Source organism: Actinotignum stranguriae (assembly GCF_051265215.1).
In the GTDB taxonomy this organism is placed as follows: domain Bacteria; phylum Actinomycetota; class Actinomycetes; order Actinomycetales; family Actinomycetaceae; genus Actinotignum; species Actinotignum schaalii_C.
In genome coordinates this window covers 1-57,671 of sequence record NZ_JBOZCJ010000004.1, presented here as the reverse complement: position 1 = coordinate 57,671, position 57,671 = coordinate 1, and the positions used below count along the sequence as shown (strand labels likewise).

Annotated in this window: 51 protein-coding genes and 2 tRNA genes (1 of these 53 running past the window's edge); 33 read left to right on the top strand and 20 right to left on the bottom strand. The window is 60.4% G+C overall.

All coding sequences use genetic code 11. The features are described 5' to 3' along the window. Together ACRQEG_RS02765 and ACRQEG_RS02760 are read left to right on the top strand one after the other, a co-directional pair. A protein-coding gene (locus tag ACRQEG_RS02765) for a pyridoxal-phosphate dependent enzyme (RefSeq protein WP_320757420.1) crosses the window boundary here: on the top strand, window positions 1-22 show its final stretch. 1,370 nt of this gene lie to the left of the window's left edge; only the last 22 of its 1,392 coding nucleotides appear in the window; its start codon lies off the left edge, out of view; the stop codon is at window positions 20-22. A gap of 99 nt (window positions 23-121) precedes the next feature. Continuing rightward, window positions 122-796, top strand: coding sequence for a 1-acyl-sn-glycerol-3-phosphate acyltransferase (locus tag ACRQEG_RS02760; RefSeq protein ID WP_320757419.1), 675 nt, complete (start codon window positions 122-124; stop codon window positions 794-796). Between the two features lie 57 nt (window positions 797-853). On the opposite strand, the gene ACRQEG_RS02755 is transcribed toward ACRQEG_RS02760, so the two are convergent. Continuing rightward, window positions 854-2,221 (bottom strand): alpha/beta fold hydrolase, encoded by a 1,368-nt coding sequence (locus tag ACRQEG_RS02755; protein WP_284901156.1) that lies wholly within the window; start codon window positions 2,219-2,221, stop codon window positions 854-856. Between the two features lie 138 nt (window positions 2,222-2,359). Between ACRQEG_RS02755 and ACRQEG_RS02750 the strand changes: the two genes are divergently transcribed. The 7 genes from ACRQEG_RS02750 (at window position 2,360) to ACRQEG_RS02720 (ending at window position 8,763) form a co-directional block, all read left to right on the top strand. After that, complete coding sequence (locus ACRQEG_RS02750; RefSeq protein ID WP_320757418.1) at window positions 2,360-2,614, top strand: 50S ribosomal protein L7/L12; 255 nt, start codon at window positions 2,360-2,362, stop codon at window positions 2,612-2,614. A gap of 191 nt (window positions 2,615-2,805) precedes the next feature. After that, window positions 2,806-4,206: an ATP-binding protein gene (locus tag ACRQEG_RS02745; protein ID WP_320757417.1), complete on the top strand. Its 1,401-nt coding sequence runs from the start codon at window positions 2,806-2,808 to the stop codon at window positions 4,204-4,206. Window positions 4,207-4,387: 181 nt separating this feature from the next. Then, window positions 4,388-5,227, top strand: coding sequence for an aldo/keto reductase (locus ACRQEG_RS02740; protein ID WP_320757416.1), 840 nt, complete (start codon window positions 4,388-4,390; stop codon window positions 5,225-5,227). A gap of 177 nt (window positions 5,228-5,404) precedes the next feature. After that, window positions 5,405-6,208, top strand: a complete 804-nt coding sequence (gene thiD / locus ACRQEG_RS02735; protein WP_284901747.1) for a bifunctional hydroxymethylpyrimidine kinase/phosphomethylpyrimidine kinase — start codon at window positions 5,405-5,407, stop codon at window positions 6,206-6,208. Between the two features lie 3 nt (window positions 6,209-6,211). Beyond that, window positions 6,212-6,781 carry a YdcF family protein gene (locus ACRQEG_RS02730; RefSeq protein WP_435717781.1) on the top strand — a complete coding sequence of 190 codons (570 nt, stop codon included), beginning with the start codon at window positions 6,212-6,214 and terminating at the stop codon, window positions 6,779-6,781. 39 nt (window positions 6,782-6,820) lie between these two features. Next, complete coding sequence (locus tag ACRQEG_RS02725; protein WP_320757414.1) at window positions 6,821-7,543, top strand: HD domain-containing protein; 723 nt, start codon at window positions 6,821-6,823, stop codon at window positions 7,541-7,543. Next, window positions 7,540-8,763, top strand: a complete 1,224-nt coding sequence (locus tag ACRQEG_RS02720; RefSeq protein ID WP_320757413.1) for a serine hydrolase domain-containing protein — start codon at window positions 7,540-7,542, stop codon at window positions 8,761-8,763. The genes ACRQEG_RS02725 and ACRQEG_RS02720 overlap by 4 nt, the downstream gene beginning before the upstream one ends. A 97-nt stretch (window positions 8,764-8,860) precedes the next feature. Here the strand turns inward: ACRQEG_RS02720 and dnaB are convergent, their stop codons facing one another. Continuing rightward, on the bottom strand, window positions 8,861-10,225 hold the full coding sequence (gene dnaB / locus ACRQEG_RS02715; protein WP_274732598.1) for a replicative DNA helicase: 1,365 nt from the start codon (window positions 10,223-10,225) through the stop codon (window positions 8,861-8,863). Between the two features lie 374 nt (window positions 10,226-10,599). Between dnaB and ACRQEG_RS02710 the strand changes: the two genes are divergently transcribed. Further along, window positions 10,600-12,033: an MATE family efflux transporter gene (locus tag ACRQEG_RS02710; RefSeq protein ID WP_284901595.1), complete on the top strand. Its 1,434-nt coding sequence runs from the start codon at window positions 10,600-10,602 to the stop codon at window positions 12,031-12,033. Window positions 12,034-12,387: 354 nt separating this feature from the next. Here the strand turns inward: ACRQEG_RS02710 and rplI are convergent, their stop codons facing one another. From rplI to rpsF, 4 genes are all read right to left on the bottom strand, one after another. Next, window positions 12,388-12,843, bottom strand: coding sequence for a 50S ribosomal protein L9 (gene rplI, locus ACRQEG_RS02705; RefSeq protein WP_016442030.1), 456 nt, complete (start codon window positions 12,841-12,843; stop codon window positions 12,388-12,390). Window positions 12,844-12,854: 11 nt separating this feature from the next. Next, window positions 12,855-13,094: a 30S ribosomal protein S18 gene (gene rpsR, locus ACRQEG_RS02700; RefSeq protein ID WP_016442031.1), complete on the bottom strand. Its 240-nt coding sequence runs from the start codon at window positions 13,092-13,094 to the stop codon at window positions 12,855-12,857. Between the two features lie 170 nt (window positions 13,095-13,264). Next, entirely contained in the window at window positions 13,265-13,837 is a 573-nt protein-coding gene (locus ACRQEG_RS02695) for a single-stranded DNA-binding protein (protein ID WP_016442032.1), read from the bottom strand. A gap of 57 nt (window positions 13,838-13,894) precedes the next feature. After that, on the bottom strand, window positions 13,895-14,185 hold the full coding sequence (rpsF, locus tag ACRQEG_RS02690) for a 30S ribosomal protein S6 (protein ID WP_016442033.1): 291 nt from the start codon (window positions 14,183-14,185) through the stop codon (window positions 13,895-13,897). Between the two features lie 287 nt (window positions 14,186-14,472). Between rpsF and ACRQEG_RS02685 the strand changes: the two genes are divergently transcribed. Further along, entirely contained in the window at window positions 14,473-15,144 is a 672-nt protein-coding gene (locus tag ACRQEG_RS02685; RefSeq protein WP_284901579.1) for a TetR/AcrR family transcriptional regulator, read from the top strand. A 53-nt stretch (window positions 15,145-15,197) separates the two neighbouring features. Here the strand turns inward: ACRQEG_RS02685 and ACRQEG_RS02680 are convergent, their stop codons facing one another. From ACRQEG_RS02680 to ACRQEG_RS02660, 5 genes are all read right to left on the bottom strand, one after another. Beyond that, window positions 15,198-16,283 carry a hypothetical protein gene (locus tag ACRQEG_RS02680; RefSeq protein WP_320757412.1) on the bottom strand — a complete coding sequence of 362 codons (1,086 nt, stop codon included), beginning with the start codon at window positions 16,281-16,283 and terminating at the stop codon, window positions 15,198-15,200. A 61-nt stretch (window positions 16,284-16,344) separates the two neighbouring features. Beyond that, entirely contained in the window at window positions 16,345-18,606 is a 2,262-nt protein-coding gene (locus tag ACRQEG_RS02675; RefSeq protein WP_320757411.1) for a transglycosylase domain-containing protein, read from the bottom strand. A 150-nt stretch (window positions 18,607-18,756) separates the two neighbouring features. After that, window positions 18,757-20,166: an AI-2E family transporter gene (locus tag ACRQEG_RS02670; RefSeq protein WP_320757410.1), complete on the bottom strand. Its 1,410-nt coding sequence runs from the start codon at window positions 20,164-20,166 to the stop codon at window positions 18,757-18,759. Between the two features lie 195 nt (window positions 20,167-20,361). After that, window positions 20,362-21,660, bottom strand: a complete 1,299-nt coding sequence (locus ACRQEG_RS02665) for an MFS transporter (RefSeq protein ID WP_320757409.1) — start codon at window positions 21,658-21,660, stop codon at window positions 20,362-20,364. Then, the gene (locus ACRQEG_RS02660) at window positions 21,657-23,150 is read right to left on the bottom strand and encodes a CCA tRNA nucleotidyltransferase (RefSeq protein WP_435733773.1); all 1,494 of its coding nucleotides are present in this window, start codon (window positions 23,148-23,150) and stop codon (window positions 21,657-21,659) included. Before ACRQEG_RS02660 ends, ACRQEG_RS02665 begins: the two co-directional genes overlap by 4 nt. 36 nt (window positions 23,151-23,186) lie before the next feature. On the opposite strand from ACRQEG_RS02660, the gene ACRQEG_RS02655 reads away from it, so the two are divergent. The 7 genes from ACRQEG_RS02655 to ACRQEG_RS02625 all read left to right on the top strand — a co-directional run bounded on the left by ACRQEG_RS02655 (window position 23,187) and on the right by ACRQEG_RS02625 (window position 33,338). Next, a complete protein-coding gene (locus tag ACRQEG_RS02655) occupies window positions 23,187-23,726 on the top strand; it encodes an NUDIX hydrolase (RefSeq protein WP_081637277.1) in 540 nt (179 codons plus the stop codon). Then, a complete protein-coding gene (locus ACRQEG_RS02650; RefSeq protein WP_435733772.1) occupies window positions 23,723-26,263 on the top strand; it encodes a DUF6049 family protein in 2,541 nt (846 codons plus the stop codon). The genes ACRQEG_RS02655 and ACRQEG_RS02650 overlap by 4 nt, the downstream gene beginning before the upstream one ends. A gap of 36 nt (window positions 26,264-26,299) precedes the next feature. After that, on the top strand, window positions 26,300-28,900 hold the full coding sequence (locus ACRQEG_RS02645) for a protein kinase family protein (RefSeq protein WP_320757407.1): 2,601 nt from the start codon (window positions 26,300-26,302) through the stop codon (window positions 28,898-28,900). Between the two features lie 136 nt (window positions 28,901-29,036). Next, window positions 29,037-30,011, top strand: coding sequence for a thioredoxin-disulfide reductase (gene trxB / locus ACRQEG_RS02640; protein ID WP_320757406.1), 975 nt, complete (start codon window positions 29,037-29,039; stop codon window positions 30,009-30,011). A gap of 175 nt (window positions 30,012-30,186) precedes the next feature. Then, window positions 30,187-30,771: a YbbN family protein gene (locus ACRQEG_RS02635; protein WP_320757405.1), complete on the top strand. Its 585-nt coding sequence runs from the start codon at window positions 30,187-30,189 to the stop codon at window positions 30,769-30,771. 236 nt (window positions 30,772-31,007) lie between these two features. Beyond that, window positions 31,008-32,291 carry an aminotransferase-like domain-containing protein gene (locus ACRQEG_RS02630; protein ID WP_320757404.1) on the top strand — a complete coding sequence of 428 codons (1,284 nt, stop codon included), beginning with the start codon at window positions 31,008-31,010 and terminating at the stop codon, window positions 32,289-32,291. 27 nt (window positions 32,292-32,318) lie between these two features. Beyond that, complete coding sequence (locus tag ACRQEG_RS02625; RefSeq protein WP_435730773.1) at window positions 32,319-33,338, top strand: D-alanine--D-alanine ligase family protein; 1,020 nt, start codon at window positions 32,319-32,321, stop codon at window positions 33,336-33,338. A gap of 467 nt (window positions 33,339-33,805) precedes the next feature. Here the strand turns inward: ACRQEG_RS02625 and ACRQEG_RS02620 are convergent, their stop codons facing one another. From ACRQEG_RS02620 to rpmH, 8 genes are all read right to left on the bottom strand, one after another. Further along, window positions 33,806-35,116 carry a ParB/RepB/Spo0J family partition protein gene (locus tag ACRQEG_RS02620; RefSeq protein WP_320757402.1) on the bottom strand — a complete coding sequence of 437 codons (1,311 nt, stop codon included), beginning with the start codon at window positions 35,114-35,116 and terminating at the stop codon, window positions 33,806-33,808. 12 nt (window positions 35,117-35,128) lie between these two features. Further along, window positions 35,129-36,070 (bottom strand): ParA family protein, encoded by a 942-nt coding sequence (locus ACRQEG_RS02615; RefSeq protein WP_320757401.1) that lies wholly within the window; start codon window positions 36,068-36,070, stop codon window positions 35,129-35,131. 196 nt (window positions 36,071-36,266) lie between these two features. Next, the gene (gene rsmG / locus ACRQEG_RS02610) at window positions 36,267-36,917 is read right to left on the bottom strand and encodes a 16S rRNA (guanine(527)-N(7))-methyltransferase RsmG (RefSeq protein ID WP_320757400.1); all 651 of its coding nucleotides are present in this window, start codon (window positions 36,915-36,917) and stop codon (window positions 36,267-36,269) included. A gap of 21 nt (window positions 36,918-36,938) precedes the next feature. Then, a complete protein-coding gene (locus ACRQEG_RS02605) occupies window positions 36,939-37,439 on the bottom strand; it encodes a Jag family protein (protein ID WP_016442050.1) in 501 nt (166 codons plus the stop codon). A gap of 112 nt (window positions 37,440-37,551) precedes the next feature. After that, window positions 37,552-38,679, bottom strand: coding sequence for a membrane protein insertase YidC (yidC, locus tag ACRQEG_RS02600; RefSeq protein ID WP_320757399.1), 1,128 nt, complete (start codon window positions 38,677-38,679; stop codon window positions 37,552-37,554). Between the two features lie 11 nt (window positions 38,680-38,690). Next, complete coding sequence (gene yidD, locus ACRQEG_RS02595; protein WP_320757445.1) at window positions 38,691-39,017, bottom strand: membrane protein insertion efficiency factor YidD; 327 nt, start codon at window positions 39,015-39,017, stop codon at window positions 38,691-38,693. Window positions 39,018-39,064: 47 nt separating this feature from the next. Then, window positions 39,065-39,439 carry a ribonuclease P protein component gene (rnpA, locus tag ACRQEG_RS02590; protein WP_410374591.1) on the bottom strand — a complete coding sequence of 125 codons (375 nt, stop codon included), beginning with the start codon at window positions 39,437-39,439 and terminating at the stop codon, window positions 39,065-39,067. Continuing rightward, entirely contained in the window at window positions 39,440-39,580 is a 141-nt protein-coding gene (gene rpmH, locus ACRQEG_RS02585; protein ID WP_039898524.1) for a 50S ribosomal protein L34, read from the bottom strand. A 482-nt stretch (window positions 39,581-40,062) separates the two neighbouring features. On the opposite strand from rpmH, the gene dnaA reads away from it, so the two are divergent. From dnaA to ACRQEG_RS02565, 4 genes are all read left to right on the top strand, one after another. Beyond that, window positions 40,063-41,706 (top strand): chromosomal replication initiator protein DnaA, encoded by a 1,644-nt coding sequence (dnaA, locus tag ACRQEG_RS02580; RefSeq protein ID WP_435733771.1) that lies wholly within the window; start codon window positions 40,063-40,065, stop codon window positions 41,704-41,706. Between the two features lie 557 nt (window positions 41,707-42,263). Then, complete coding sequence (gene dnaN / locus ACRQEG_RS02575) at window positions 42,264-43,394, top strand: DNA polymerase III subunit beta (protein WP_016442054.1); 1,131 nt, start codon at window positions 42,264-42,266, stop codon at window positions 43,392-43,394. A 13-nt stretch (window positions 43,395-43,407) separates the two neighbouring features. Next, window positions 43,408-44,670 carry a DNA replication/repair protein RecF gene (gene recF, locus ACRQEG_RS02570; RefSeq protein WP_320757398.1) on the top strand — a complete coding sequence of 421 codons (1,263 nt, stop codon included), beginning with the start codon at window positions 43,408-43,410 and terminating at the stop codon, window positions 44,668-44,670. Beyond that, window positions 44,660-45,250 carry a DciA family protein gene (locus ACRQEG_RS02565; protein ID WP_284901286.1) on the top strand — a complete coding sequence of 197 codons (591 nt, stop codon included), beginning with the start codon at window positions 44,660-44,662 and terminating at the stop codon, window positions 45,248-45,250. The genes recF and ACRQEG_RS02565 overlap by 11 nt, the downstream gene beginning before the upstream one ends. Before the next feature lie 19 nt (window positions 45,251-45,269). On the opposite strand, the gene ACRQEG_RS02560 is transcribed toward ACRQEG_RS02565, so the two are convergent. Next, window positions 45,270-45,641 carry a metallopeptidase family protein gene (locus ACRQEG_RS02560; RefSeq protein ID WP_231366691.1) on the bottom strand — a complete coding sequence of 124 codons (372 nt, stop codon included), beginning with the start codon at window positions 45,639-45,641 and terminating at the stop codon, window positions 45,270-45,272. Window positions 45,642-45,789: 148 nt separating this feature from the next. Here ACRQEG_RS02560 and gyrB point away from each other — a divergent pair, with 148 nt between their 5' ends. The 11 genes from gyrB to ACRQEG_RS02505 all read left to right on the top strand — a co-directional run bounded on the left by gyrB (window position 45,790) and on the right by ACRQEG_RS02505 (window position 57,571). Next, on the top strand, window positions 45,790-47,871 hold the full coding sequence (gene gyrB / locus ACRQEG_RS02555; RefSeq protein WP_284901285.1) for a DNA topoisomerase (ATP-hydrolyzing) subunit B: 2,082 nt from the start codon (window positions 45,790-45,792) through the stop codon (window positions 47,869-47,871). A 14-nt stretch (window positions 47,872-47,885) separates the two neighbouring features. Next, window positions 47,886-50,504 (top strand): DNA gyrase subunit A, encoded by a 2,619-nt coding sequence (gyrA, locus tag ACRQEG_RS02550; protein WP_320757397.1) that lies wholly within the window; start codon window positions 47,886-47,888, stop codon window positions 50,502-50,504. Window position 50,505: 1 nt separating this feature from the next. Continuing rightward, window positions 50,506-51,165: a DUF3566 domain-containing protein gene (locus ACRQEG_RS02545; RefSeq protein ID WP_435730772.1), complete on the top strand. Its 660-nt coding sequence runs from the start codon at window positions 50,506-50,508 to the stop codon at window positions 51,163-51,165. Continuing rightward, window positions 51,158-51,847, top strand: coding sequence for a YczE/YyaS/YitT family protein (locus ACRQEG_RS02540; RefSeq protein ID WP_435733770.1), 690 nt, complete (start codon window positions 51,158-51,160; stop codon window positions 51,845-51,847). The genes ACRQEG_RS02545 and ACRQEG_RS02540 overlap by 8 nt, the downstream gene beginning before the upstream one ends. A gap of 249 nt (window positions 51,848-52,096) precedes the next feature. Then, window positions 52,097-52,170 (top strand) — tRNA-Ile (locus ACRQEG_RS02535). A gap of 142 nt (window positions 52,171-52,312) precedes the next feature. After that, window positions 52,313-52,388: transfer RNA gene (locus tag ACRQEG_RS02530), tRNA-Ala, on the top strand. A 556-nt stretch (window positions 52,389-52,944) separates the two neighbouring features. After that, window positions 52,945-54,189 carry an ATP-binding protein gene (locus tag ACRQEG_RS02525; RefSeq protein WP_320757910.1) on the top strand — a complete coding sequence of 415 codons (1,245 nt, stop codon included), beginning with the start codon at window positions 52,945-52,947 and terminating at the stop codon, window positions 54,187-54,189. 281 nt (window positions 54,190-54,470) lie between these two features. Further along, window positions 54,471-55,238, top strand: coding sequence for a GntR family transcriptional regulator (locus tag ACRQEG_RS02520; RefSeq protein ID WP_320757911.1), 768 nt, complete (start codon window positions 54,471-54,473; stop codon window positions 55,236-55,238). An 82-nt stretch (window positions 55,239-55,320) separates the two neighbouring features. Next, window positions 55,321-56,289, top strand: a complete 969-nt coding sequence (locus tag ACRQEG_RS02515; RefSeq protein ID WP_435733769.1) for a ribokinase — start codon at window positions 55,321-55,323, stop codon at window positions 56,287-56,289. Between the two features lie 23 nt (window positions 56,290-56,312). After that, window positions 56,313-57,017 carry a deoxyribose-phosphate aldolase gene (deoC, locus tag ACRQEG_RS02510; protein WP_320757913.1) on the top strand — a complete coding sequence of 235 codons (705 nt, stop codon included), beginning with the start codon at window positions 56,313-56,315 and terminating at the stop codon, window positions 57,015-57,017. 8 nt (window positions 57,018-57,025) lie between these two features. Beyond that, window positions 57,026-57,571 carry a nucleoside hydrolase gene (locus tag ACRQEG_RS02505; RefSeq protein WP_435733768.1) on the top strand — a complete coding sequence of 182 codons (546 nt, stop codon included), beginning with the start codon at window positions 57,026-57,028 and terminating at the stop codon, window positions 57,569-57,571. The last annotated feature ends 100 nt before the right edge of the window (window positions 57,572-57,671 follow it).

Below are 57,671 nucleotides of genomic sequence, written 5' to 3'. Positions count from 1 at the left end.
TGAATTCCGTTTCTTTATCTAGGCTCGGCACCTGGCCGGCGCTGCGTCGTCGTACTTAAAAGCCCTGCGCAAGAAGCGGGTACAATACCGGCCAGACGCCACCCTCCGCGAAAGGACCCCCATGGCATTCCGTAGCGCCGCCGCACGCATTTTCCGCGCCTGCTCCCGTTGGACGTTTGTGCACGAACCCCTCGCGCCGAAAACAATCCTCATCGGCGCCCCGCATTCCTCCAATTGGGATGGCATTTACGATATTGTCGCGTTTTGGAGTTACGGGCGCTCCATGAAATTCCTGGTCAAAAATTCGCTCGTGCAGGCCCCGGTGCTGGGTGCGGTGGTACGTGCCGTCGGTGGAATTTCGGTGGATCGCAAGCATCCCAGCGGAATCGTGGGCTCGCTGCTCGAACAGGCCGAACGCAGCCAAGAATTCTGCGTGGCGCTCGCCCCGGAAGGCACCCGGAAGGACGTTCAGTACTGGAAATCCGGTTTCTACCGTATGGGCCTGGCCGGACGCCTGCCCATCACCCTCGGCTTCATTGATTCGCGCACTAAAACATACGGGTGGTGGAAGCACCTCTACCTTTCCGGCGACGTCGAGGCAGATATGGACATCATCCGCGATTTTTACCGCGATTTCGTGGGGAAGAACGGCATCAAGCGCTCGGTGCCGCGCTTGCGCGCTGAGGACGACGCCGCAGCCCGCGCCCACCTCCTCGACGGCATCGACCTGGACGAAGCACGTGCTTTTGCGATTCGGATGAATCGGGAAACCGGCGGGGTGGGGATAACCGAGTAGCGGCCGGGGCCTACCGCGGTGGCGCGGCGTGAGCGGCCGGGGCCGCTGAGCTACCGTTTACCGCGCCCGGTGCACCGCCTCGAGCAGCGCACTGATCACGGTATGCGGATCACGACCCAGCGCATCGTGCTGGTAATCATCACTCACCAGCGCGGTCAGGCCGCGGATCCGCCCCGCGGTTTCCAGGGAAATATCGGCCGGCACGTACATATCCTCACGGAAAATCCACGCCGCCACCGGCACCTGGTTGCCACCCAGTACATCCGGGCGATACAGATCATGCCAGGACGTGCGGAAAGCCAGCTCATTAGCCGCGCCGCGCAGCGGGAGCAGCGCCGGATCCTGCTCGAACTGCCAGGGGAAAACACTTTCCCCTGAGAAGCGGAAACCGTGGCCTTCTTTACGCAGATCAGTTTCTCCCACCCCGCCCATCGCGAGCGCGGGAATAGCAAATTCGGGGAATTCCCCGCGGACCCGGTGCGCGGCCCAGGCCAGCGGGCCGGTGCCGGATTGCGCATAGATCGCTTCCTGGAGCGCGAAATAGAGCGGGGCGCGCGCGGCGGACACCGCTTCGCCCACGCGCTGAAGGAAACCGGGACGCAACCGGCGTTGCCCGCGGAAGGACCAGACCGGGTCTTCAAGCAGGTAGTGGAGCTGCTCGAAGCCGTGGGTAAAGCCGAGGCGCTGGCCGAGCTGGCGGAACCGCGCCGGGGTGAGGCGCTCCCCGGTAGGCAGAATTTCTTCCACATCCGCAAGGTGGGTGGCGATATACCAGGCGGTATCCTCGTCATCCGGGTAGCGCTCGAAATAGGCGCGATGCCGGGCGGCCAGCCGCGGGAAAGTCTGCCGGTACACGGCTTGCGGGCCCTCGTCCAGACTGGGCAGCCCGCCGGTGATCATGGCTTCACGCAGCCCCGCGGGTGCGTAGGAAAGATAGGAAACCGCGGCGAAACCCCCGAAGCTTTGCCCCAGCACACTCCACGGTTCATCGCCTTGGAGGTGGCGGCGCAGGTGTTCGGCGTCGTTCACAATAGAGTCCTGGCGGAAACAGGACAGCAGCGCGGCCTGGGCGGCGGGACTGCCGGCCGCGGTAATGGTGAGGGAATCGAGCGGATACGAATTGCCGGTGCCGCGTTCATCGAGCAGGACGAGGCGATAGTGGTTGAGTAGCAGGTCCTGCCAGCCGCTCAGCCCCGCCGGGCGCGGTGCCGCGTGACCCGGCCCGCCTTCCAGATACACCAATCGCGGCGCATCCTCGCGGCCGGCCCGCACGATTTCCCGCGCAAACACCGTGATAGTAGCGGGAACATGGGCGATATTTTCATCCGGGGGCAGCTCGGTGAACGCACCAAAGTAATCAAGGGGCACCTGGATGCGGTGCTCGATGACTGTGTAGCCCTGAAAACGATAGGTAACCGCGCTCATACCGTGAAGATTACCTGAGCGAGGCGCAGTTCTCGCCGGCTGTACGGTAGCTCTCATTTCTGCGGGGCCGCAACGGGCAAGAAGATAGAATAATAAATACGTACGGTTAATGCGAAGGCGCACGTTCAAGGAGGAACTGTGGGTAAGTGGTTCGATCAGGCTACGGAAATTGAGCGCTTACGGAAGGAAAATAAACGCCTGCACGCTGTTATTGCGCAGTTGCGGGCGCGGTTGGGCACTGTTTCGGGCGACGACGCCGCAGCTGACTACGGGGTCAGCGCTGAAGAACGTGCTTTGGCTGCCAGTGGGCGCACGGTTGAGGCCATCAAAGCCTACCGCGAGCGCACCGGCGCGGATTTGGTGACCGCTAAAAATGCCATAGATTCGCTCTGAGCTGTGAGTAAGCCGCCCAGGCGCCGGGGCGAGTGGCTCGGGGCTTCCCGGTAGCTATAACAGCTACTCTCACATCTACTCTAAACTACTCTAACGTCCGGTGTGAGAGTAGAAATCCGCGCCATAGCAACGTTTTCTCGGGGTCTCCCGAAGCTACTCTAAAGCTACTCTAACAATGTTAGAGTAGATGCATGCTGCAGCGTAGCGTGGAAAGCCTTCTCACTCTTCCGGTTCATGAAGCCGTGGAAGAGCTCCTTCGTTTGCCAGAAGACCAGTGGTACGAACGAAAAAGCGGATCCATCCAACCCAAGGATCTTGCGGAGGATATTGTCGGCATGGCGAATGCGGAGGGCGGCGTTATCGCCGTCGGTCTTCATAACGGCTCCCCGGCACCGGTTTCCGATAAAGCAGCAAATGCGATCCGGCAGGCGGCTATCGACTTTACCAATCCGCGGGTCCGGATTGTTATTGATGACATAGTTATCGAGGGCGGGCGGATAATGCTCCTAAGCGTTCCTCCTAGCCGCGATGTTCACGAAACTAATAAGGGTGATTGTTTCCAACGGATTGGGGACGAAACACGAAAACTCACTTTCCGGCAACGCCAAGAACTTGAGTGGGATCGTGGTTTCGTTGGCTTTGATGGCGCTCCCGTTCCCGGCGGAGAGCTGGATGATCTCGACGAAGAACAATTGGAAGCTTACCGCGCCCTCCTCAGCTCATCCTCGGGAACCAATGCGCTACGCGCCCGCGACCTCATTGATCGTGATGGTCAACTGCGGGTAGCCGGCTACCTTCTTTTCGCAAAAAATCCGCAGCAGGTTTTTCCGAACGCCTACGTGCGAGTGGTCAAATATTCCGATAATGAGCGCGGTGCCGGGCGTTTCCAGAACGTAGAAGCCGGGAAAGATATTCGCGTAGGCGGCCCCCTCCCGCAGCAAATTACGGAAGCCAGCCGCATTATTGAAGAATTCCTGCCGGGGCACCGCCGGCTCACAGATGCGGGCACATTTGCCGATGTGCCGATTATTCCGCGTGAGGCATGGCTGGAAGGCCTGGTCAATGCCGTGGTCCACCGTTCCTATGGCATCGCGGGCGACCATATTCGAGTGGAGATTTTTCCGAACCGTATAGAATTCACCAGCCCCGGGCGTTTTCCCGGTCTGGTTGATATTTCCCATCCGGAAAAAATTGGCCGCAAAGCCCGCAATCCGCGTATTGCCCGAGTTTTCTTCGATATGGGTATCACTCAGGAGCTGGGCGAAGGCATCCGGCGTATTTTCGAAGAAACCCGCCGGGCCGGGCTGGCCGAACCGCTTTACGTGCAATTATCCGAGGCCGTACACCTCACCCTGCTGGCCAGCAACGCGATTCCGGAGGAAATCATGCGGCAGATCGGGCCGAGCGGCCGCGCGATTCTCGACGCCCTGCGCCTGGCCCAACAGCCGTTGGGAACTGGGCAAATCACCGAGCTTGTGGACCTTGCCCGTCCAACTGTGCTCCGCCACCTCAACCTGCTGCGCGATGCCGGCGTGCTCCGCTGGAATGGCAAATCCCCGCGCGATCCCCGCGCCACCTGGGAGCTGCTATAAAGCTACTCTCACATCTACTCTAAACTACTCTAACGTCCGGTGTGAGAGTAGAAATCCGCGCCATAGCAACGTTTTCTCGGGGTCTCCCGAAGCTACTCTAAAGCTACTCTAACAATGTTAGAGTAGCTGGCCGGGTGCCAGAGTGCGGCTGCGCCGTCGTACCTTCTGCAAGAATAGAGCCATGGCAACAATCCCGCTCCTTCCCCTCAATTCCGGCCATTGGATTCCGCAACTGGGAATCGGAACCTACCGTATGGACGAGGCCACCGCGCGCCTGGCCGTGCGCGAGGCGCTCGCCATGGGCTACCGGCATATCGACACCGCGCAAATGTACGGCAACGAAGCCGCGGTCGGCCAGGCAATCGCGGAATCCGGCGTGGATCGCGAGGATATTTTCCTCGTCACGAAACTCGATAACCCCAATCACGCCCCGCGCGCCGTGCGGGAGACTTTCGCGCGTTCACTCGCGCAGCTCGGAACCGATTACGTTGATCTGTTCCTCATTCACTGGCCCATGCTCAGTGGAGATTACGTGGAGGCGTACCAGGTCATGGAGGAATTCGTGGCTGACGGCCGCGCTCGCGCGATCGGCGTGTCCAATTTCGAGCGCCACCATCTTGAGGCGCTGCGTTTCGCCGCTCATATCCAGCCCGCCGTCAACCAAATCGAAGCGCACCCCTATTTCCAGAACGCCGAGGTCACGCAGTACTGCATCGCCGCCGGGATTCGCGTGGAAGCGTGGGCGCCGCTGGCGCGCGGCGCTGTGAACGACGACGCCGTGCTTGCCGAGCTGGCGGCCGCTAAGGGATGTACCGTTGCCCAATTGGTATTGCTCTGGCACCTTTCGCGCGGGAGGATCGTCTTCCCCGGCGCCTCCTCCACCGCGCACCTGGCCGAAAACCTGGCCTGCCTAGATTTCACTCTTCTCAAAGAAGAAGCGGAGGAAATCGACAATATGGATCGTTTCGAAGCCGGGCGTACCGGGCGCCACCCCGATACCTTCCGCCGCAATGGGGAATAGCGGCTGAGCTGGGCTAATTGCCGAGACTTTGATGTCCAGCGCATAAAACGCCCCATAAATATGGCGTAGCCCTTCGCTAGCATAGAAGTGGTGAAAGGCAGGTCACGCCCCGGTGGGTTGGGGCGCAATATCAGGTGAACGTCACCGTGCCAGGAACCCGTAAGGAAAAGGAGCGGAATGTATTTTGCATACACCATCGCCGGGTCTGAAGCTACCGGCGGTGCTGGATTCCAAGTTGATTTGAAGACCTTCCAGCAGCTCGGGGTGTACGGCATGGGCACGCTCACGTGTATCGTGTCCTTCGACCCGAACAATAACTGGAACCATCGCTTCGTGCCCGTCCCTCCGGAAGTGATTAGCGCCCAGATGGAAGCGGCGCTGCGCTCCCAGAACATTCGCACCGCGAAGGTCGGCATGCTCGGCCACCCGGATACTATTGAGGCGGTGCGCGCCGGGCTCGCTTCCCAGGAATGGGACAATGTGGTGGTGGATCCGGTCCTCATCTGCAAGGGTCAGGAACCGGGCCAGGCACTGGATACCGATAATGCGCTGCGCACTAAGATTCTTCCCTTCGCCACCGTCACCACCCCAAATAATTTTGAGGCTCGTACCCTCTCCGGCTTGGATACGCTGGAAACTGAGGAGGATCTCATCGAAGCTGCCAAGCGCATCGGTGAGCTCGGCCCCAAGTACGTGGTGGTCAAGGGTGGGATTGATTTCCCGGGACCGGATGCCGTGGATGTGCTCTGGGATGGTGAGAAAGCCACCGTGTACCGCGCCCCGAAGATCGGTGAAGAGCGCGTATCGGGTGCCGGCTGCACCCTGGCCGCCGCCATCACCGCGGAACTGGCTAAGGGTGTGGAGATCCACGAAGCCGTGCAGCGTGCCAAGGATATGGTGACCGCCGGTATCAAGGCTCGCGTAGAAGCTAATACTCCCTTTGCCACCGTGTGGCAGGGTGCTTACCGGGATCAGGACTAGGCCATGTCCGGCATCGATCCGGCCGTTCCGGTCATTATTGTGCTGGGCGGCCGGATCGTGCACACCCGCCTGGGGTATCTACCCAGCGGTAGTTTGAAACGCCGCCTTGCACGGGCCCTGGCTGAATATCGCTACGCGTACTCGCGCGGGGCACGCCCCGCCCTCATCTGCTCGGGTGGGCGGGCCTCACCCGGAGTGCCCAGCGAAGCCCAGGTCATGGCCTCCTGGCTTGCCTCTCGTGGAGTGCCGCGCAGCGCGATCTTGGCAGAAAGCCACTCGCGCACCACCGAAGAAAATATGGGAGACTGCGCAGCGCTGCTCCGCCGGTACGATCCGGTTCCCGGGCTACTGCCCGATGGCACCATCGCCGCGGTCATCGTGACCTCCTGGCAGCACGTGCCCCGCGCCCGGTACTTCGCGGTGAAATTCGGATTTACCCCGGTCATGCGCGGGGCCAGCCTCGCGCCTTCCACCACCCCGAAAGCCCTTTTCTGGGAATTGGGCGCGGTGGGGATTTACCTGGCGCGGGTAGTGACGCGCCGGGTGCGTAAACGGCGTCGTCGTAGCACTTAAGTACGGAAGGGAGCTGGCACGGCGTGCCACAATAGAAACGTGACAACGAATCCGTATCTGCGCCCCGCCCTCGCGTTCCTGCGTCAGCACCTGGAAGGTGCCCCGGCCAGCCCGCGCGCCCGCCGCTATCGCTATGAACACTGTTTGCGGGTGGCGGCCATCGGGCGCGGAGTCGCGATGTCCGAAGGCCTCGCGGTAGATACCCTCGAAATTGCCTGCCTGCTGCACGATATCGGGAAATTTGATTCCACGCGGCCGGTGGATCACGGCCGGGCCGGCGCGCGAATCGTGCGCCCCTTTTTGGAAAGCCTGGGCATGCCGGAAGCGGAGGTCACGGAGATCTGCCAGGGCATCGCTATGCACACCGATGGCCGCAGTGAATATCCGGAAGATTCTCCCGAATATCGCGGCCAGCGCGAATATCCGGCGGAGGCCAGCGTGCTCGCGCGATCGGTCGGGGACTGCGATAACGTGGACCGTTTCAGCGTCTACCGCATCCACGACACCCTGCTGTATCACAATATGGACGCCATGCCACTGCCCGAGCAACTCGATTTTATTGACGGATACCTGGCGCGCCTGGGGCGCGAACGTAACTACCACTGCGCCACCCGCAGCGCGCAACGCCTCTGGATTGAAGCACTGGAATTTCAGGAGTATTACTTTTCCCGGATGCGTGAGCAGCTAGCCACCGCGCACCCGTATATGGACCTTGCCGAGGGAAAATCACTACCCTCGGCGCACTCAAGGAGGAATCCATGACAACATTCACGCAGGCGCGCGATTCCATTCACGGCTCCTACGCCCCGGAATTTGCACGGGTGGTGGACGCTTTCGCCGCCTCCATCGCCACCAACCAAGATCGCGGCGGGCAAATCGCGGTCCTCTGGCACGGCGAACCCGTGGTCAATATTTACGGGGGCTGGAACCCGCCCGCCGGTGCAAATACCGGGGGCGGCGTGGCCGATGGCGCCGTCGTTGAAGATCCGATCACAGAGCGCATACCCTACCCGGATAACGCGGTGCAGCTTATTTTCTCCCAAACGAAAGGCCTGACCGGGATTTGCTTCGCGGATTGCGTGGCACGCGGGCTTATCGATCCGGATGCCCGGGTAGCAGACTATTGGCCCGAATTTGCCGCCAATGGCAAAGAAGATATTCGGGTGAGTCAGCTGGCCAGCCACTCCGCCGGCCTGCCCGGTTTTGACCATATTCTGCCCGCGAGCGCGCTTTTCGACTGGGATCTTATTACGTCCGAGCTCGCCGCACAGGCCCCGCGCTGGGAGCCCGGAACGAAACACGGCTACCACGCACTCTCCATGGGCTATCTGGCCGGGGAGCTGGTGCGGCGGGTTTCTGGCCTCACCCCGAAGCACTACCTGGAAGAAAACTTCCGCGCGCCCCTCAACCTTTCTGTGTGGATCGGTTGCCCCGAATCTGAGCGGTCGCGCATCGCCAAGCATTTCTGGGGGCCTCGCACCCAGGGCTGGGGCGGGGCGCTGCGCCAGGCCCAGGCCGATCCGAAGTCCACAACCTCCTACGCCTACCAATCCCCGAAGGATACCGATTCGGCCATCACCGACCCGCATTTCCTCGATGCGGAAATGCCCTCTATTAACGGGCATGCTGATGCGCTCTCCTTGGCAACCCTCTACGCGATGTTCTGCGATGGGCGCTATGCGCGCTACGATGCCGAGCTCATTACCGCGGTATCGGCCACCCGTGCCGAAGGCTTCGACGAAGTCCTCTGCGATTCGACCTCCCGCTACGGGCTGGTCTTCCAGCTGGGTAGCCAGCGCGAACCCATGCTCTCCCGCGGCAGCTTCGGGCACAACGGGCGCGGCGGCTGCCTTTCCTTCGCGGACCCGGGCACCGGGATCTCCTTCTCCTACGTGGAAAACCAGCTTTCCTCCGAGCCACTGCCGCAGGCGCGCGTCTGCCGGCTCCTGGCCGCGGTACGGGACAGCCTCGAGTTAGCTTAGCTAACCCAGCGGCAGAGTGCCGATGGTAGAAAAAGTATTTTACGCGGGGGTGCGTTGCAGATCGGCAGCGGTACCCCCGCGATTTTGCTCCACAGGCTTAGTTTTCCGCGAGGTTCGCGAAACGCGCGTAATGGCCCTGGAAAGCCACTTCCACGGTGCCGGTAGGTCCGGAACGCTGCTTGCCAATAATGACTTCCGCCAGGCCGGCCTTCTCAGAATCCTGATGGTACATATCATCGCGGTGGATAAGAAGGACGACGTCGGCATCCTGCTCCAACGAACCCGATTCACGCAGGTCAGCCACCTGAGGGCGCTTATCATTACGCTTTTCCGAATCACGGTTGAGCTGCGCCACCGCAATAATAGGAATTTCCAATTCCTTAGCGAGCAACTTAATCGAACGTGAAAACTCCGAGACTTCCTGCTGGCGCGATTCGGGAACCTTCCCGGCCGAAGCCAAAAGCTGGAGGTAGTCAATCACGATCATCTGAATATCGTGCTGCTGCTTAAGCCGGCGTGATTTCGCGCGGATTTCCGGCAAGGTGAGATTCGGAGAATCATCCACAATGAGCGGCGCGGTAGAAATACGTTCGACGGCGCCGGCGACTTTGTCCCAATCCTGCTGTGTCATCTCACCTTTAATCATGCGATCTTGGAACACTCCCGCTTCGGCAGCGAGCAAACGCATCGACAACTCCGTACGGTTCATTTCCAGGGAGAAGTAGACCACCGGTTGGTGATTGTGGATGGCTGCCTGCCGGCAAAAATCCATCGCCAGAGTGGACTTACCCGCACCCGGGCGGGCCGCCACAATAATCATCTGCCCGGCGCGCAGGCCGTTGAGCTTGGCATCCAGGTCAATAAACCCGGTGGCCACACCTTCTAATTGACCCGCGCGTTCCGCGTTCTTCTCCAGCTCATCCAAAAGCCCGGGAACGATTTCCGCCATCGTGGCGTAATCCGTGGCCTCACGCGATTGCCCGAGGGAAAACACCTCCGATTGCGCCATATTAATGAGGCCCATAACATCCGCGCCGTCGGTAGTGTAGCCGAGCTGGGCGATGCGGGTGCCCACTTCCACCAAGCCGCGCAGCTGGGATTGTTCGCGCACAATATTCGCGTAATATCCGGCATTCGCAGCCGTGGGCACCGAAGCAACCAGGGTGTGCAGATACGGCAGCCCGCCGATACGCTCAAGATCCCCGCGTTTTTTGAGTTCCGCGCCCACGGTAATGGCATCTGCCGGCTCCCCGCGCCCGAAAAGCTCCAGGATGACCGTGAAGACCGTGGCGTTTGAGGGATGGTAAAAATCATCGGCGGTCAGTACGGTCACCACATCGGCAATGGCATCTTTGGAGAGCAGCATTCCACCCAACACAGATTGTTCCGCCGAGAGGTTTTGGGGAGGGGTACGTTCGAAAGATGACCCCTGCATCTTTGCACCGTTATTGACGACGGACATAGCTTCCCTTTCTCGGCGATAGATCTCCACTGGCTTTCGTAACCCGTTTACGAGGTGAATTTCAAGTTAATTCTCCTGCGCGGATGTGTAAACACGCCGGTGGATCCGTGCATAACCGGTGGACAAACTGTGGATAGCTTGGGGATTGTTCACCATTTGTACCCACAACTATCCACAACTGTGGATGGAGTGGGGGAAATCCCCGGTATCCCGTCCCCAAGTTTGTCCACAACTGTGGAAAGATATGACTTCGAGTTCTCCACACACATATGCGGTGATGTCGATCACGTTGAGGCTTTCCTCAAGTACTCATCGCCTTTGGTTGGTAGCACCGGTTCCGGACGACCCTCCCGGGCTCGGCTAAGCTTGCGGACGTGACGACACCCGAGAAGCATCCTGACGGCCCCGTTGGGGACCGCACAAACAGTGCCAACAAAGACGAGTCCTACACCACTGACTCCGGTACGACCAGCTCCAAGACCCCCACCACCAAGCACGCTATCGACCGCGAGATCGCGCGCCTGGCCCTACCCTCCCTCGGTTCTCTCCTGGCCGAACCACTTCTCGTCGCCACGGATACCGTTATGGTCGGCCACCTGGGTACCGGGCCGCTTGCCGGCCTCGCCCTCGCCTCCACAATTCTCACCACCCTCGTGGGGCTGTGCATTTTCCTGGCCTACGCCACCACCTCCGCCACCGCCCGCTACGTGGGAGCTGGCCGCATGAGAGCCGCCCTGTCCCAGGGCATGGATGGGCTCTGGCTGGCCGGTACCCTGGGCGTGCTGCTCGGAGCGATCCTGGCTATTTGGGCACCCCAGATTCTGGCGGTCTTCGGGGCGGAGGGAGTCGTTATCACCGAGGGGGCACGCTATTTGCGTTTCTCCGCCGCGGGGCTCCCCGGTATGCTCGTCGTCCTCGCCGCCACCGGAACCCTGCGCGGGCTCGGGAACACCACCACCCCCTTCAAGGTTTCGGTACTCGGCGCACTCGTCAATATTCCCCTCAACTTCGTTTTCATCTACCCGGCCGGGCTGGGCCTGGCCGGCGCCGGAATCGGTACCGCGGCGGCACAAACGGTCATGGGCGTGGTCCTTACCGGCGTCGTCGTACATCATGCGCGCGAGCACCACGCGCCGCTCGCACCGCGTGGAGTGGGTGTGCTCCGCGCCCTCCACGATTCCGTGCCCCTCATCGTGCGTTCCGCGGTGCTACGCGTGCTGATCCTGCTGCAAATAACCGGGGCGACCCAACTCGGCACCGAAGCGCTGGCCGCGAACCAGATCACCATGACCATCTGGAATTTCGCCTCCTACGGGCTGGACGCCCTCGCCATGGCCGCGCAAATCCTCGTGGGCCAAGCCTCCGGGGCCGGTGATGAATCGCGCCTGCGGGTAGTGCTCGGGCGCTGCCTGAGCCGCGGTATGAGCGTCGGTGCTGTACTGGGGGCCGCCACCGTTCTCACCTCACCTCTTATCGTGCGGATTATGAGCACCGCGGGGGACGTGCGCTGGCTGGCTTTCTGGGGCCTCCTCGTGATTGCGGTATTTTTCCCCATCGCCTCGGTGGCATTTATTCTCGACGGCGTCCTCATTGGCGCGGGTGATCTGACGACCCTGGCGTGGATGATGTTTATTCCCCTTGCCCTGTACGGGCCTATGGTGCTCGCTCTGCTGGAATGGACATCCGGACAGCCGGGATTCATCTGGCTGTGGATCGGCTATGCCGGGGTGTGCATGAGCGCCCGGGCCCTGCCCATGTACCTGCGGGTACGCGGGGAAAAGTGGGTGCAGCTCGGGAGCTCGAGCTAGGCCATGGCCCAGGGCCGGGGAGGTAGGGCGCCGGACCCGGTATGTGTTTTCCGGGGTGTACTGCGGATGTCGTACATACGAAGTACACCTCCGAAAAGACCTAGCACCCTCGCAGGTGCTGGTGTGATTTCTGAGGTTCGTGTGGACGGTGACTCGGGGCCCGTGATTCGTAGAGCCCGTGACGCGTGGCCCGTGACTCGTACTCGTGGAGACCGTGGGAGTGCGGACAGGTGTTGTACGGCAAGTGGCACGGTAGCAGCGGCGGCACGAAACTTGCCCGGGCAGCACAAAGGCGGGGGAGACCACATCCGGTTCTCCCCCGCCTTCGCGTGCTGATCAGCTAGCTATCAGCTATTACTTCTTGGGTGCGCGCAGCACATCCACCTGAAGGGATGCCGTGACATCCTCATGCACCCGCACCTTGGCGGTGTAGCTGCCCAGGGACTTGATCGGGGAAGCAAGCGTGATCCAACGCTTGTCCACCGGCTTGCCCACGGTTTCGGTGGCGGCTTCGGCGATGTCCTTGGAGGTCACCGCACCGAAGAGGCGGCCGTTTTCGCCGGCGGCCTTCTTCACCTGCACCACGGCTTCGTTAAGCGCATCGCGCAGCGCGTGCGCGGCTTCCAGATCGGTGATGGAGCGCTTGCGGCGCGCTTCGGCCATCTGGTCGATCTGCTTCTGGGCACCCTTGGTCCACGGAGTGGCGTAGCCGCGCGGCAGCAGGTAGTTACGGCCGTAGCCGTCCTTGACGGTGACAACGTCACCGGCGGTGCCGAGGCGTTCGACGTCGTGCGTAAGAATGAGCTTCATTATGTGCCTCCTTAGCGAGCGTTGCTCGAGTAGGGAAGCAGAGCCATCTCACGGGCGTTCTTAATCGCCTTGGCGATCTTGCGCTGCTCCTGAACGTTGACACCGGTCACGCGGCGGGCGCGGATCTTGCCGCGGTCCGAAATGAACTTGCGCAGCGTAGCGGTGTCCTTGTAGTCAATATTGCCAACCTTGATGGCCTTCACCGGAGCGGTCTTCCGCTTCAACGGCTTGCGAAGATGTCCCTTCGCCATAGTTTTCTCCTAATGTTGCTGCGACCCGTGCCTAGCGCAATTCCCGCGAATCCCGCGAATCCCGCGTGTCACACTGTGCGGCGCGCTGCGGGGCGGTAGCCCGAGTCAAAATGTCAATAACTGGTGTGTGCGTAGTCCCGAAAATCTAGAACGGAAATCTAGACGAAAATTTAGAACGGGGGCATATCGTCAAAGGCGGAACCGCCCTGCGGGGCTTGCGGCTGCTGGCTCCACGGATCGTAAGCCGAGCCGCCCTGCGGGGCGTTGTAGCTGGCCTGACCCCCGTAGGAGCCCTGCCCGCCCTGGCCGCTTGGCGCACCCTGACCGCCCGGGTTCTGGCCGTAGCCACCCTGGTTGCCGCGGTTGTAATTACCGCCGCCACTGGTTTTCGTGACCTGGGCCTTGGCGTAGCGCAGCGAGGGCCCGATTTCATCAACCTGAAGTTCCAGACCTTCGCGCTGTTCTCCGTTCTGGGTCTGGTAACGGTTGACCGTAAGTCGGCCCGTTACCAGCACGCGCATGCCCTTCGACAGCGATTCGGCGACGTTCTCCGCGTAGTCCCGCCACGCCGAGCACCGCACGAACATTGGTTCGCCATCTTCCCACTGGTCTGTTTGGGCATTGCGCTTGCGCGGGGTGGAAGCAACCGTGAAGCTCGCGACCGCCACACCACCTGACGTGAAACGCATTTCCGGATCGGCGGTGAGGTTACCGACGATCGTAATGACCGGTTCGTTTGCCATAATCGCTCCTATTACCCCGTTGTTTTCTCAGATTCGGTTCTTACGCTGGCGGTACGTTTACTTTGCTTCGCGACGCAGGAGCTTGATGCGGAGCACGTCCTCATTGAGGCCGAGCTGGCGGTCAAGTTCGCTTGCGGTTGCGGGAGTCGCCTTCATATCGACGACGACGTAAATGCCCTCCGAGTGCTTGTTAATGTCATAAGCAAGCTTCCGGCGGCCCCAAATATCGACCTTTTCCAGTTCGCCGCCCTCATTGGGGACAACCTGGAGCAGCTTCTGAACGTTGGTCGACAAATTACGTTCGTCAACGTTCGGAGAAAGGATGATCATCATCTCGTATTCACGCATGTCTACCCACCTCCTCTGGTCTAAACGGCCGCGGTCCGTCCGCGGCAGAAGGGTTATGCGTTGACCCGCCCATTCGCATGCTTAGGCCCGCGAACAGATAGGTCAGTCCCTCAGTCTAGCCGGTGCCAGCACTCTTTTCCAGATGGTTAAATATGGAGCGGCCCACGCCTTTTCGCCTGTATTTCCATGAGAATCCCGGCCCTGAACGCAGGGGGAACGGTAGACTTTCCCTAGGTCGCTCCACCGCGATTGTGGCGGCCTACCGGGCACAAAAACAGGAGCGAGCTATGAGTGAAGGTGAAGCACCCACCATGCAGGAAAAGCTGCTGGATGCGGCCCGTGCGCAGCTTGACCGCGCCGGTGCCGAACAGCTTTCTATGCGCGCGATTGCTCGCTCCCTTGAGCTTTCCCCGGGTGCTCCCTACCGCCACGTACGCTCTCGCGAAGAACTCCTCACCACCCTGGCGGCCGAAGCCTACCGCGACCTGGCCGGGTCAATGCGCCAGGCGGCGGACCAGAAGATGTCGGGGCGGGAACGCTGGGTGGCGGCCTGGCGTGCCGCCCACACCTGGGCCCTTGCTTACCCGAATCGTTTCTCGCTTATTTACGGTGCCAGCGCCATTGATTTTTCCAATCCGGAAATGACCACGGCCGCGGCCCTGCGCGTCCCCCTCGAATTGGCTCGCATCGCGAAAGGTGGGCGCAATAAGGCCCTGACCGGCCCGGAAACCCGCGCGCTCGGTGTGGATTTATGGCGAATTCGCATGACCTTCGGTTCCCTCGATGCGGAGCTGGCCGAGCTCCCGGACGGCCTCATCGTCTCCGTGATCCGCGCGTGGACGGAACTGGTAGGAACCATCACCCTGGAGATGACCGAAAGATACGCCGGCCTGTTCGACGACCACCTCGGCTACCTTGATACGGTCGCCAACCAGTGGGCGGGAACCCTTCAGCTCTAGGTCACCGTGCAGGAAGCCGAAAGGCCCAACTTGAGGCGCCCGGCGAGCTAGCTCTAGGCGAGTGGCAGTCCGGACTCCGCTCCGGTCACGCGCGCGTGCAGCTCGACCACCTCCGCGGCTCGCCCGGTGGGAGCGGGCCCGAACGCAGCAATGAAGCGCGTGGTGGCGTGGCCGGTGCGGGCGGCGTCGTACTGCGTCAACCACCGGAGCATTTCCTCGTGCGCAACCGGATCGCAGAGCGCCGACGACGCATCGTACTCGGGCCAGCGCACGCTGGGCGCCGCGATCCCAACTCGCCAAGGTTTGGCGGTGAGGCGCGCCCGGTACGATTCGTACACCCGGCACAGGCGCATATAGAGCGGGTCGGAACCGAGCTGGTTGAGGATCATCTGCGCTTCCCCGGAGTCCGCGGCAATACCTTCGACCGCCACGATGACGCGGAAACCTTTGAAGGTGCGGTAGACGAAAATCGGCCATGCTGCATTGAGCCGCGCGAAATGTTCAATCCGGTCAAAGGCAATGAGTTCAGCTTCGATCATGTACTGGCGTACCGGCGCCGTTTCGGTGATGAGCCCCGGGATGGAGGCGGGATCGGAGGCGGTGTTCGACACGGTAGTCGATGCCGGTTCCGGTGCGGGATCAAAAGCCGATCCGGCGGGCCGCTCCTGTTTCTGCGCGCCGAACCCGAAAAGTCGAGCGAAGAAACCGGGCTTCTTGGGGGATCCTGCCGCATGTTCCCCGGCTCGCCTACCGGCTCGTTTGCGGCCGCGGGCGCGGGCTGCTTCTTCTAATTCGGGAACGTCCACATCCGCGATGAGGATATCCGACGTATTGAGAACTTCGGCTCCGTAGCGGTTCCGCGTGACCGCACAGGTAGGAGTGCCGTTCTCCGTGCTGAGAACAGAAAGAATCTCTTCGCGCAGCGGGGTGCCCGGATAGTATTCCGCGCGCGCTTGGCGTTCGCGCGGAAAATGACCGAGTTCAGCAATGCGATCAACGAGGCGCTGCAGCCGCACCCTCGCGACTTTTTGCGCTTCTTCTTCCGAATTCGCGGACCAGCCCCATTGCGCCACCGTGGCCGGCCCCGAGGTGGTAGATACCGGGGCGCTCTCCCGCGCCCAGAAGGGATAGATCTTCATGACTCCAGTCTAAAACGCGGGTGGCTCACACTTCGAGAGCGTGGAGCGCACTAGCCCGCGCTTAACCAACCGCACCGGGAACGCCCTCACGTTCGGCCGGCTCTGTAGGCAGCGGGATCGTTTCCGTGGGCGGGGCGGGCATCCGGGTGGGCTGCAGCTCCGGGGGCACGGTCGCGCTCGGTTCAGGCTCCGGCGCCTCGGTGGCCGGCGCGGGCTGCTCGGTAGGCTCCGCGCTCGGTTCGGGCGTCGTCGTTACTTCTTCCACCGGTTCGGGGCGCGTGGGGCGGTAGCTGGGGCGCTTATCCCCAATAAGCTCCGGTTCGGGGAATTTCGGCAAATCCATACCGCCCGTAACGGCCTTCATGAAGTCCACCCACATATCCACCGGGTAGCCGTTCCCGCCGATACCCCACGGGTAAGCACCCCAGCCGCCCAGCGATTCTTCCTCACCGTTCGGCCCGATCTGGAACATATTCACCGTGGTAATAATCTTCGGGTTGTAGCCCACGAACCACGCGGATTTCAAATCCGTGGAAGTCCCGGTTTTCCCGGCCACCTGGAAGCCGAGCCGCCCGGCCCGATCCGCGGTCCCGCGCGGGCCGGTGGGCTCCTGGAGCAGTTCGTTGAGATTATCGGCAACACGCTGGTCGAGCACCCGCTTACCGGCCGTATCCGCGCGGTACACCACGGTTCCCTGCGCGTCACGCACCTCGCTGACCAGGTGGAGGGGCACACTCACCCCGCGGTTGGCGAACCCTGCGAAAGCCTGGGTGAGTTCCTTATTGGTGGGCGAAGCCGAACCGAGCACATTGGTGAGGGAATTATCCAGGCCCGGCGTGGTCTCCGGGATCCCGGCCTCAATCGCGGCGGCGCGGGTATTGCGCGGCCCCACTTCCTCGTTGAGCTGCGCATAGTACGTATTCACCGAGTTCGCGGTAGCTGTGCGCATATTGATATTGCCCATATTGGCGTCGTCGAAATTACTGATCGTGATATCGCCAATTTTTAGTTCCGCGGGGGAATTGTAATAGGTGCCGTCGATGGATTTGCCCTGCTTGAGGGCCGCGAGCGCGCCGAAGGGTTTGAATGTTGATCCGGCCTGAGCGCGATCCTGCGTGACGGTATTGCGCTGGCGTTCCTGATAGTCCGCGCCGGCGTACATCGCGTAAATACCGCCGGTGGAGGGGTCCGCGGAAAGCATGCCCACGTAGTTGTTCTCCGGGCGGTCCTTGGGGAGCGCATTGACGACATCGACCGCGGCCTGCTGCATGGTCGAGTCAAGTGTGGTGACAATCGTATAGCCACCCCGGTTGAGGCTGTCCTCGGTGAACTTTTCCGTGGCGATAAGTTCCTGCTGGGCGGCGGCCAGCAGGTAGCCGTTCGTTCCGCTGAATTGCTTGGCTGCAACATACTCGATGGTCGCGGGCATGGTGGCACCCGCGGCCTGGTCAGCGGTGATATAGCCGTCTTCGAGCATGCGGTTAATGACCCGGTCGAAACGTTGGGCAGCTCGCTCCGGATCAACCGCCGGGTCCCAGGCGGAGGGCGCCGGAATAACCGCGGTGAGGAGCGCGGCCTGGTCCAGGCTCAGCTGCGCGGCGGGAATCCCGAAGTAGTTCTGGGCCGCGCTTTCGATGCCGTAGGCGCCGCGCCCGAAGTAAATCGTATTGAGATAGTTTTCCAGAATGTCCTGCTTGGAGGAATTGCGATCCACCTTGACCGCGAGTACGGCTTCTTTCACTTTGCCGATGTAATCGGTGGTGGTGCCCAGGTAGTAGTTTTCCACGTACTGCTGGGTGAGGGTGGAGCCGCCCTGGCGCGCCCCGCCGCGGATATTATTGACGACGGCGCGCGCAATGCCACCCAGGTCAATCCCGGAATTGGAGTAGAAGGTGCGGTCTTCGGAAGCAACCACCGCATTCCCCACGTAATCCGGTAGGGATTCCAGGGGGACCGGGGTGCGGTTCACCTCGTACATGCTGCCCAATTCGGTGCTGCCATCGCGGTAGTAGAGAGTGGTTTTTTCCGCGGTCGCAATATCATCGGGGCTGGGGACAGGTAGGAAAATGTAGAGGGTCACCAGGGCAACCAGCCCGCCGAAGCCCAGGGTGAAGAACAGCCCGAGCACGAAACGCCACGAGGGAATCCAACGGTGAATCGGCCCCTTACCACGGCGCGGATAATTCCATACGGAGCGCTTGCGGCGCGCGCCAGCGCCCGGTCCGCCCCGGCGCGCTCCGGCACGACCCGCGGGAACTGCGCCGCGCCCAGCTTGCGTGCGCGTGCGCTCCTTCTGTGTCCGACCCGTTCGCGTTCCAGCCATCGTTACTCCCTACCGGCGCGCGGTCGCGCCGCGTATCTAGTCTGCCTCAGGTCACGCGCTCGTGGCTAACCCGCGTGGCCCAAGCTACCCGCAACGCCTGCGACCCGCCGCCCCGCACTGAACCGGAGTTGCGCGGCGCCGCAACCGCAGCTACCCGCGGATCCCTTTCTTACGACGCCGCGAAATCTTCCGCAGGTCCCGCATCTTGGTTCGCACCTCCGAATCCCGCGAGGTGAAATCACGATAAATTTCCCGCACCGGTTCATCAAGATCGTAAACGCCGCGATCGGCGCGCGTTTCCGCATTCGATTCGGGCACGAGGAAAGCCTCCACCCAGCGCGAACGCGAAGAAGAATCCACGAAAATCGCCTTGATAAACAGGGTGAGCGGAACAGCAAGAATAGTTCCGAGTGGCCCGAGCACCACCGCCCAGAACAGCAGCGACAGGAACGTGACGGTAGTGGATAGTCCCACCGCATCTCCCACGATCTTCGGCTGCAGCACGCCCTGAATCGTGACATTAAGGAAGGTGAAAATCACCAGAATCCACAGCGCGGTGGCCGGCCCACTATCCACCAGGCCCATGAGCGCCGGAGGGATCACACCGAGGATGAAACCAATATTCGGGATGTAATTCGTAACAAAGGTCCACAGCGCCCAGGCCAGTGCCAGCGGAATCCCCAGCCACATCATGACGAAATAATTGAGGGTGGATACCAGCAACCCGAAGAGGGTGGCCACCAGCCAGTATTGGCGCACCCGCCCCTCGAAGGAGGCCAGGGCACGGTAGAGATCCGGATCGTGATCGCGCACGATCCGGGCGCGCGCCGGCACGGACAGCGTGTCGATCGTGATGAAGAAAATCGCGAGCGCCAGCACAAACATGAGACTCCCCACGCTCATGAGTGCCCCGGACGCCTGGCTGAGCAGCGAAATAATCGTGTCCATATTGAGCACGTCAGCCAGGCGCTGGCTGAGCTGATCGGTGCTGAGCCCCAGGCTTTCCAGCCAGGTCATGGTGTCCTGGAAGAGCTTGGTGAATTTATCTTCGTAGCTCATGAGGGTGCGTGGCAGCCCGGCCAGGGACCACGCCGTCAAACCCACCACCGCGAGGAGCACCACCACAATAATGGAGACGGTCAGCGTTCCGGACAGCCACCGCGGCACGCGGTGGCGCAGCAGCAGGCGGTGTATCGGGCGCACCGTCAGCACCAGGGTGAGGGCCAGGAACACCGGCCCCACAAAATCGTGAATGAGGTAGAGACCCACGCAGACGATGGTGAGGAGCGCCGCCGCGTGCAGCAGCTTCACCCCGAAATCCCCGCCGCTACTCCCGTCCGCGCCGCGGCCGGCCTCCGAGTTCCCGGAGCCGCTTTGTTCACCGCTGCCGGAATTCTCCGCATCGCCTGCCCGTACTAAGGTCGACGACGCTGCCCCTCCGGCGCTCTCCTCACCGCCACTATCGCTACCCGCCCGGGAGCCAGCAACCTGGGTGGGCAGGGTGTTAATAGCCTGAGCGATACGATCACGTGGAATATCACCTGGTCGAGTGGCGGCCATAGGATCCTCCGTCCTGGTGGGAGTCCCGGTGGCGGATGCGCGCCGGGTCATTTACTTCTTATCTTGCCAGTTTTCCGCGCCCCGCACGGAGGTCCCGCGCCCCCAGAAAAGTACCGCGCGGGCCGCGGTGGCGTCGTCGTACCGAAAATGTGGCGCCCAGGGTGGAACCGCCGCGGTGCAGCCGAAGCGCTCCGGCTAGAGCTCGACCGGGGTGGGCCGCCCGCCGCTGGAACGCATGAACAGCGCGTAAGAGCCGGCCACGCACCAGACCATGACGATGAGGGCGAGCTGCACCTCGCGCGACCACCCCATGGTCGGCAATACAAGGATCGCCACCCCGGCCGCAATGCATTCGGAAATATTGAACAGGACATCGTAAATGGAGAAAGCGCGGCCGCGGAAAGCATCCGCGGTATCGGATTGCACGATGGTATCGACGGCGATTTTGGCGCCCTGCACCCCGATCCCGAAAATAAACAGCCCGACCATCACCCAGGTCAGGTTCGTGGTGACCGCGATGATCGCCTGCCCGGCGGTGCCGCCCACCAAGGCGCACACCACCCACCAGCTTGGGCTCATGCGTTCGTGGGCGAGGGGCGTGAGGATAATCGACATCCCGTGCCCCAGCACCATCATGCCCAGCAGCATGCCGAAGTAGGCGATGCCGGCATCGGCATTGGCCGGGTCGGCGTAGAGATTACGGCCGGCCAGCACGATGGTGATGAACTGCATTCCGTAAACGAAACGGTGCAGGGACATGGTGGCAAGAGCCGCGGCCGGGGTGCGCCGGGCAATAAGGTAGCGCAGCGCCGCCACCAGGTCACGCGCCGCCGCCACAAGTGCGGTGCCGAAAGAACCGCGCGGGCGGGTGTGTGGACCCAGCTCATCGCGCCCCAGCAGACTCGCTACCCCCGATCCGCCCAGGTAGAGCACCAGTGCGCACACCAGCGCCCCCACTTTTTGCATCGCTTCCCCGGGTAGCGCCAAACGCAGGAAGAACGCCAGAATCGCGCCCAGCGCGGTAGAGGCACCCCCGAGGGTCGGCACCAGGGAATTCGCCACGAGGAGCCGCTCGCGCGATTCCACCACGTTCGGCAGCCCCGCGCTCATGCACGCCAGCAGAATCCGGTTGAGCCCGAGGGTGACAAGAGCTAGCACATAGGTGAGCCACACGATATTGGCCAGGGTGGTGACCACCAGCGCCACCGTGAGCCCAGCCCGGATCTGGTTGCCGTACACCAGGATCTGACGGCGGCGCCACCGATCAATAAAAGGGCCGGTAAAAGGCCCGACCAGGGAGAAAGGCAACAGTAGCACCACGAGGGAGAGCGCCACCCCGTGCACATCCGCGCTCGCGGCCGGGTTGAAGAAGAAGAGCGAGGCCAAGCCGATTTGGAACATGCCGTCCCCGCATTGGGTGACGAGCCGAACCGAGAGCAGTTTGAGAAATCCCCGCGAACGGGCCAGGGAGCGCAGATCGCCAACGAGTTTCACTGAGCGTCCCACCATTCCAGCAGGCGCTTTTCGGCTTCCTCCACGCCCAGCGGGCCTTCGTCCAGGCGTAGGGAGAGCAGGTACTGGCGGGCTTTGCCCACCTGCGGGCCCGGCTGGAGGCCCAGCAATTCCATAATGCGGGTACCGTCAATATCGGGGCGCACCGCTTCGAGTTCCTCGCGTTCACGCAGCTCAATAATGCGGCGTTCCAGTTCGTCATTCGCGGCGTACAGGCGCGCCACCCGGCGCCGATTCTGGGAGGTGATATCGGCGCGGATAAGGCGCAGCAGGCGCGGGAGGAGCTCCCCGGCATCGCGCACGAAACGCCGCACCGCGCTATCGGTCCAGTCGTGTTCGCCAAATCCGAAAGCCCGCAGGTGCAGCTCGACGAGGCGCGCCACGCTTTTCGTCGTCGTTTTATCAAAACGCAGTTCACGCATGCGCGCACGGGTCATTTTCGCGCCCACCACATCGTGGTGGCGGAAAGTCACCGAGCCGTCACGTTCGAAACGGCGGGTGGCCGGCTTGCCAATATCGTGGAAAAGCGCGGCCAGGCGCAGGATGAGATCGGGACCGGGCACTTCCTCGTCTTCCAAGGCGATGGCGTTATCCACCACCTGGAGGGTGTGCTGGTACACGTCCTTGTGGCGGTGCTGGGCGTCCACGGTATCGGTAAGCGCGGCGATTTCGGGAAGCACGCGCTCGGCCACCCCGGTGTGCACAAGGAGCTCAATACCGCGGCGCGGGGCCGGAGCTGTCATGAGGCGCTCCACTTCGGCGCGGATGCGTTCCTGGGAGACAATCTCGAGGCGCTCGGCGTAATCTTCCATCGCCCGCATAACATCCGGAGCCACATCGAAACGCAGCTGCGCCGCGAAGCGCGCGGCCCGCATAATCCGCAGCGGATCATCATCGAAGGACTGCGCGGCCGTGACGGGGGTGCGCAGCTGTCCGGCGAGGAGGTCGGCCACCCCGCCACAGGGATCCACCAGTTCCAGGCTGGGCAGCCGCACCGCCATCGCATTGACGGTGAAATCGCGCCGGGTGAGATCACCTTCGAGGTTGTCACCGAAATCCACATCGGGTTTGCGCGAACCGATGGTGTACGTATCGGAGCGGTACGTTGTTACTTCGACGACGACGTCACCGCGCCGCGCCCCCACCGTGCCAAATTCACGCCCGATATCCCAGGTGGTTCCCCACTGGGCCAGCAGTTTTTCGGTGGTTTCCGGGCGCGCCGAGGTTGTCAAATCGAAGTCATGAATGGGGGCACCGAGGAAAGCGTCACGAACCGGGCCGCCCACGAGGGCCAATTCTTCGCCGTGATCTGAGAAGATAGAAGCTAGTTGCAAGATGTCGTCCGGGAGATTCGCCAGGGCGCGCTGGCCTGCCAGGAGCAGGAGAGCGCGGCGCTGGCCCGGAGGCATATCGTCCGTTGTTGGAGTCTTCGGAGTCTGTTGAGAAGTGGTCACCCTTAAAGGTTGCCACATCCGGGGGCTCTGACCGTTAGTTGTAGTGTTAGAGGTATGTCGAAGTCAGCACCGTTGCCCTCCAAGTTCGGGGGCCGTAGATCCTGGAGGCGCGCCGCTGCCGTGCACCAGGCCTCTGCGCGGCGCCATTCACTTCCGGTGGTGAACGAAACGAGTGCGGGGGGAATTGTGATCGGGGTGCGCGGCGGGAAGGCCTATGTGGCCGTTATTGCGCGGCGCAACCGCGGCGGGCGGCTGGAGTGGTGCCTCCCCAAGGGGCACCTGGAAGGTAATGAAACGCCCGAAGAAGCCGCCGTGCGGGAAATTGCGGAGGAAACCGGGATTACCGGGCGGGTGCTCATGCATTTAGCCACCATTGATTACTGGTTCTCCGGCACCAACCATCGCGTCCATAAAGTTGTCCACCACTTTTTATTGGAGGGGATCACCGGGCATATCACCGTTGATAACGACCCGGATCACGAAGCCGAAAAAGCCGAGTGGGTGCGCCTTGATCGGGTGGCATCCCGGCTCGCCTACCCCAATGAACGCCGTATCGTGGCCTCGGCCCGCGCGATTCTCGCGGGGGAGGAATGATGTGGCGGGGTGCGCTTGCCGGGGCTGTGGCTGCCTGGGTGCCGCTGAGCGCTTGGGTGCCGCTAGGCGCGCAAGCCCTGCCCGCGCAGGTTCTACCCGCGCGCCCGGCGGCCGCGCCCAGCGTGGACATCGTGGACGTAGGCGCCCCGGTTCTCGGTAAGGATGCCACCCTCACGCTCACCGCTACCGTGACGAATTCCACCACGGAAACCCGTCATCTCAATTCGGTCTCGCTCTATATCCAGCGCTATGTACCCTCCTCGCGCAGCGCGGTGCTGAGCTTCATGCGCGCGGAGCCCGCCGGCCTGGCCCTCTACGACACCCTCACCCCCGATGCGGATCTTGCACCCGGAACCTCCACCCGCGTCACCTTTTCTGTTCCCCGGGAGCGGATTCCCGCCGAGTGGGGGCCGCGCGGGGTCCAGGTGAGTGCCGTGGTGGATGGGGAAACGGCAACGGACCGTAGTTTTATTGTCACCGCTCCCGGCGACGACGCCGCGCCTGTCCCCATCAGTGCAATTGTGCCGGTCACGCGCTCCCTGAGCGATGTGAGCAGAACCCCGGCCCTCGAGGAGCAGGTCTACGCCAGTCTCACCGCACCCGCGCCCGGGGCCAGCCCGCAACCGCAGCCCTCGGCACCGGTGCCCTCAGCTCCGGCCGGCGCGGCCACTCCTTCGCCCACCGCACCTTCCGCCACCTCGGGAAGCCTCGCCGTACCGAGTGTCACCTCAGCTTCCGACCCGGCCGCGAGCGCCGCGTCATCCGCGCCGGCGGCATCCCAGGGGGCGAGTGCCCCGGCTGCGCCGTCGGCCCCGGGCACCGCACCTAGTTCTTCACCAACGGCTTCGGCTCCAAGTTCCGCATCGCAGGCCGAGCGGCTACCCCACCGCTTGAGCACCCTGGAGTATTTTGCCCACCCTGGTGTGAGTGCCGCCGTCGATCCGCTTCTTATCGGGGGCGATCCGGAGCGGGCCGCGCTGCGCAATTTTGAATCTGCGGCCGGGACCAGCGTGTTCTTCGGTTTGGGCGCGGACGTGGATGCCGCGGCGCTCACCCATGCCGGGCGTGCGGATAAGCTCGCCCTGGCACGGCAAGACGCGGTGCAGGCGGCACAGGCTTCCGGCTTCGCGGCGCGTTCGGATATTGCGGTGACAGCGCTGGGTGCGGACCGGGCCACCGCGCGGGCGCTGCGCGATGCGGGAGTCGCGGCGCTCATCACCACCGATGTGGATGCGACGCACGCCTCCTGGCTCAGCCCGAGCGGGCGGGTGAATATTCCGCTCGATGCCGAGGGGAATAAAACGTGTTCTTTGAGCGAAACTCGCGGTGCCGGCGCGGAAGCCGCGGGCCTTGCGGATGCGGATTCCGGAACCGCCACAAACGAAGCGGCGGATTCGGGTGAAATTGCAACGGGTCCGGATGAAGCCGCGGCACTGCGTGCGGACGGCGTGCTCTCCGCCCTGGTGCAGGGATATCTGCCCAGCTCAGATGAGGCAAATGTACTAGCCTCCGGAGGTGGGGAAGGTTTGCCGGAAGCCGCCGGGAGCCGCCTCTCCGCCATTGATGCCCGCCAAACGGCCCTCGCGCTCTCGGCAGCAACCTACCGGGAACTACCCGCCGCACCGCGCGCCCAAGTGGTGCTGGTGGACCGGCCTGAAAGTGCTGCGCTGGCGCGAGCCGGTGCTTTGCCGGATCGCGATATCGGGGCCGCGCTCGGGGCGCTCACAAGCGCACCGTGGTTAGCGCCCACCGCGGCCGGTGATCTTCTTGAGAAACCGGCGGCCGGGTGCGCCCAGCTTCCCGAGGAGCGCGTGCTGCCCGGGGAGATTTCCGCGACGCAGCTGGCCCGGGGTGATGCGCACGTCACCACAATTTCCACCACGGCCGCTCTTACTCCGCGACCCGCAGATATCACCGGGCCGGTCACCCATCACGCCGCGCAACTGGCCGGGGTGGCGCTACGCGACCACCACGAGCAACGCGAGGAACTTGCCGCGCAGCTCGCCCAGCTGGCCGAGGAGATGGCCGGTGCCGTCACGGTCCAGCCCTCCTCCACGATCAATATCATTTCGGAAAGCGCGGATCTGCCCGTGCACGTGCATAATTCCCTTCCCGTTCCGGTGGGCGCGGTGGTGGAATTGCGCGCCGAAGATTTCCGCATCGTGCCCTCCGATCCCGTTGCGGCAACGATTCCGCCCGCTGCCTCGGTGACGGTGGCGGTGCCGGTACAGGCTTCCGGCTCGGGGAATGTCACGGTGACGGCCGCGGTGACCGATCCGGTGGGTACGCCGATCGGCGCGGTGCAGGATATTAATGTGCGGGTGCGCGCCGGGTGGGAAACCACGGGGACGTATATTATTGGCGCGCTGCTCGCGGTGCTCCTGCTCGGTGGGATCGCGCGCAGCCTGCGCAGCGGGCGGCGGTCGGGCGGCGTCGATCCTGAAAAACATCTCCACAATTTACGTGAGGCTAGCGCGGCGGAAGAAGCCGGGCCGCGCGCCGTCGATAAACTGCGCGAGGAACACGAAATACCATAGGAGTAATGTGGCCGCGAGGCACGGCAAGGAGGAACTGTGAGCGCCATCGGAACCAGGGGCATGACTCTCGCCGGTCGCTACCGCCTGGAGAATTTGTACGAGGAGCAACTCGATATTGCGGGTACCGAGCAGTGGTACGCCGTGGATGATGCGCTTGGCACCGCGGTGCGGGTACTGCTCATCGGGGATATTCCCACGCGTGCGGATGCGCTGGATGCGGCACGGCGCACCGGGCTGCTCGACGACGCGCATATTGTGCGCACGCTTTCCGTCGGCGAAAATTTCGTGGTGAGCGAGATCCCGCTGGGCACTTCGCTCACCGGCTATGTGCACGGGGAAGGTTTCGCGCCCGAGCAAGGCAAGGCAGTGGTGTGTGAACTCGCCGCGATTCTCACCCAGGTTTCCGGGCGCGGTATGCGGCATTTACGCATCACGCCTTCGCGGGTGCGGGTGGGCGATGCCGGGGATGTGTACCTGGACGGCATCGGTATTGACGCTGCTCTGGCCGGTGCGCGCACGGATGAATACGATCCGGCCAGTCTCAATAACGCCGAGGCCGCTGACCTGGTGCTGTTCTTGGCAACTTTGCTCGAAGGCACGCAGGCGGACGAAACGACGCTCGAGGCGCTGGCGCGCGATGATTCGCTGCCCGAGGATATCCGAGAAGTGTTCCGGCGCACCCTTTCCCCCGAACGCCTGCTTTCCCCCGGGGAAGTACTGCGCAGCCTCGTCCCGTTCAACCGGCCTGACCTGCGTGAATTCCCCACTCCGGTGCTAGTGGCGCCGCAGCTTCCCGGCGGCGGGGATTCCCGTTTCGGTTTCGATCCGCTGGGCGGGCATGTCCGCGGGGGCGCGATTGGCCGCGTCACCTTGGGCTCCAGTCACGTTTCCTTCGGCGCCGCTGATTCTGAGCACGACGACGCCGCAGCTGCCACCGGTGCATCTGACGTGGCAGGTAACTTCGGCGCCAGTGACTTCAGCGAGCCGTCCGCGACCGATATCGTTCCCGGAATTGACGAAAGCGTGCACGCCGGAGAAGAAGCACCAGAAAACAAGGACGTTTCAGCCGGCGATCTTTCTGAAACTGATGATCGGTCCGACGATACTGGTGAGCCAGCCGAAACCGGCGAACCAACCGAAGCTAATGAGACTCCCGTTGCTCCCTCTGCCGCATCGGCTTCTTCCGCTATCGGAGCCCAGGAATTGGACCCCGAGGGCGTTTCCGGGGCGAATTTCGAGGGTGATATCGATACCGAATTAGGTATTACCGCAGCTCCGGAAGTAGAACTCCACCCGCAGTGGGTATCACCGGAAGAATTCCGCGACGAAGAAACCGAGGTAAACACTGCTTACCATAACCGGGGCGAAACGCAAACTGAGGTAACTCCCGCAGTCCACAGCGATAGCCACAGTGGTCACGATGGCGCTGGCGGCGGCGCTCAGGATGCTGCAACACCGCGATTCCAACCGCATTTCCCCTCGTTACGCGAAGCGGAACGTGAGCTGGAAGAATGGGAGCGCGAGGCTGCGGAACACGAAGCTGCCGAACGGGCCCGTGCTGAGCGCGAAGCCGCACAATATGAACACGCAGAAAGTGAAGCCGCTGCCCAGGAACGCGATCATGATGCCGCACCCACGGTTTCCTTAAACAGTGTTCACAGTGCAGCGAGCCCGCAGCGTCGTTCCATTATGAGCGCTGGCGACGCCGACGAAACCGGAGCATTCCAGGGGACCGATATATCCCCGAGACGTCCAGCGGCAACCACACCCGCAGCCGCGGCCGCCGCAACCACCCGAGCAGCATCCGCTACCTCTCATCACTCTGCCCCGGCCGCGCCCCGTATTCACCCGATTTCCGAGGCCGCGCGCGCGAGCGGAGCGCCGGCAAAAGTTGCCGCCCGCACCCGCGGAGATCGCAAGCCGGCCACCCGGCCACCCGCTCCTTCGCGGCCGATTATCACCGACGAGGAAAATGGGCGGGATCTCGGATCGCGTATCTTCGACTCCTCCAAGCTCATCGTTGCGGGCGCCATTGCCCTGGTCGCAGTGGCTTTGTACTTTGCTGTGACCACTTTCTTCCGGCCCATGGACGTGTCCACCCGGCCGCCGGTTATTTCTGCCGCGCCCACGGCTTCGGCCAATCCGCAGGCTTCGGAAGGTCAGGGTGCCCAGCCGAGTGCGGGCGCCACGCCCAGCTCCACAACGCCGCAGATTATTTCAGCGAATCTTCTTAACCCGCAGAAGAGTGAAGCTGACGAAGACTACCCGCAGACGCTTCCACTCGCCATCGATAAGAATCCGGCGACGGAATGGGCCAGCTGGGAATACCTGCGAAATCCAAAATTTGGCTTGCTCAAAGAGGGGATGGGGATAGAGCTGCGGCTGGCGAAGCCGTCCACCGTCAAGGAAGTTACTTTACAGCTGAGCGGCCAGGGTGGACACGTACAGTGGCGTGATACCACCGCGGATCAGCCCAGCGGCGGCACCGTTGTGAACGAAGGCCCCATGAGCGCGAAAACAACACTTACTGCACCGACGCCGGTAAACAGTGATCACGTGGTGCTGTGGTTCACGGAGCTGCCCAAGAATGCAGCGGGGCAGTTCAAGCTGCAGATTTCCGAAATCACCGTGAAGTAAGCGGTGTTTACAGTCGGTGTTTACAACCGGTTGGGAATAGCTGCACATCCCGGGACGTTGTACCCAATGATGTGCCCGATGGGAGCGGTGTGCTCGCGCAACGCGGCACAATCACTCGTAAAAACACAGGAGAAATATGACCGAGAGCGATATTCGTGACGTCATCATCGTCGGATCCGGACCGGCGGGCTGGACCGCTGCGCTGTACACCGCACGCGCGGGCCTCAAGCCGCTGGTAATCGGCGGTGCCATTGATGCCGGCGGCGCACTTATGACCACCACCGAGGTGGAAAACTACCCGGGTTTCCCGGATGGAATCTTCGGCCCTGACCTTATGGCTAATATGCAGCAGCAGGCCGAAAAATTCGGTGCCGAAATGGAGTACGACGACGCCCTCTCCATGGACCTGAGCGGCGATGTCAAGATCGTGCGAACTGAGGAATCCGAATTCCGGGCCCGTACGGTTATCCTGGCCCTCGGATCGGCCTACAAGAAGCTCGGTCTGGATGGCGAGACCATGTTCGCCTCCCGCGGGGTTTCCTATTGCGCCACCTGTGATGGCTTCTTCTTCAAAGACCAGGAAATTGCCGTGGTAGGCGGCGGGGATAGCGCCGTGACGGATGCTCTTTTCCTTACCCGCTTCGCCACCAAGGTGCATGTGATCCACCGGCGCGACGAGCTGCGCGCCTCGAAGATTATGGCGGACCGCCTCCTGGCCAACCCCAAGATCGTGATGCACTGGAATAGTGAAGTCACGGATATTCGTGGGGAAGACGGCGGGTCCATGAACGCTATTACTCTCCACAACAACGTGACCGGAGAAGATTCGAATCTCGATGTGACCGGCCTTTTCGTGGCCATCGGTCATCTTCCGCGTACGAAAATTCTCGATGGGCAGCTTAAATTGGACGACGACGGCTATATCGTCGTCAACCACCCGCACACCGAAACCTCGGTTCCCGGAGTTTTCGCCTGCGGGGATGTCGTGGATCGGTACTACCGCCAGGCTATTTCCGCAGCCGGCACCGGGTGCCGGGCGGCTCTCGATGCGGAACGCTACCTCGAAAACCTCGCGGCCCAGCAGGCTGCCGCAGGTGGGAGCGCGGCGTAACTCTTGTGATGGGAGCGCTACGGGACTCCCGTGGTGAGAATTCCGCGTAATCCAGGGCGGGTACCGCTTATTTCTTTATTTCGAACCGGCGAGGTGGATTTCTGATCTGCCTCGCCGGTTCGCGTTTAGAATGGTGGAGCTAGAGTTTCTACCCGCTAGGCCGGAAGGAGGAACCGTGCCCGGGTATCGACCTGAGGTTCCTACGTTGCTGCTCTACACGGCTTCGTGGGTTCCCTATGATCGGCCAATGCGCGTGATTTTCGAGGAGAGCGTCGTCGACCTTCATCGTTTCATACCGGACGTAAGCTTCGACGCGTGGTGCGTCAACCTGGATATTCTTACCCAGCCACCCGTGGGCCCGCGGCGCGGTTACGAAACCGCTGCTGCCGGAGCTGATCCCGATAGCCAGTACGTGCTACCAGGTGGCGCTCCGGAGCATCAGATCGATTTTTCTGAGCTCTCCGCGCAAGTAACCCACGCAATCCAGCACGCCCTGGGTTATGGAGGTATTGATCCCGCCGAAGGTGAGCCTGTGAGTAGTTGCCCCGCGAATGCCGGTTCCGCGAATGCCGGTTCCGCCGATACTCGCGCGTCGAATCCGTGGGACGACGTCGCTGCTTTTATTCCGCGGCTCGAATGTCTGCCGACCCTGCTTCTTGTGCACCAGGGCAAGGAATATGCGCGCTTTGCGGGGCTTGTACCTAAACTTGAGATCCGCGCTGAACTTCTGGCACAACTCCCGGGCCTCGGGGACTCGTGAAACTCGCCAAACTCGCGGGATCCGAATAAGCGCGGTGCTGACAGGCACCTTTCTTTGCGGGTACGCTACTACCCCATAGGGCTCACACGCCCGGACTGCGGTAGCTCCGCGGTAATCCCGCGATGATCCCCGCAATGGCCTCGCGATTGAGTGATGCGTGAAGCACACCGGCGGACATTGTTTTATCGCGGCCCCGAGCGTGGCACACTTAGTGTGTTAAAAGAGAAGGAGAACGTATGGGCGAGCAGCACGCCGGTCCCGGATTTACCAGACTTGATCCATGGTACAATGTCTATGCTGATCGAGCTTTAGGAATGAAGCAATCTGAGGTTCGTCAGCTTTTCGCGGTTGCAAATCGCCCAGAAGTTGTGTCTCTCGCAGGGGGAATGCCTAATATTAGCGGGCTACCTTTAGACTTCCTCGCGGAAATGACCGCACGGCTCATCCGTAATAACGGGGCTAAAATGCTACAGTACGGCGGCGGCCAGGGCACCGAAGAACTGCGTGAAATGATCGTGGAGGTTATGCGACCCGAAGGTATTCGCGCCCACCCGGACGACATTAATATTACGACCGGCAGCCAGCAGGCCCTCGATCTTGTTTCCCAAATCTTCATTAACCCGGGTGATGTTGTTATTGCCGAAGCGCCTTCTTATGTTGGGGCCTTGGGAACTTTCCGTGCGTACCAAGCGCATGTGGTGCACGTAGACATGGATGCCAATGGCCTGATTCCCGAGCAGCTTGAGGAAACAATCAAGGATCTGGAGGCCGTCGGAAAGCCAATTAAGTTCCTGTACACCATTCCTAATTTCCATAATCCTGCCGGTGTGAGTCAATCTGAGGAACGCCGCCGGCGTATTGCCGAAATCTGCGATAAGCACCATGTTCTTATCGTGGAAGATAATCCCTATGGTCTGCTTGGCTTTGACGGTGATCCCATTCCTGCCATCCAAACCTTCAACCCGGATGGTGTTGTGTACCTGGGATCTTTCTCCAAGACCTTCGCACCGGGGTTCCGGGTGGGCTGGGCGCTGGCACCGGCTGCGCTGAGTGCGCGTCTTACCCTCGCCGCGGAAAATGCGATCCTGTGCCCGACCACTTTTGGTCAGCTCGCTATCGCGGAGTATCTGCGTACCTATGATTGGTACCAACAGGTCAAGGAATACCGCGGTATGTACGCCGAGCGGGGCCAGGCCATGCAGGCTGCGCTCGAGAAATACATGCCCATGTGCACCTGGAATAAGCCGCGCGGTGGCTTCTATACCTGGGTCAAATTACCCGGCGGCCTGAACGCGCATGAAATGCTTCCCCGCGCTGTGAAGAACCTCGTGGCGTACGTTTCCGGAACTGCCTTCTTCGCCGACGGCCAGGGTAATGACCATATGCGCCTGTCTTTCTGCTACCCCACCCCGGAACGCATTACCGAGGGCGTGCGCAGGCTTGGCGAAGTTATTAGCCAAGAAAATGATCTAGTCCAAATGTTCGGCGTGGATGATTCCTCGCCACAGGCAACGAAGTAATTCGATTGCTATCGGTTCTCATCACTGATGAGTAGAGTGAAGTCCGGAGGGAAAATGGACAATATTCTGACCGTTGCTATTCTTGCCGGTGGTCTCACGCACGAACGCGATGTATCGCTGAGTTCGGGGCGTCGGGTCGCCACGCTCCTGCGGGAAGCGGGCGCGCAGGTCAAGGTTCTCGATGTTGATGCAACCTTGCTCCAGCGCCTCAACTCCATGAATCCTACGGTGGTCTGGCCCTTGGTGCACGGCGCAACCGGAGAAGATGGAGCTCTTCAAGATCTGCTTTCTCTCAGCGGGTACCGTTTTGTAGGGTCGACGGCGAACGCCGCCCGTATCGCCTCTAATAAAACGGTCGCACAATCGCTTTTGCGCCACGCCGGGCTTGCTGTTCCCTGGTCGGTTAGCTTCCCGGAAGCTCTTTTCCGTGAAGTCGGGGTCGCGCCTATTCTTGATCTGCTTGGGGAACGCTATGAGTTCCCGCTGGTGGTGAAGCCGAATTTGGGCGGATCAGCGCTGGGAGTAACTATCGTTGATAAGCCGGGGGACCTCCCCCGGGCAATGGTCGATTGCTTCGCTTACGGGGAAGAAGCGCATGTCGAAACCTTTATCGACGGAACTGAGGTTTCTGTTTCGATTATTGATGGAGCCGATGGACCTATCGCGCTTCCTCCGGTCGAAATTGAAACCGATGGGCCGTATGATTACGACGCGCGCTACTTCGCCGGTCGTGCTAAGTACTATGTACCGGCTCGTCTTTCTGATGAGGAAAAGACTCGGGTTGCCGAGGCCGCACTCACAGCACATACCACTCTTCGACTTCGCGATGTGTCCCGAATCGACCTGATCCTGAAAGATGGTACTCCATACGTCATCGATGTTAATATTGCACCGGGAATGACGGAGACGTCGCTACTTCCCCAAGCCGTCGAAGCATATGCACGGGAAAATGGGACCAGCCCCGAATCGCTTTACCTGCAAATTCTGCACCGCGCAGCAAATCGAGACACCAGCGAACCGGAGGATCTCCCCGATATGGCGAAGTAGCGCGCATAGCAACTTCAGGAGAATCCCCAAGCAGCGGGCAATGTTTCACGTGAAACATTGCCCGCTTTTGTTTCTTAGATCAAGAAGAATCCTAGACCAAGGCTCGTACACGCCAAAATTTCGGTTTCAGTAAACGGTCTAGCCATACACATCTGGACTTCTTTCCAACCGTTGAAACTAGCCTATTTTTATACCGCCGTTCTGAAACAGCTTTCGACAGTTGATTGTGGGCTACTTTCTTACCGTCACTAACACCTAGCTTACCTTTGACACATATGTTTCACGTGAAACATTCGAGAGCGGCCTTCTCCCGCCTCCGTATTCGCGGTTGAGCTACTTCTCAACCATTATTCACAGTATCTGCACTATATAAAACCCCGACGAAATAACGAAACGGGGCAATGTTTCACGTGAAACACTGCCCCGCAACACGAAGGACCAACGATCTACTACTAACTATCTTCCCCTTAGGGAATCTCTACGCCTGTAACATCCGGTGCGAGCACGCTCAGAATGCGATTGAGATCCTCGAGTGAACCGAAGTCGATGCGCATAGTTCCCTTTGTACGGCCCATATCCACTTTGACGCGAGTATTGAGCCGGTCTCCGAGTTGCGTTGCTACCGAACTCAGTTCGTTTTCATAACGCTTGACCCGGACTCGACGCACGGAAGCCTGGGTGGACTCATCCCCAAGTGCAACGATCTCTTCAACCGCCCGAACAGACAATCCTTCTGCCACAATCCGCTGCGCGAGATGTTCCATCGCCCCTGCGTCCGCAAGACCGAGAAGCGCACGCGCGTGCCCAGATGAGAGCACACCCGCTGCCACTCTACGCTGCACCAAAGCGGGGAGCTTCAGAAGTCGTAGCGTATTGGTGATCTGTGGCCGTGAGCGTGCAATCCTCTTCGCAAGCTCATCTTGGGTGCATTGGAAGTCCTCGAGTAGTTGCTGATACGCAGCTGCTTCTTCCAGGGGATTAAGATCCGCGCGATGTAAATTCTCCAGAAGTGCATCGCGGAGCAGGTCTTCATCGGAGGTGCGCCGAATAATTGCCGGAATATGAGTCAAACCAGCCCGCTGGGTTGCTCGCCAGCGCCGCTCGCCCATGATGAGTTCGTAACGTGCCTCGGGGTGATCTTCCACAGGCTTACGGAGCGGACGAATAACAATAGGTTGGAGAACTCCCACTTCCTTAATTGACTGTGAGAGTTCCTCTAAATCGTCATCGTCGAAATTGGTACGGGGCTGGGCCCGATTGGGGATAATGACACTCACGTCGATCTCGCCGTAGGTGGCACCCGGAACTGCAACAAGATCATCGTCCGATGTTTCACGTGAAACATTGCTGGCCTTAACACCTGCCCCTGCGGTTTCGACACCTTCCACAGTTCCCACAGCTTGCGCGGTTGCTAGATCCTTTGATTCTGCAACAACGCTCTTGGCTTCGACCGCTCCGTTAATGACCTCAGATTTCTTGCCGGACACCTTCTTTTTAGGCGCAGCGGCCGACAGCTTCGAAGCCGTACGCTGCGAACCGCCCAATGTTTCACGTGAAACATTTTCGCTTACCGGACCATATCCAAGGTCGAGGGGATTAGCATCATCCTGCTGATGATCTTCGTACTGCCGTGAGCCCGCAGCTTCCGGCGACCCCGAGTCCTTCTTCTTCACCGTACCGAAAAAGATATCGATAGGGCTCTCGGTATTCTCTGCCTGTTCCGGTGGAATAAGGGCCCCGAGTCCACTACCTAAACCACGCCGTTTGCGAGTTGCCACGATGGCTCCTAACTATGAGAGAGCTGAAAATTCTTTTGCTGCTGCAAGATACGCAATAGCCGCCCGATTCCGGGGATCATGGGTGAGCACACTCTTCCCGAAAGACGGCGCTTCCGCAGCGGCCACTGATCGAGGAATCTCCGTATGAAGTACCCGATCACCGAAGTGTGAACGCACTTCCTCCGATACATCTTTCGCGAGATTTGTACGGGTATCCACCATCGTCACAATAAAAGCAGAGATATGCAGCTTTTCATTCCGGGACGAGCGCACGTCTTCAACCGTCTGTACCAATTGCGCCACACCCTGCAGGGCATAAAACTCCGCCTGAATCGGGACCAGAACCTCATCAGCAGCCACCAGCGCACTCACCGGCAACAGCGCCATACTCGGCGGGCAATCAATAAAGACGAAGTCAAAAGCTTTGCCCTGCGCTGCGAAACTAGCTACCGTTTCCCGAATTGCGTCCCGCAAAATAGAATAACGCCCCGGCACCTGACCTAATTCAAAATCAACAGCCGCCAAGGTGATGCTCGAGGGTGCCACGTAGAGATTCGGAATATCCTCGAGCTGAATAAGAACATCCTCCAGCCGCGCTTCGCCCTTAAAAACTTCGTAAACGTCAGTGCGTTCTTCCCGTGGGCTAATACCCAAGCCGGTCGAAGCATTCCCCTGCGCATCCGCATCAACCAGCAAGACCCGCATACCATTAAGAGCGAGGGCAGCCGCCATATTCACAGCAGTGGTGGTTTTACCGACACCACCCTTTTGATTCGTCACCGCAACAACGCGAGTGTGCTCCGGCTTCTGGAACTTACTCGCTTTTACCTTCTTGAGGCGCTTAAAATCCTCCCGAAGTTCGCGGGCAATCGGAGTGTCCCGATCCTGTGGTGCAGGCGAAGGTGCCGAACTCGGCGCAGCACGACGTCCAACTTTTTTGCGGGGATCACTCATAAATAACGCCCTCCTTACTTCAGAATATTCTAGCCGGTATTAGGGCGTCTCTGTGCCGCCGTCATCTGCGTCACGTACGTTATCCACAACAACTACATACCACGAACATATGTTCGATACACCCGGCGAAACCGACACGCGTTCCCCTCGTTACTTGGCCACACGCCTAAGTGGTGAAGCGCGCTACCGTAGCTACCTACGACGCCTTTTTAACCACTTCTACTACCCGAGTAGCCTCGTCCGTCCCGAAGGGAACTACCGCATGAACCGCAACGTCCACAGCTCCGTAACGCTGCAATTGCGCTGCGGCGTCGTCAATTTCCTGGGCAGCACGCTCGCCCTTGAGGGCCACCAAACGGCCTCCCGGTTTAACCAGCGGCATCGTCCACGGCAGTAGTTTTTTGAGAGCCGCCACCGCCCGGGCAGTCACGATATCCGCAGTGAAACGGCCTTTGAGCTGTTCAGCACGGGCGGTCCGCACCTTCACGTTCCGCAAACCTAATTCGCTCACCACGTAGCGTAGCCATTCGGTTCGCCGCTCCATAGATTCGATGAGGGTCACGGTGACATCTGGACGCACAATTGCCAGCACAATTCCGGGGAAACCAGCCCCCGAACCCACATCACCCACCGTAGCATTCGCGGGGATGAATTCCTCAATAGCTAGCGAATTGAGAAGGTGCCGGGACCATAAGCGGCCGAGTTCGCGCGGGCCCACCAGCCCGCGTACCTCGCCTTCCTCTTCGAGTAGGCGCGCAAAATGAAGCAAGGTTCCCCATGTCGCCGTGCCGAAATAGTCAGCTCCGGCGGCAGGAGGAACCTCGATCATCGGATGTTCTTCCGCCATATATGCGTATTAATCCTCGCCTTAATCCTCATCCGCGGGCTTGATAACCACGTGACGCCCCGCGCCTACACCCTCGGAATCGGAAACAAGTCCGGCAGCGGCAGCAGCATCGTGCACCACCTTGCGTTCAAAAGGATTCATGGGATCCAGCTCAATCTCATCGCCGGTTTCCTGTACCTCGCGGATGGCTTCCGCAGCGATTTCCTCGATCTTGGCGCGCCGCTCATCGCGGTACCCCGCGATATCCAACATGAGGCGCGAGCGTTCCCCGGTCTTTTCCTGAACCGCGAGACGGGTCAAATCCTGGAGTGCATTAAGAGTGGCACCGTGCCGGCCCACCAGGCGGCGCAGCCGCTCATCAGCTTCCCCCTCGGTGACAATGGCGATTGTGGCACGATCTTCGTCAATCGAGATATCAATATCGCCGTCGAGATCAGCAATATCCAGCAGTTCTTCGAGGTAATCAGCCGCAATATCGCCTTCGCGATCGAGCTTCTTAATATCCTCAGACGTTTCGCTCATTCTTTCTCCTGGTATCCGGGGGATCCCCTTCTGGGGCTGCCAAGATTTTGCGCAACCCGTCCGTTCCTTTTCTTTGACTAAGTTTAGCTTGTTCTACGCCGGTAGCCGGGTGTTATTTCCCGCGGTTTTTCTTATTCTTCTTGGCGCGGGCCCGAGCCCGTTCGGCCTGGCGGCGTTCGTAGCGCTTGCGGGCGCGTTCTTCATCCGTCAAACCATCTTTACCGACGGCAGGCTTATCGTCATCATCCTCATCCTCCGGACGCGGCATATAAGCATCCGGACTCAGCCCGGCCTTCTTCGCGCGTTCTTTGCTCATCGGCTGGTAGCGCTGGCCGCCCTTCTGCTCCTCAGCTTCCAATTCGGCGATTTCCTCATCGGTAAGACCCTTGCGCTTACGCTTTTCCAGAATGCGCTTCTCGCGTTCGATATAAGCCCGCGAACCGGGAGTCGGGTTATGGCGGATGAACCAGCTCTGCTGGCACATATTCCAGAGGTTACCGGCACACCAGTAGATGAGCACACCCACCGGGAAGACCGCACCGGAGAAGACATAAATCAGCGGCATACCGTAGAGCATCATGCGCTGCATGCGCAGGGCCGCGTTATTCGGATCCTTCTGTTCCGGCATATTCTTCGTCATGAGCTGACGCTGCGTCCAGAACATACTGACGATCATGATGACAACAAGAACGACGGCGACAATCCGCACCTGGGTGGCATTAGCAAATTGACCTGCGGTCGAAATAGTGGCGGACATCGGAGCACCAAAGAAGGTGGTTTCTTCGAAATCCTGCGCAACCGACTGCGTAATCGGCCCGATGGGACCACGCTTACCCGTCGCAATGGAGGGGAAGTTAATAAGCACCCGATACAGCGAGAAGAGAATCGGCATCTGCACAAGCATGGGCCAGCACGATGCCATGGGGGAGGCCCCGTGTTTGCGGTAGAGCGCCTGCAGTTCTTCCTGCTGCCGCTGCATGGACACCTGGTCCCGCTTCCCCTTGTACTTCTTCTGCAGCTTCTGGATATCGGGTTGCAGCACCTGCATTGCCCGGGAAGCACGAATCTGCCGGTTATACAGCGGCAAGATGAGCAGACGAACCACAATGGTCAGGCCGATAATGGCGCATACCCAGGCCGGCCCAGCGCCCTGGTTCATACCCAGGAGTACGAGTCCTTCATGGATGCCGTACATCACCCACGAGACCGCCCACATAAACGGAGCGAGAATTGTATCCACTTAGTTTCTCCTCACGCTGCTGGACGACCCTCGTTGGGATTGTCCGTAGCGTTGTTCTTATCGTCTAACGCGTCTTCTTTGGCGTAAAGCTCGAGAAGCTCATCTTGGTCCAATGGTTTCTTTGGCCACTGACCCGGTGGTGGCACTCTATCTACGCCGCCCTTCGTCAATGGGTTGCACCGTAGCAAGCGCCACACGGTTAAAAGTGTACCTTTGCCGGTCCCGTGAATCTGTATGGCTTGTATCGCATAGGCCGAACAGCTCGGTGCATAGCGGCACCGCGGGGGACGCGCGGCTGAGATTGTGCGTTGGTACCAGCGCACCGCTCGTACCAGCATGCTTTCTTTGCGCCGTTCTTCCGCTTCTCCGTTGTCCCGCGCCGGCGTCATGGGGTGCTCACCAGCCGAGAACGGTGCGCGCGTGCCTTGGCGAGCGCTCGGTCCACATCGGCACCGAGTTGCGCACTGCTACTTCCCGCCGCGGCGGGAAAAGCGCGAACGACGACGAGATCGCCGTCGTCAAAAAAACTTAGGCGGGCACGCATGAGATGGCGCAGTTGCCGGTATACCCGATGCCGCACCACGGAATTTCCCACGGCTTTGGATACGACAAAACCGACCCGCACAGGGTGAGGGCCGGTTAGGGTCGATTCCGACTGGGAGCCGAGGATGACTTGGACGCGCCGCGCAGAGCCGCGCGTTCCGGAAAAGGCCGAGTCGAAATCCGCCGAACTCCGCATGCGGTGAACGGCTGGAAGCATTTACTGAGCCGAAATCTTGGCGCGACCCTTGCGACGGCGAGCTGCCAGAACAGCGCGACCCGCGCGGGTCGACATGCGCTTGCGGAAACCGTGTACCTTAGCGCGACGGCGATTATTCGGCTGGAAAGTCCGCTTAACCACGGTGATCCCCTCCACTAGATATTGACGGGCTTATCCACAAGCGGTGGCGGCCCTTCTTGACAAATAACGCGTGGCTGAACCACGCATGGACTAGATGACTTTACGCGAGATCGGGCCGATGAGTCAAAGGTTTTTAGCGCGCGGTGACCGTTATCTCAAGGATGATCACTGTGAGAAAACACGTACCGAAGCAATTTTTTCGACCTATACACATCTGTGGAAAAGATTGAGGATAGGTTTTTAAGGCTCCACAGCGCGCAAGTGACCTGTGAATAACAGGGATGTAATTTCCACAGGTGTGGAGAAGCCTGTGGATAACTTGTTAGCGTGTTGCGCGTCAATTCACCTACGATAGGCAGACAGATAGGGCATGGCCTCACCAGATAGTGTGAAACTTACAGTCGTGATCATCAACGGCGCTCGGATCACCTGGCTGCGAGGCTCGCCCCCTTTTTTCTTAGGAGAGTCCTCAGGAGGATGTCATGGCGGAGATGAACCCCGCGCGCGATGCTTGGCTGGCAGCCTTAGAATTGCTGCGCATGCAGGGTGACCTCTCCGATTCGCAATCCGCTTTTGTGCGCATGGCCAATCCACTCGCCACCGCCGAGGACATTTTCATGATCGTGGTGGGATCCGAGTTCGTGAAGAACTGGATCGAGGAGCACGTTGCCGATCTTATGACCGGGGCGCTATCCAATATTCTTGGCCACAACATTCGCTTGGTTATTTCCATTGATCCAAGCGTCAATGAATCCCCACTCCCGGCTGCGGAACGCCGCGAATCCCGCCCGGTAGAGACCGCTCCGGCTCCGCGCCGCGCGGAAACTCCCACTGCACTATCCCCGGATTCGGAGTGGAATCAGTCCGCTACCTATCGAGATTTCACCCGGGAGGAACCGGGGGGCTACCCGGAGTTTCCCGCCGAGCCGGTGGCCGCTGCTGCGCCGTCGGCCCTGAGTTCCCCGCGAGTAACCGCACCGGTCGAAAAAACTGAACCGACCTCCCTCGCAACTTTGGCAATGGCCTCCGGGGAAGAAAAAATTTACGGGAATTCTGCCGATCCTTCGTTTGCGGCGATGTCCACGGCCGCCGGGCTCAACCCGAAATACACTTTCGATAATTTTGTGATTGGGGATTCGAATCGTTTTCCGACCGCGACCTCGCTAGCGGTTTCCGAAGCACCCGGAACTACCTATAATCCACTTTTCCTCTATTCGGATTCCGGGATGGGGAAAACACATCTTATGCACGCGATCGGGAATTATGCGATTTCGCTCTACCCGAATATTCACGTGCGTTATATCAGCGCCGAAGAATTCACCAATGCTTTTATTAACGCGGTGCGCGACGGCCGGCAAAGCGAATTCAAGGATTCTTTCCGCAAAGTCGATATTTTGCTGATCGACGATATCCAATTCATTGGCGGGCGTGATACCACCGTGGAGGAGTTCTTCCACACCTTCAATGCTCTGACGAATTCCAATAAGCAGATTGTTATTACCTCCGATGTGGCCCCGAATCTACTCAATGGCTTCGAAGAGCGGATGCTTTCGCGTTTTAACTCCGGGGTGGTGGCCAGTATTGACCGCCCGAATCTGGAAACCCGTATCGCTATTCTGGAAAAGAAAGCGCATGTGGACGGTATTAGCGTGCCGCGCGAGGTGCATGAATATATCGCCACGCATATGACCACAAACGTGCGCGAAATGGAAGGCGCACTGCGGCGGGTCACCGCTTTCGCGGATCTGTCCAAGCAGCCGGTTTCGCTCACGCTATCCGAGATGGTTCTCAAGGATCTTATTACCAATCCGGATTCGGTGGATATTAAACCGAGCCTCATCATGGCGCAAACGGCGAATTACTTCTCCATCACCATTGATGATCTCACCAGCGCGGATCGTTCCCGGATTCCGGTGACCGCGCGGCAAATCGCCATGTACCTGTGCCGGGAAATGACGGATCTTTCCCTCCCCAAGATCGGTTCGCTCTTCGGCGGACGCGACCACACCACCGTCATGCACGCCTATCGCAAAATCGATAAGCAGATGGCCGAGCGGCAGACCACCTATAACCAGGTCTCCGAGCTTTCCGTGCGTATTAAGCAGGCCGCCAGCCAGGCGGAGTAACGCTGTAGCTCGCGTTTCGTCCGTGCGGCACGTTTAGTGCGGCACTTTGAATTCGGCACATGTAGTGCGACTAATGTAGTGCGACGACGCAGCTACCTGACGATCTGCGTCACATCATCTTTAATGCCAGCCTGAACCTTGCCCTGTTTCCTCACCCACATTACGTGCATGAAAGCTATCCACAGGTCTTGCGGATAAGCTGTGGACAGAAGCATAAATTTAGCGGATCGGCGAGATCTAGCGGTGGATAGCCACGTGAGGAAAGTGTCTCATCCCCCGAAAGCCCTCATTATCCACAATGCCGTCCACAGGCCCATCCACAAGCAGGATCCGCATGCTCACGCCGTTTCGAACACATTTCCACAGTGTCCACAGCACCTACTACTACCACTACCTATTAACACTCGCACGGACAACAACCGGTCGCCGAGGGCCTGTGCACCCGCCGCGGTAAACTACACCGTTGTAATTACAAAGCCGCTAAATTCTTTTCCTTCCGGGCCCTCCCTCGCGTAAAGTAGCTCTAGAAGTTCTTGTCATTGGGAGGAAGGTTCGCTGTGAAATTGCGGATTGAACACGATGTCTTCGCGGACGCCGTCTCGTGGACGGCACGCACTATCCCCACCCGCCCTTCGCTGCCCATCCTCTCCGGGATCAAAATTGAAGCCAAAGACACCGGTGTCGTTGCACTCTCCTCTTACGATCCTGATATTTCCTCCTACGCTGAAATTACCGGTGATGTAGAAGAAGCCGGAACTATTTTGGTGCACGGGCGTCTCCTGGCTGAATATGCCCGCGCACTCCCCAATAAGCCCATTGACCTCACTGTCGAAGGAACCAAACTTGATCTCCAATGCGGCTCTTCGCGCATGGTCATGACCTCGATGCCGCTGGAAGATTACCCGGCCGCTCCGCCCCTCGACGGGGTATCGGGCGTGGTTGATGGTGCGGCCTGGCAGCATGCGGTAGCCCAGGCTGTCACCGCCGCCTCCACCGATGACACCCTTCCGCTCCTCGTCTCGGTCTGCATTGAAATCAACGGTGAAAATATTGCCCTCATGGCAACTGACCGCTACCGCCTGGCCATCGCTAACCTCACCTGGGAACCGGAAGATCCGCAGATTTCCGCGCGAATCCTGGTACGGGCCAGTCGGCTTTCCGATATTGCGAAGTCCCTCGGCTCGGTTGGTAATGTGCGCATGACCCTGGATACCACCGGACGTACCGGCCTCATTGGTTTCCGGGCTGCGGACCGCCAGAACGTGGCTCGCCTTATCGACGGCGATTACCCGCAGGTTCGGGCTCTCTTCCCGGATACCGTCAATGGCTACGCGGTGATTGATCGCCTCATGTTGCTTGATGCCATTAAGCGTGCGCGGCTCGTCGTCGAAAAAAATAGCGCGGTGCGCCTGAGCTTTAGCGAAGGCAGCGTGGTATTGGACGCCGGTCAAAACGATTCGGCGCAAACCAGTGAAGCACTGCCGGCAACCCTCACCGGAGAAGACATTGCGATGGCTTTCAATCCGGCTTACCTGCAAGATGGCTTGACCGCGGTAGATACACCCTTCGTGCGTCTCTCCTTCACCAGCCCCACGAAACCTGCGGTTATTACCGGCCAACCCGAAGAAACCGGCTCCGATACGGATGAGTTCCGCCTCCTCCTCATGCCGATTCGCACCTATTCCTAAGGCGCGGGTGTGAGTGTACATCTCTGACTTAGCGCTGGCGGATTTTCGTAACTACCGGCGTGAAGTGGCTCGTTTCCGCCCCGGGGTGACTATCCTCGTGGGCGAGAACGGCCAGGGGAAAACCAATCTGGTGGAGGCTATCGCCTACCTCGCCACTCTCACCTCCCATCGAGTTTCTTCCGATAATGCCCTGATCCGCCAGGGTGCGACCGCTGGCGTGGTACAGGCCCGGGTGGTGCGTGGCGAATCACCAACCACCGCGGAAGTGGAAATTTATGCCGGGCGTGCTAACCGAGCCCGCCTCAATCGCGGTAATGTGCGCCCGATAGAAATTCTCGGAACGATCCGCGCGGTGCTCTTCGCACCCGAAGATCTCGCTCTTGTGCGCGGCGAACCTGCGGTACGGCGCGCTTTCCTGGACGACCTTATGGTGCAGCTCCGCCCGCGGCTCGCCTCGGTGAAAAGTGAATATGAACGGGTGATCCGTCAGCGTGCTGCCCTTCTGAAAACTGCGGGAGCCGCGCGCCGCCGCGGAAAAGCAGTGGATCACGCCGCTATTGATGTATGGGATGAACAGCTGGCCACCCTTGCCGCCCAGATCGTGGCTGCCCGCGCTGAATTGGTGGCGCGGCTACGCCCGTATGTCACGGATATGTACAACATTGTGTCCGGTAACCGCGGGCACGCCCGCCTCGATTACGCGGCGAATGCGTGGCGCGGTAGTTTCACTCTTCCCGATGCTGCCGCACTGTTAAACGACGACGCCGCCAGCTGCCAGGCCGTCACCGCCCAAGAAGAGGCGCTGCGGGATGTGGAAACCGCCCGGTCTCTGCTGCGTTCTCAGCTGGATGAACGCCGGGATCAAGAAATTGAGCGCGGCGTGAATTTGGTGGGTCCACACCGCGATGACCTGCGCTTATCTTTAGGAACCCTGCCGGCCAAAGGCTATGCCAGTCACGGGGAAAGCTGGAGTTACGCCCTCGCCTTGCGTCTGGCCTGCTGGAAGTTACTGAGCGAGGATGGCGAACCCATTCTCCTTCTCGACGATGTTTTTGCTGAACTTGATGCCCGGCGCCGGGAGCGCCTGGCTGAGCTGGTGGCGCAGGCTGACCAGGTGATTGTTACCGCCGCGGTGGGCGATGACCTGCCCGAAAGCCTGCGCGGGGATCGCCTCCATATTACGGCGGGCAGCATTACCGGGGAGCTTCGTGACGGTACGTTGACCGAAGAAGTGAACGGTAGCGCGGTAACCGAGGAGGTGCGCGATGGCGCGTGAGGCTGGAGATCTCTTCGCGCTCCACGCCTTGGATGCCGCTCGGGAAGCAGCTTTCCGGCGCGGGGATGTGCGTACCCGCCGCCCCGCCGCGGCACCCCGTTACATTGCGGCGAATAGCACGGGCGCAGCCGGAGAACCCGGCGTGGCGGATCGCATTGGTGATCCGGTGGCTAGCCCCGGCCCGGGTTGGGGTGATGTGGGATCCGGGGCCCGGCCCTCCTGGCGCGACCCGCATCCGGTTGGTGAACTCCTGGCTCGCACGATCCGCGACCGCGGCTGGCAAAGCCACCTCGATATCGCCTCCGTTTCCGCGCGGTGGGACGATATTGTGGGACCGAATGTGGCGCGGCACTGCCGTATTGAGGATTTTTCCGACGACGGCGTTCTCACCCTGCGCGCTTCCTCCACTTCGTGGAAAACCCAGATGCGCGCGCTCCTCGCCACCCTTTCCGGGCGGATTGCCGCTGAAATAGGGGAGGGGATTGTCAAAGACATTGTGATTCTGGGTCCGCATCGGCCCAGCTGGAAGCATGGGCCGCTCTCCGTTCCCGGGCGCGGGCCCCGGGATACTTACGGATAGCCCGGCGCACCGATGCTGGCTATTCCCAGCCCAGGGCATGCAGGGCGTCGTCGTCCAAACCGTAAAAATGCCCAACCTCGTGGATAATAGTGACCCCGATTTCCTCCACTAATTCTTCGCGAGTTTCGCACCAGCGCATAAGCGGGCCGCGGAAAATAAAGATGCGGTCGGGAAGTAAGCCGGCGTCATCCCCGCGCTCGGTGAGCGCTACCCCGTCGTAAAAACCGAGCACCGCGGGTAAGCCGTCCTCGTCGTAATCCTCCGGGCGGAGCATATCCGGCTCGGGTTCTTCTTCCACTAAAAACACCACATTGGGAAGGGAAGCAAGAAAAGCCTCGGGCAGCAGATCGATGGCATCGGCCACCGCCTCTTCGAATTCTTGCTCGGACATCTCCAGCACAGCGGTCCTCCGTCTCAGTTTCATAGCTGCTTATAGGCTAGAATAGACGAGGGACTCTCCAGCGTAGGTACCTACCAGAACGGCGGTTAACGCGGGAGAGGCCCATTTTTGAGAGTTAGCCTGAAGGAGTGTTCCGCGCGTGTCGGAAACAACGAGTCATCCCGAGCCGGAACAGCGCCCGGTTCAGCAGAGCCCTGCGCATCACGTCGGCGAAGTATCCCCCGATCAATCTTATGATGCATCGAATATTACCGTCCTCGAAGGCCTTGAGGCGGTGCGCAAACGCCCCGGTATGTATATCGGCTCTACCGGGGAGCGTGGTTTGCACCACCTGGTCTACGAAGTTGTGGATAATTCCGTTGACGAAGCGCTGGCCGGCTACGCGGATACCATCACGGTGACCCTGCGTGAGGATGGTGGGGTCCGCGTGGAAGATAACGGGCGCGGTATCCCCGTGGATATGCACCCCACCGAAGGGCGTCCCGCGGTGGAAGTGGTCATGACCGTGCTGCACGCCGGCGGTAAATTCGGCCAGGGCGGCTACGCGGTATCCGGTGGCCTCCACGGTGTGGGTGTGTCCGTGGTGAACGCACTATCTACCCGCATGGAAACTATTGTCAAGCGCGATGGTTATGTGTGGCGGATCGCCTATGAAAACGGGGTTCCCACCCGGGAACTGGAACGCGGGGAAGAAACCACCGAAACAGGAACTACCCAGACTTTCTGGGCCAATCCGGATATTTTCGAAACTACGGATTATGATTTCGAAACGCTGCGTAAGCGTTTCCACCAGATGGCTTTCCTCAATAAGAATTTGCGCATTAACCTCATTGATGAGCGCACCTCCGCCACCTCGGAAGGCGATGAAGTCACCGGGGTCGAAGGTGAAACCGCGGCGGAAGTTCCGGCCCGGCGCGAAGTGTCCTATTGCTATTCCGGCGGGTTGCTCGACTACGTCAAGTTCCTCAACTCGATGAAAAAGTCGGAGATCATCAATAACGACATCATCTACTTCGAAGCTGAAGATGATGAGAAACAGATCGAAGTGGAAGTGGCCATGCAGTGGACCTCGGCCTATTCCGAATCGGTCAATACCTTCGCCAATACGATTAACACCACCGAAGGTGGAATGCACGAAGAAGGTTTCCGCTCCGCACTCACCTCGGTGATTAATAAGTACGCGCGCGAACACGGGCTCCTCAAAGATAAGGACCCGAATCTTTCCGGTGATGATGTGCGTGAAGGCCTCACCGCGGTGATCTCCGTAAAACTGGGTAATCCCCAGTTCGAAGGCCAGACCAAAACCAAGCTCGGGAATACCGAAGCGCGCACCTTCGTGCAGCAGCAGATGTACACCCAGCTCAGTGATTGGCTTGATTCACACCCGGCGGATGCCAAAGAAATTATTCGCAAGGGTACCCAGGCTTTTGCCGCCCGCGCGGCCGCCCGCAAAGCCCGGGAAGCGACCCGCCGCAAATCTGTGCTGGAATCCGCCTCGATGCCAGGCAAGCTTAAGGATTGCACCTCGAATAAACCCGAAGAATGCGAAATCTTCATTGTGGAAGGTGATTCCGCCGGTGGTAGCGCCGTGAACGGGCGCGATCCGGAACACCAGGCGATTATGCCCATCCGCGGCAAGATCCTTAACGTGGAAAAGGCCCGCCTGGATCGGGCGCTTTCCTCGGATACTATCCAATCGCTTATCACCGCTTTCGGCACCGGTATCGGTGATGAATTCGATATTGATAAGCTGCGCTATCACAAGATCATTTTCATGGCGGATGCGGATGTGGACGGCTCGCATATTGCAACGCTCCTGCTCACTCTGGTGTACCGCTACATGCGTCCGCTTATCGAAGCTGGGCATGTTTTCCTGGCTATGCCCCCGCTCTACCGCATCAAATGGACGAATGCCCCGCATTCCTACGTGTTCTCGGATCGGGAACGCGATGATGTGCTCGAAGAAGGCAAAGACAAGGGTTGGCGGCTGCCCCGCGAAGAATCGCAGCGTATCCAGCGCTATAAGGGTCTGGGCGAAATGAACGCGGAAGAACTGTGGGATACCACCATGAATCCGGAATTCCGCACCCTCAAGCAGGTCTCCATCGGGGAGGCCGCCGCAACAGACGAAACCTTCAGTGTTCTCATGGGCGAAGATGTGGATTCTCGCCGCGGCTTCATTCAACGTAATGCGCACGACGTGCGCTTCCTCGATATCTAGGATTTGTCATCATTATGAGCGAAAGCGAAACGACGTCCACGTATAATCACGGCGCGATTATGGAGGTGGATCTCCAGCGCGAAATGGAGAGTTCCTACCTCGATTACGCCATGTCCGTTATTGTGGGCCGCGCGCTGCCGGACGTGCGCGATGGCCTCAAGCCCGTGCATCGGCGCGTTATCTACGCGATGTACGACGGCGGATACCGGCCCGATTCCTCCTTCTCCAAGTCAGCGAAAATCGTGGGCGATGTTATGGGGCACTACCACCCGCACGGTGATGCCGCCATTTACGACACCATGGTGCGCCTGGCCCAACCGTGGTCCATGCGCTACCCGCTGGTGTCCGGGCAGGGTAATTTCGGTACGTCCGGTGATCTGGGTGCGGCTGCCCCGCGGTACACGGAAGCGCGGATGGCTCCCCTCGCCTTGGAAATGGTACGGGATATCAAGGAAAATACGGTTGATTTCGAGCCGAATTACGATGGCTCGCTCATGGAACCGACCATCCTCACCTCCCGTTTCCCGAATCTCTTGGTAAACGGCTCCGAAGGTATCGCGGTGGGCATGGCCACCCGCATCCCACCGCATAACCTGCGCGAAGTGAATGACGGCGTGCAGTGGTACCTCGCCCACCCGGATACTTCCCGCGAAGAACTCCTGGGCGAGCTCATGCGCCGCATCAAGGGCCCGGATTTCCCCACCGGGGCAACGATCCTGGGGACTCGCGGTATCGAGGATGCTTACCGGACCGGGCGCGGGTCCATCACCCAGCGTGCGGTGGTGGAAGTGGATGAGATCGGCGGCCGCACCTGCCTGGTCATCACCGATCTGCCCTACCAGGTCAATCCGGATCGCTTGCTGGACAAAATGGTGGAGGGTATTAAGGATGGCCGCCTCCCGGGTATTGCTGATATCCGTGATGAAACTTCGGGGCGGGCCGGCCAGCGTATCGTCGTCGTTCTTAAACGCGACGCGGTACCGAAGGTGGTCCTCAATAATCTCTACAAGCACACGCAACTGCAAAATAATTTCCCGGCGAATATGTTGGCCCTGGTGGACGGGGTGCCGCGTACGCTTTCCCTCGATGGTTTCGTACGGCACTGGGTCGCGCACCAGATGGATGTGATCCGCCGGCGCACCGAATACCGCCTCAACGAAGCCCTCAAGCGCATGCATATCCTCGAGGGTTACCTCAAGGCTCTCGATGCTCTTGACGAAGTTATTGCGCTGATTCGTGCTTCGGCCACCGTGGATGTGGCTCGCACCGGCCTCATGGAGCTCCTCGATATTGATGAGGACCAGGCCAATGCGATTCTGGAAATGCAGCTGCGCCGCCTGGCCGCACTGGAACGCCAGAAGATCCTGGACGAATACGAAGAAAAGCGGGCCCTCGTGGAGGACTACCGCGGTATTTTGGCTTCGGAGGATCGCCAGCGTTCCATTATTTCTGAAGAGCTGCAGGCCATTACCGATAAGTACGGCGATGACCGGCGCACCACCATCCTCCCCTATGACGGGGAGATGAGCGTGGAAGACCTCATCCCCGAAGAAGACGTGGTGGTCACAGTCACGCGCTCGGGTTACGTCAAGCGCACCAAGGTGAGTGAATACCGCGCCCAGCATCGCGGCGGTAAGGGTATTCGCGGGGCTTCGCTGCGCGTAGACGACGTGGTCGATCATTTCGGGATTGCTTCTACCCACGATTGGCATTTGTTCTTCACGAACCTCGGGCGGGTCTACCGTCTCAAGGGTTACGAACTTCCCGAAGGTGGGCGTGACGCTAAGGGCCAGCACGTGGCGAATCTACTGGCCTTCCAGCCCGGCGAAACCATCGCGGCGGTGCGTTCGATTCGCAGTTACGACGACGCGAAGTATCTGGTACTCGCCACAAAGTCCGGGCTGGTGAAGAAGACCCCGCTCCAGGATTACGATTCCCCGCGCTCGGGCGGTTTGATTGCGATTAAGCTGCGCGAGCTGGCGGATGGGAGCAGCGACGAGGTGGTAGCCGCCTCCCTCGTGGATGATGCCGATGACCTGCTGCTCGTCTCCCGCCACGGGATGTCTTTGCGTTTCACGGCGAATGCGGAATCGCTGCGGCCGATGGGCCGGGCGGCTTCCGGGGTGACGGGCATGAAATTCCGCGGGGATGATTCGTTGCTGACCATGGACGTTGTACATGATGATTCCCAGGTTTTCGTGATGACGGAACAGGGCTTTGCCAAGCGGACCAGCGCGGATGAATACCGGGTGCAGGGGCGTGCCGGTATGGGTATTAAGGTGGCGAAGCTGACCGAAGCCCGCGGGGATCTGGTGGGCGCGCTCATGGTGTCCAGCGGTGACGAAGTGCTCGCTATTATGGAATCGGGCAAGGTGATGCGCGCCGCGGTTGATGAAGTGTCGCTCACCGGCCGCAACACCCAGGGCGTTACGTTCGTGCGGCCCGATAAGGGTGACAGAATTATTGCTGTCGCGCGTAATGCTGAGGTGGAGATAGAAGAAGATGAGGTCCCCGCCGCCGGCGAGCAGGCGGCAGCGGAGGAACCGGCTACCGAATCGGAATCGGCGGAACCTACGGCGGCTACGCAACCGGAGGAACCTACGGCACCGGCCGCGGAAACCTGGGAGAACTGAGATGACAGATACACAACACACTCCGGAACATCAGCCCGGCCGCGGGCGTGATGCCGCGGGATTGGAGGCAACCCGGGTGCGTGGCGCCATGCCGATGGCCGCGGAGGGCCACAGCGGTCCGGCCGTTGCTTCCGCACCTGCGCATTCGTCTCCGCGGTACGACGGCGCAGCTGGCGCCCCGCCCCGGGGCGCCAGCGGGTCAGCCGCCGGGGCGGGGCGCCCGGCTGCTACCGGGCAGCGGGCGAGCGCCTACCCGCGGGTATCCGCTCCGGAAGGTGCTGCTCCCGCGAAGCAAACCGTGGGCATCCGCCGGATTCGGATGACTATCGCCAAGGTGGAGCCGATGTCCGCCATGAAAATCGGCTTCCTGCTGTCCGTGGCGATTGGCATCATGATTGTCATCGCGATGATGCTTATCTGGTTCGTGCTGGACGGCATGCACGTGTTCTCCCAAATGTCGGATCTTTTTGACACCCTTGGCAATGAAGAATTGCTGCGGGTGGGTGAATACATGGAATTTGGCCGCTGGATGGCTTTCGCTGTGCTGGTGGGGATTATCCATATTGTGCTTCTGACCGCGCTCTCCGCGATCGCGGCACTTATCTACAATCTTTTCGCTGCTCTGGTGGGAGGACTGCGCCTGACAGTCACCGATGAGTAGGGCGCGCGTCCCGTGGTGGCTGTGGGTTATCCGCTACCTTGTGCTGGCCCTGGGCCTATTCATTATGGGCTTCGGTATCCAGCTGGCTATCGCTTCTGACCTGGGTACCTCCCCCATTTCTTCGCTCCCCTACGTGGTCTCGCGCATCACGCCGATCTCGGTGGGCACCCTGACCGGGTGTATGCACGTGGTGTTCATTGTTATCCAGGTGGCCTTGCTGCGCCGGGAATTTCCGCCGCTGGAATTTCTACAATTACCCATGGCTGTACTTATGGCCACGGGTATCGAAGCGGCTGGCGCGATCCTCGGTCAGATCACGTATTCGAGCTACCCGCAGCAGTGGCTGCTCTGCCTGGGCGGGGTGGCGGTGCTCGCGGTAGGAATCTGCGTGGAGGTGAGCTTCGGGGCGATTGTCAACGCCGGCGAAGGCGTGGTGATCGCAATCTACCGGAAAACAGTGCGCCGCTTCGGCGTGCATCGCTGGACTAATTTCGGCGCCATTAAGGTCTATAACGACGCCGCCCTGGTTGTTCTGGCCAGCGCATTGTCGCTCGCGATGCTCGGGGAGCTCGTGGGCGTGCGAGAAGGCACCCTCGCGGCTGCGGTGCTCACCGGCCCGGCCATCCGCTTGGTGACTCCCTGGATTGGGGTGCCGCTGCGCCGGCTGCTGCGGTTGGCTTAGTTACTGGCCACCAGCCACCCGCCCCTGCTGCGGCTGAGCTAGCCACGTGCCGGCCGGGCGCGCCGGCTTCGCCGGCGCCGGCGTCGTTGTAGAAAATGCGCGTGCGGGTGCGGGAAAACGCGCGAATGGGGGTGTGGGTTCCCGGGTGTGACAACAGTGTTTGAGCACGCCATCGGACCGGTGTGACGCGAACCGCAAGCAAAACGATTTGGAAACAGCGGCTCGCCGGTGTAAACTCATGTGGTCACCGGGCCTATAGCTCAGTTGGTTAGAGCGCAGTCCTGATAAGACTGAGGTCGATGGTTCGAGTCCATCTAGGCCCACGGTTACGAGGAGGCTTATGAAACGGGTTGGTTTCTTCCTCGGCTCACTTGCTGCTGGATGTTGTGCTGTCGCTGCCCTGGTGCACGTGATGGATGAGCATTCTCGTTGGCACCACGTTCCGGATCCCGCGCCGGAATCTTAGGGGCTATGGCGCAATTGGTAGCGCACCTGCTTTGCAAGCAGGGGGTTAGGGGTTCGAGTCCCCTTAGCTCCACCAGGTTTTCCTTTCATGCTTGGCCTTTAGGCCGCCAGCAAAATGTGCGTGGGTGACAGTTTTCAGCGGGTTTTATGTTCCTGATGTACATTTTGCGGCTCGTCAGGTCCGAAATGTACATTCTGTGAAGCCGGAAGACCAAGCCAGAGGCCTATTCGGGATAAACGTAACCCCGGCGATTCAGCCGAGGCTGGTGATCGTTTCGGGGTCTTCGCGAGTAATCCTACGGGAAATTCGAAACGCTTTGGCCCAGCGTATTGGCGTGCGCCTGAATTGACTCAAGTTCCCAAGGTTCGAAGCGGATGTCCACCGTGGATGTGTTCATAACTTACCTCTCCTACAACGTTGTGAAGCAAGTGCTAAGGTCGCTATATCCAAGGATATCTTCAATGGGATCGCCCGCGCTCCACAAACTGACGACTGAAATCCCCACAAACTGACGACTCGATTTCCGATAAACTGACGACTGTATGGTCCATAAACTGACGACTGTATGGTCCATAAACTGACGACTCCGCCCTAAAAGCGCGAAATATCAGGGAAAATGAAAGCGGGCGATATGGCTCAGGAAAGTGTCTCTTACCGGCCCAGGCTGGCCGATAGCGAGCTGGAGGACGCCCTTGCGCGCGCCGGTGGTGTGCTCGTGACCGGGCCTAAGGGTTGCGGGAAAACGGAGACGGCCCGCCGGTATGCCAAGAGTGCGATCCAGGCGGATATCGATCCGCAGCTCGAACAGCAATTAGCGGTGCTCCCGCAGCTTGTCCTCGAGGGCGATACCCCGCGGCTTGTGGACGAATGGCAGGTTTACCCGGTGCTATGGGATCTCGCCCGGCATGAAATTGATCGGCGCCACCGCCCGGGCCAGTTCATTTTTACTGGTTCCACCGCTCCCGGCGAGGGCGCCGCCCGCCATAGCGGTGCGGGGCGGTTCGCGCGCCTCGTGATGGGAACTATGACCTTCGCGGAAACCGGGCACAGTGACAGCGCCGTCTCCCTGCGTGAGCTCGCGCAATTACCGCCCGGAGCTGCGATAACTCCGGCCTCCTCCTCCCTCACCGTTCCGGATATCGCCCAGCGCATCGCGCACGGGGGCTGGCCGGGCAACCTCGAGCTCAGCACGGAACAAGCTCGTGCTAATAATCGTGATTATCTGGAGACTGTCTGCGCCGTCGACATTAGAATTCCGGACAATACATATCGTGACCCGCAGCGCGTCGCGGCTCTCCTCACCTCCCTCGCGCGCGGAACCGCAACGGAAATGTCCGTCAGCGCCCTGGCGCGCGATACCGGCCTGGCGCGCGATTCGGTGCGTGACTACCTCGATTCTTTGCAGCGTATTTTTATTACGACGCCGCAGCCAGCCTGGCGCGCGCATCTTCGCTCCGCAGCGCCGCTCCGAGAAGCGCCCAAGCATCACCTGGCCGATCCGGCGCTTGCCGTCGCCGCATTGCACGCAAGCGAGCGCGAACTCCTGGACGACCTGGAGTTTTTCGGGCAGCTTTTCGAATCCCAGGTTGTGCACGATCTGCGCTACCTGGCTCGTACCGATATTTATCACGGCCGCGGCGCTGACGGGCTGGAAGTGGATGGCATCCTGGACGTTGGTGGGCGTACGGCGCTGGTAGAAGTAAAACTCGGCTCGGTTCCGAGCATTATTGATGGAGCAGCCGCGAATTTACAGCGGTTCGCGCGGCGGTATGTGAAAAGCACCGATCCGCTCCTCGTGGTGGTGACCGGATCGGGCCTCAGTTACACCCGTCCCGATGGCGTGCACGTGGTGGCCTTCGGAAACCTCGGCGCGTGAAGGCGGCGACGGGAATGTACTGCGTTTGTGGTACATACGCGGTACAGCTCGGAAAGAATATACCGTCTCCGGCGCCGCCCGCGCCTCGCGTTCCGAATCCGCTCGCACCCGCGCCTCGCACCCGCGCCTCACGCCCCGGCGCACTCCCGCCCGCCAGCCCACCATCAGGTACTTTCCAGCGCCCTCCCAGGCCGCGCGGTACCCTAGAGATGCCGGGCAAAGCAGCCCGGATCCGAACATAGAGCCGAACATAGACGTCCAGGAAGCGATGGTGAGGAACCATGCACACCGAGTCCCCGGGCCTTGACCGCAATGCCCCCACTCCGATTTTTCGGCAGCTCGCCACCTGGATGCGTGAACAAGTGAGTACCGGTGCGTGGCGGCGCGGTGACCAGCTTCCCATGGAAATCACCCTCGCCGAACAGCTCAATGTGGCCCGGGGGACCCTGCGTAAAGCCGTGGACCAGCTCATCGACGAAGGCCTGCTGGTGCGGGTGCGTGGGCGCGGCACGTTCATCGCCCACGATATTGTGCGCTCGCCGCTCACCTCCTCCCTCACCACCCTCGCCGAAGAACTTGAGCAGCGCGGCATTGACTACACCACCCGGGTGCTCGCCCAGGAAGTCATTCCTGCCCCGCCGCCGATTGCGGCTGCGCTGGGAGTTGATGGCAGCATTTTCCACCTGCGCCGCATGCGCGGCGATGCCGAAGGCTCCATCACGCTCCTTGATAATTGGGTGGTTCTCCCCCCGCTGTGCGCGGAACGTGCCATCCTCGTCAAGCAGGATTACGCGGAAAATTCCCTCTTCGGCACTCTGGAAAATGGTCTCGGCATCGCCCTCTCGCACGGCAGCCGCACCATTTCGGCCACCGGGGCGGATCGCAATCTTGCGCGTATCCTCGGAATTCCGCACGGTTTCCCGCTTATCGATATGAAGCAAGTAACCTACGACGCCTCCGACCGTCCGGTAGAAACTTCGCGGATCTGGATTCGCCCGGATCGCCTGCGGATTCACTCCATCGTGCACCGCACCCCGCTACCGGTCTAAACTTGTCCACTAGCTGTACCTACTTGTATATGCTTGTTCACACTGCTACCCTCGCCTTAACGCACGAGTTCGAGGGGGAGCAATGCGAATACTTGTTGTCGGCGGCTACGGCGTCGGCCTGTCGTTTTTCACCGCGCGCCCGCCCGCGGATGGAGAAACCATTTCCGGGGCGCGCTTCAGCCAGGAACACGGCGGCAAAGCATCGAACCAGGCAGTCGGGGTAGCTCGGCTAGGTATCCCGGTCAGCTTACTCACCGCTGTCGGTTCGGATTGGTACGCGCACGCCGCACGTGAGATGTGGGCGGCCGAGGGTGTGGACGCCTCCGCCGTCGTTACCAAAGAAGGCGTGACTATGGTTGGTGCGATTATTACGGATGCCACCGGAGAAAATCGGATTATTCTAGCCAACGGGGTCTTAGACCAGCTCAGCCCGGCGGATATCGGCGCGCATGCCGCGATTTTCGAGAGTGTGGACACCGTTCTCATCTCCTGCGAAATTCCCGCGGCCAGCGTGGCCCGGGCCATCACCTTTGGGCGCGCGGCCGGAGCGCGCGTCATCCTCAACCCGGCTCCGGTGCCGCGCCTACCCGAACATGTGTTGCGGCAGGTCGATGTCATCACGCCGAACGAAACGGAAGCGGTTGCGCTTTTGCAGATGTTGGGGAACGCCGCCGCCGCTCCTGCGCTCGCTGCCCTCCCACCCCAAGAGAAAGCTGCGCGTATCGCCCGAGCTCTGGAGTGCACCGTGGTGCTCACTCACGGAGCAGCGGGTTGCTATGTGTGCGAAAGCGGGGGCAGGGCGGAGAAAATTTCAGCTGAGAAGCCGCGCGCTGTTGTGGATACCACCGGGGCGGGGGATGCCACGAATGCGGCACTCGCGGCGGCGGCGACCTGCGGGGCCGGACCGGTGGAGGCGGCTCGCTTCGCGAATTGCGCCGGCGCACTTACCGTAGAAAAAGAAGGAGTGCTGCCGGGTATACCCAGCATTGATGATCTTCATACCCGCTTCGGTGCCGAACGCTGCGCCGTCGTACTTCCACGAAACTCATAACAATCCGAACGGAAGGATAAATAATGGAAAAAACTACGCGTATCGCGCCGGAAAATATTACGAACCCGCGCGATTTAGCTCCGTATATCCAACATACCCTCATTAAGACCGGAACCACGCGGGCCGAATCGATCCGCCACGCCGAGCAGGCCATCGAATATGGATTCAACGCGGCTATGGTCGCTGGATCTCAGGTGCCTATTACCGCGAAGGTTTTGGAAGGAACCGGGATTGAAGTGGCATCCGCTCTTGATTTTCCGACTACCGGGGTGATGACTTTGGCCGGGAAAGCCGCGGAAGCCGAAGCTTTGGTGAAGGCCGGCGCTACCCAGATTGATATCGGGGTGCAGATCGGATGGCTTAAAGACGGCGAATATGACAAGTTCCGCGAGGATATTGCCGGCGTCGTCGCCGCGGGTGTGCCCGTTAAGGTGATGCTCGAACTGCCGCTCCTCACCGAGGACGAACGCCGCGCCGCGGTGGAACTTTCCGTGGAAGCTGGTGTGAAGTATCTCAAAAATGCGTCGTCCGGTTCGGTAGAAAAGGCGAGCGTCGCATCCATTAAGTTCTTGAAAAGCCTGGCACCCGCGGGCGTTCTCATCAAGGGATCAGGTGGTATCTCCACCTTTGACCATGCACTATCTTTGATCCGGGCCGGAGCGGCCCTGGTGGGATCGTCGAACTCGGTCGCCATCGTGACCGGGGAAAACGGCCACGAGAGTTACTAGGAGCACTCATGACGAAGGTACCTTTTATCCTCGATACTGATACCGCGCAGGATGATTGCGTGGCGATTCTTTTCGGCCTTCTCGATGAGCGGGCTGATTTGCGGGCCATTACCATGGTGGCCGGAAATGTTGGTTTTGAGCGGCAGATCAAAAATGCGCAGATGACGCTTAATGCTGCTGGTAAGCTCGGCGAAGTTCCCATTCACGTGGGTTGCTCGCAGCCGATGCTACGCGAGTGGGTGTCCGCGGAGGACGTGCACGGTGACGGCACCGGCGGCTTGAGTATTGATTTTACGACGACGCACGTCGAGGATGAGCACGCTGTTGACGCTCTTCTTCGTATTACCGCTGCCCAACCGGGTGAGGTGAGCGTGGTAGCGATCGGGCCGCTGACGAATATCGCGACCGCGGTAGTCAAGGACCGCACTTTTGTAAAGAACGTCAAGAGCCTCTACATTATGGGTGGATCTAAGGCCTATAGGACACTTGGTGTTGGTTTTATCCGGACTTTTCGGCTTGCTAGCGGGCTAAAGTCGGGTTCAAACTCGGTTTGACTCGAGTTTTTGGATGGACAAAAGGGGGTGCGGACGGTTTCCTAGAGATTTTTAAGGAGAACGTTCAATGAGTAAGCGTACGTATACGAGCGAGCAGATC

Bases quoted from the DNA above. Each gene is read 5' to 3' on its own strand.
- ACRQEG_RS02760 (WP_320757419.1), top strand. From the start codon at position 122: ATGGCATTCCGTAGCGCCGCCGCACGCATTTTCCGCGCCTGCTCCCGT.
- ACRQEG_RS02755 (WP_284901156.1), bottom strand. From the start codon at position 2,221: ATGAGCGCGGTTACCTATCGTTTTCAGGGCTACACAGTCATCGAGCAC.
- ACRQEG_RS02745 (WP_320757417.1), top strand. From the start codon at position 2,806: ATGCTGCAGCGTAGCGTGGAAAGCCTTCTCACTCTTCCGGTTCATGAA.
- ACRQEG_RS02740 (WP_320757416.1), top strand. From the start codon at position 4,388: ATGGCAACAATCCCGCTCCTTCCCCTCAATTCCGGCCATTGGATTCCG.
- thiD (WP_284901747.1), top strand. From the start codon at position 5,405: ATGTATTTTGCATACACCATCGCCGGGTCTGAAGCTACCGGCGGTGCT.
- ACRQEG_RS02730 (WP_435717781.1), top strand. From the start codon at position 6,212: ATGTCCGGCATCGATCCGGCCGTTCCGGTCATTATTGTGCTGGGCGGC.
- ACRQEG_RS02720 (WP_320757413.1), top strand. From the start codon at position 7,540: ATGACAACATTCACGCAGGCGCGCGATTCCATTCACGGCTCCTACGCC.
- dnaB (WP_274732598.1), bottom strand. From the start codon at position 10,225: ATGTCCGTCGTCAATAACGGTGCAAAGATGCAGGGGTCATCTTTCGAA.
- rplI (WP_016442030.1), bottom strand. From the start codon at position 12,843: ATGAAGCTCATTCTTACGCACGACGTCGAACGCCTCGGCACCGCCGGT.
- rpsR (WP_016442031.1), bottom strand. From the start codon at position 13,094: ATGGCGAAGGGACATCTTCGCAAGCCGTTGAAGCGGAAGACCGCTCCG.
- ACRQEG_RS02695 (WP_016442032.1), bottom strand. From the start codon at position 13,837: ATGGCAAACGAACCGGTCATTACGATCGTCGGTAACCTCACCGCCGAT.
- rpsF (WP_016442033.1), bottom strand. From the start codon at position 14,185: ATGCGTGAATACGAGATGATGATCATCCTTTCTCCGAACGTTGACGAA.
- ACRQEG_RS02685 (WP_284901579.1), top strand. From the start codon at position 14,473: ATGAGTGAAGGTGAAGCACCCACCATGCAGGAAAAGCTGCTGGATGCG.
- ACRQEG_RS02680 (WP_320757412.1), bottom strand. From the start codon at position 16,283: ATGAAGATCTATCCCTTCTGGGCGCGGGAGAGCGCCCCGGTATCTACC.
- ACRQEG_RS02675 (WP_320757411.1), bottom strand. From the start codon at position 18,606: ATGGCTGGAACGCGAACGGGTCGGACACAGAAGGAGCGCACGCGCACG.
- ACRQEG_RS02670 (WP_320757410.1), bottom strand. From the start codon at position 20,166: ATGGCCGCCACTCGACCAGGTGATATTCCACGTGATCGTATCGCTCAG.
- ACRQEG_RS02660 (WP_435733773.1), bottom strand. From the start codon at position 23,150: ATGTGGCAACCTTTAAGGGTGACCACTTCTCAACAGACTCCGAAGACT.
- ACRQEG_RS02655 (WP_081637277.1), top strand. From the start codon at position 23,187: ATGTCGAAGTCAGCACCGTTGCCCTCCAAGTTCGGGGGCCGTAGATCC.
- ACRQEG_RS02650 (WP_435733772.1), top strand. From the start codon at position 23,723: ATGATGTGGCGGGGTGCGCTTGCCGGGGCTGTGGCTGCCTGGGTGCCG.
- trxB (WP_320757406.1), top strand. From the start codon at position 29,037: ATGACCGAGAGCGATATTCGTGACGTCATCATCGTCGGATCCGGACCG.
- ACRQEG_RS02630 (WP_320757404.1), top strand. From the start codon at position 31,008: ATGGGCGAGCAGCACGCCGGTCCCGGATTTACCAGACTTGATCCATGG.
- ACRQEG_RS02625 (WP_435730773.1), top strand. From the start codon at position 32,319: ATGAGTAGAGTGAAGTCCGGAGGGAAAATGGACAATATTCTGACCGTT.
- ACRQEG_RS02615 (WP_320757401.1), bottom strand. From the start codon at position 36,070: ATGAGTGATCCCCGCAAAAAAGTTGGACGTCGTGCTGCGCCGAGTTCG.
- rsmG (WP_320757400.1), bottom strand. From the start codon at position 36,917: ATGGCGGAAGAACATCCGATGATCGAGGTTCCTCCTGCCGCCGGAGCT.
- ACRQEG_RS02605 (WP_016442050.1), bottom strand. From the start codon at position 37,439: ATGAGCGAAACGTCTGAGGATATTAAGAAGCTCGATCGCGAAGGCGAT.
- yidD (WP_320757445.1), bottom strand. From the start codon at position 39,017: ATGCTGGTACGAGCGGTGCGCTGGTACCAACGCACAATCTCAGCCGCG.
- rnpA (WP_410374591.1), bottom strand. From the start codon at position 39,439: ATGCTTCCAGCCGTTCACCGCATGCGGAGTTCGGCGGATTTCGACTCG.
- dnaA (WP_435733771.1), top strand. From the start codon at position 40,063: ATGGCGGAGATGAACCCCGCGCGCGATGCTTGGCTGGCAGCCTTAGAA.
- ACRQEG_RS02565 (WP_284901286.1), top strand. From the start codon at position 44,660: ATGGCGCGTGAGGCTGGAGATCTCTTCGCGCTCCACGCCTTGGATGCC.
- ACRQEG_RS02560 (WP_231366691.1), bottom strand. From the start codon at position 45,641: ATGTCCGAGCAAGAATTCGAAGAGGCGGTGGCCGATGCCATCGATCTG.
- gyrA (WP_320757397.1), top strand. From the start codon at position 47,886: ATGAGCGAAAGCGAAACGACGTCCACGTATAATCACGGCGCGATTATG.
- ACRQEG_RS02545 (WP_435730772.1), top strand. From the start codon at position 50,506: ATGACAGATACACAACACACTCCGGAACATCAGCCCGGCCGCGGGCGT.
- ACRQEG_RS02540 (WP_435733770.1), top strand. From the start codon at position 51,158: ATGAGTAGGGCGCGCGTCCCGTGGTGGCTGTGGGTTATCCGCTACCTT.
- ACRQEG_RS02525 (WP_320757910.1), top strand. From the start codon at position 52,945: ATGGCTCAGGAAAGTGTCTCTTACCGGCCCAGGCTGGCCGATAGCGAG.
- ACRQEG_RS02520 (WP_320757911.1), top strand. From the start codon at position 54,471: ATGCACACCGAGTCCCCGGGCCTTGACCGCAATGCCCCCACTCCGATT.
- ACRQEG_RS02515 (WP_435733769.1), top strand. From the start codon at position 55,321: ATGCGAATACTTGTTGTCGGCGGCTACGGCGTCGGCCTGTCGTTTTTC.
- deoC (WP_320757913.1), top strand. From the start codon at position 56,313: ATGGAAAAAACTACGCGTATCGCGCCGGAAAATATTACGAACCCGCGC.
- ACRQEG_RS02505 (WP_435733768.1), top strand. From the start codon at position 57,026: ATGACGAAGGTACCTTTTATCCTCGATACTGATACCGCGCAGGATGAT.